This window comes from Pseudomonas sp. HMSC057H01, from assembly GCF_001836405.1.
GTDB lineage: Bacteria > Pseudomonadota > Gammaproteobacteria > Pseudomonadales > Pseudomonadaceae > Pseudomonas > Pseudomonas aeruginosa.
Window position 1 is genome coordinate 48,156 of record NZ_KV828508.1, and the last position, 43,399, is coordinate 91,554.

Annotated in this window: 44 protein-coding genes, 2 tRNA genes and 1 pseudogene; 34 read left to right on the forward strand and 13 right to left on the reverse strand. The window is 66.9% G+C overall.

What is annotated here, in order from left to right:
- Nucleotides 1–536: 536 nt before the first annotated feature.
- Nucleotides 537–1,004: a hypothetical protein gene (locus HMPREF2581_RS22145; RefSeq protein ID WP_003141847.1), complete on the reverse strand. Its 468-nt coding sequence runs from the start codon at nt 1,002–1,004 to the stop codon at nt 537–539.
- Between HMPREF2581_RS22145 and trmL the strand changes: the two genes are divergently transcribed.
- Nucleotides 1,003–1,464 carry a tRNA (uridine(34)/cytosine(34)/5-carboxymethylaminomethyluridine(34)-2'-O)-methyltransferase TrmL gene (gene trmL / locus HMPREF2581_RS22150; RefSeq protein ID WP_003141848.1) on the forward strand — a complete coding sequence of 154 codons (462 nt, stop codon included), beginning with the start codon at nt 1,003–1,005 and terminating at the stop codon, nt 1,462–1,464. The genes HMPREF2581_RS22145 and trmL overlap by 2 nt on opposite strands.
- A gap of 58 nt (nt 1,465–1,522) precedes the next feature.
- Here trmL and secB read toward each other — a convergent pair whose 3' ends face one another.
- From secB to HMPREF2581_RS22165, 3 genes are read right to left on the reverse strand one after another with little or no spacing between them, the layout of a single operon-like run.
- A complete protein-coding gene (secB, locus tag HMPREF2581_RS22155; RefSeq protein ID WP_003096050.1) occupies nt 1,523–2,014 on the reverse strand; it encodes a protein-export chaperone SecB in 492 nt (163 codons plus the stop codon).
- Between the two features lie 36 nt (nt 2,015–2,050).
- Nucleotides 2,051–2,305, reverse strand: a complete 255-nt coding sequence (gene grxC / locus HMPREF2581_RS22160; RefSeq protein ID WP_003096057.1) for a glutaredoxin 3 — start codon at nt 2,303–2,305, stop codon at nt 2,051–2,053.
- A gap of 1 nt (nt 2,306) precedes the next feature.
- On the reverse strand, nt 2,307–2,726 hold the full coding sequence (locus HMPREF2581_RS22165; RefSeq protein WP_003096058.1) for a rhodanese-like domain-containing protein: 420 nt from the start codon (nt 2,724–2,726) through the stop codon (nt 2,307–2,309).
- 324 nt (nt 2,727–3,050) lie between these two features.
- Between HMPREF2581_RS22165 and gpmI the strand changes: the two genes are divergently transcribed.
- The 6 genes from gpmI (at nt 3,051) to HMPREF2581_RS22195 (ending at nt 10,828) form a co-directional block, all read left to right on the forward strand.
- The gene (gpmI, locus tag HMPREF2581_RS22170; RefSeq protein ID WP_004365494.1) at nt 3,051–4,598 is read left to right on the forward strand and encodes a 2,3-bisphosphoglycerate-independent phosphoglycerate mutase; all 1,548 of its coding nucleotides are present in this window, start codon (nt 3,051–3,053) and stop codon (nt 4,596–4,598) included.
- Nucleotides 4,599–4,911: 313 nt separating this feature from the next.
- Nucleotides 4,912–5,730, forward strand: coding sequence for a CPBP family intramembrane glutamic endopeptidase (locus HMPREF2581_RS22175; RefSeq protein ID WP_004365496.1), 819 nt, complete (start codon nt 4,912–4,914; stop codon nt 5,728–5,730).
- Nucleotides 5,731–5,879: 149 nt separating this feature from the next.
- Nucleotides 5,880–7,166: a murein hydrolase activator EnvC family protein gene (locus tag HMPREF2581_RS22180; protein ID WP_003123645.1), complete on the forward strand. Its 1,287-nt coding sequence runs from the start codon at nt 5,880–5,882 to the stop codon at nt 7,164–7,166.
- A gap of 28 nt (nt 7,167–7,194) precedes the next feature.
- A complete protein-coding gene (gene cptA, locus HMPREF2581_RS22185) occupies nt 7,195–8,505 on the forward strand; it encodes a proteolytic complex protein CptA (RefSeq protein ID WP_003096067.1) in 1,311 nt (436 codons plus the stop codon).
- Nucleotides 8,505–9,278: a divergent polysaccharide deacetylase family protein gene (locus tag HMPREF2581_RS22190; protein ID WP_003141876.1), complete on the forward strand. Its 774-nt coding sequence runs from the start codon at nt 8,505–8,507 to the stop codon at nt 9,276–9,278. The genes cptA and HMPREF2581_RS22190 overlap by 1 nt, the downstream gene beginning before the upstream one ends.
- A gap of 68 nt (nt 9,279–9,346) precedes the next feature.
- Complete coding sequence (locus HMPREF2581_RS22195; protein ID WP_003141877.1) at nt 9,347–10,828, forward strand: hypothetical protein; 1,482 nt, start codon at nt 9,347–9,349, stop codon at nt 10,826–10,828.
- Nucleotides 10,829–10,868: 40 nt separating this feature from the next.
- Here the strand turns inward: HMPREF2581_RS22195 and HMPREF2581_RS22200 are convergent, their stop codons facing one another.
- The 8 genes from HMPREF2581_RS22200 to hisB all read right to left on the reverse strand — a co-directional run bounded on the left by HMPREF2581_RS22200 (nt 10,869) and on the right by hisB (nt 16,597).
- A complete protein-coding gene (locus HMPREF2581_RS22200; RefSeq protein WP_003096075.1) occupies nt 10,869–11,624 on the reverse strand; it encodes a substrate-binding periplasmic protein in 756 nt (251 codons plus the stop codon).
- Between the two features lie 149 nt (nt 11,625–11,773).
- Nucleotides 11,774–12,526 carry a substrate-binding periplasmic protein gene (locus HMPREF2581_RS22205; protein WP_003106330.1) on the reverse strand — a complete coding sequence of 251 codons (753 nt, stop codon included), beginning with the start codon at nt 12,524–12,526 and terminating at the stop codon, nt 11,774–11,776.
- A 90-nt stretch (nt 12,527–12,616) separates the two neighbouring features.
- The gene (locus HMPREF2581_RS22210; protein WP_003111636.1) at nt 12,617–13,363 is read right to left on the reverse strand and encodes a substrate-binding periplasmic protein; all 747 of its coding nucleotides are present in this window, start codon (nt 13,361–13,363) and stop codon (nt 12,617–12,619) included.
- 171 nt (nt 13,364–13,534) lie between these two features.
- On the reverse strand, nt 13,535–14,305 hold the full coding sequence (hisF, locus tag HMPREF2581_RS22215; protein WP_003106334.1) for an imidazole glycerol phosphate synthase subunit HisF: 771 nt from the start codon (nt 14,303–14,305) through the stop codon (nt 13,535–13,537).
- 10 nt (nt 14,306–14,315) lie between these two features.
- Nucleotides 14,316–15,053 (reverse strand): 1-(5-phosphoribosyl)-5-[(5-phosphoribosylamino)methylideneamino]imidazole-4-carboxamide isomerase, encoded by a 738-nt coding sequence (gene hisA / locus HMPREF2581_RS22220; RefSeq protein ID WP_003106336.1) that lies wholly within the window; start codon nt 15,051–15,053, stop codon nt 14,316–14,318.
- A 48-nt stretch (nt 15,054–15,101) separates the two neighbouring features.
- Nucleotides 15,102–15,362 carry a DUF2164 domain-containing protein gene (locus HMPREF2581_RS22225; protein ID WP_003111635.1) on the reverse strand — a complete coding sequence of 87 codons (261 nt, stop codon included), beginning with the start codon at nt 15,360–15,362 and terminating at the stop codon, nt 15,102–15,104.
- 3 nt (nt 15,363–15,365) lie between these two features.
- Nucleotides 15,366–16,004: an imidazole glycerol phosphate synthase subunit HisH gene (gene hisH, locus HMPREF2581_RS22230; protein ID WP_003096087.1), complete on the reverse strand. Its 639-nt coding sequence runs from the start codon at nt 16,002–16,004 to the stop codon at nt 15,366–15,368.
- On the reverse strand, nt 16,004–16,597 hold the full coding sequence (hisB, locus tag HMPREF2581_RS22235) for an imidazoleglycerol-phosphate dehydratase HisB (protein WP_003096088.1): 594 nt from the start codon (nt 16,595–16,597) through the stop codon (nt 16,004–16,006). Before hisB ends, hisH begins: the two co-directional genes overlap by 1 nt.
- Nucleotides 16,598–16,757: 160 nt before the next feature.
- On the opposite strand from hisB, the gene HMPREF2581_RS22240 reads away from it, so the two are divergent.
- The 8 genes from HMPREF2581_RS22240 (at nt 16,758) to HMPREF2581_RS22275 (ending at nt 23,557) form a co-directional block, all read left to right on the forward strand.
- A complete protein-coding gene (locus HMPREF2581_RS22240; protein WP_003135903.1) occupies nt 16,758–17,156 on the forward strand; it encodes an acetyl-CoA sensor PanZ family protein in 399 nt (132 codons plus the stop codon).
- Nucleotides 17,157–17,192: 36 nt separating this feature from the next.
- Complete coding sequence (locus HMPREF2581_RS22245) at nt 17,193–17,429, forward strand: hypothetical protein (RefSeq protein WP_011666785.1); 237 nt, start codon at nt 17,193–17,195, stop codon at nt 17,427–17,429.
- A complete protein-coding gene (locus tag HMPREF2581_RS22250) occupies nt 17,426–18,532 on the forward strand; it encodes an NAD(P)/FAD-dependent oxidoreductase (RefSeq protein WP_003141878.1) in 1,107 nt (368 codons plus the stop codon). The genes HMPREF2581_RS22245 and HMPREF2581_RS22250 overlap by 4 nt, the downstream gene beginning before the upstream one ends.
- Nucleotides 18,533–18,625: 93 nt before the next feature.
- Nucleotides 18,626–20,878 carry an AsmA family protein gene (locus HMPREF2581_RS22255; RefSeq protein ID WP_003141879.1) on the forward strand — a complete coding sequence of 751 codons (2,253 nt, stop codon included), beginning with the start codon at nt 18,626–18,628 and terminating at the stop codon, nt 20,876–20,878.
- Nucleotides 20,875–21,942: an A/G-specific adenine glycosylase gene (mutY, locus tag HMPREF2581_RS22260; protein ID WP_003096098.1), complete on the forward strand. Its 1,068-nt coding sequence runs from the start codon at nt 20,875–20,877 to the stop codon at nt 21,940–21,942. The genes HMPREF2581_RS22255 and mutY overlap by 4 nt, the downstream gene beginning before the upstream one ends.
- A 43-nt stretch (nt 21,943–21,985) precedes the next feature.
- Nucleotides 21,986–22,258: an oxidative damage protection protein gene (locus tag HMPREF2581_RS22265; protein WP_003096100.1), complete on the forward strand. Its 273-nt coding sequence runs from the start codon at nt 21,986–21,988 to the stop codon at nt 22,256–22,258.
- Between the two features lie 27 nt (nt 22,259–22,285).
- On the forward strand, nt 22,286–23,368 hold the full coding sequence (locus tag HMPREF2581_RS22270; RefSeq protein WP_003141881.1) for an oxidoreductase: 1,083 nt from the start codon (nt 22,286–22,288) through the stop codon (nt 23,366–23,368).
- Nucleotides 23,369–23,481: 113 nt separating this feature from the next.
- Nucleotides 23,482–23,557: transfer RNA gene (locus tag HMPREF2581_RS22275), tRNA-Phe, on the forward strand.
- A 56-nt stretch (nt 23,558–23,613) separates the two neighbouring features.
- Here the strand turns inward: HMPREF2581_RS22275 and HMPREF2581_RS22280 are convergent.
- Nucleotides 23,614–24,351: an SDR family NAD(P)-dependent oxidoreductase gene (locus HMPREF2581_RS22280; RefSeq protein ID WP_003141882.1), complete on the reverse strand. Its 738-nt coding sequence runs from the start codon at nt 24,349–24,351 to the stop codon at nt 23,614–23,616.
- Nucleotides 24,352–24,509: 158 nt separating this feature from the next.
- Here HMPREF2581_RS22280 and HMPREF2581_RS22285 point away from each other — a divergent pair, with 158 nt between their 5' ends.
- The 19 genes and pseudogenes from HMPREF2581_RS22285 to dctQ form a co-directional block, all read left to right on the forward strand.
- Nucleotides 24,510–25,199: a DUF502 domain-containing protein gene (locus HMPREF2581_RS22285; protein WP_003141884.1), complete on the forward strand. Its 690-nt coding sequence runs from the start codon at nt 24,510–24,512 to the stop codon at nt 25,197–25,199.
- Between the two features lie 248 nt (nt 25,200–25,447).
- Nucleotides 25,448–26,221, forward strand: a complete 774-nt coding sequence (locus HMPREF2581_RS22290; protein WP_003096153.1) for an ABC transporter ATP-binding protein — start codon at nt 25,448–25,450, stop codon at nt 26,219–26,221.
- Between the two features lie 14 nt (nt 26,222–26,235).
- Nucleotides 26,236–26,988, forward strand: a complete 753-nt coding sequence (locus HMPREF2581_RS22295; protein WP_003096156.1) for an ABC transporter substrate-binding protein — start codon at nt 26,236–26,238, stop codon at nt 26,986–26,988.
- A 61-nt stretch (nt 26,989–27,049) separates the two neighbouring features.
- On the forward strand, nt 27,050–27,745 hold the full coding sequence (locus tag HMPREF2581_RS22300; protein ID WP_003105543.1) for an ABC transporter permease: 696 nt from the start codon (nt 27,050–27,052) through the stop codon (nt 27,743–27,745).
- On the forward strand, nt 27,742–28,434 hold the full coding sequence (locus HMPREF2581_RS22305) for an ABC transporter permease (protein WP_003096163.1): 693 nt from the start codon (nt 27,742–27,744) through the stop codon (nt 28,432–28,434). The genes HMPREF2581_RS22300 and HMPREF2581_RS22305 overlap by 4 nt, the downstream gene beginning before the upstream one ends.
- 68 nt (nt 28,435–28,502) lie before the next feature.
- A complete protein-coding gene (locus HMPREF2581_RS22310) occupies nt 28,503–29,723 on the forward strand; it encodes a methyltransferase (RefSeq protein WP_010792271.1) in 1,221 nt (406 codons plus the stop codon).
- A gap of 403 nt (nt 29,724–30,126) precedes the next feature.
- Nucleotides 30,127–30,597 carry a MarR family winged helix-turn-helix transcriptional regulator gene (locus HMPREF2581_RS22315; protein WP_003110596.1) on the forward strand — a complete coding sequence of 157 codons (471 nt, stop codon included), beginning with the start codon at nt 30,127–30,129 and terminating at the stop codon, nt 30,595–30,597.
- A gap of 3 nt (nt 30,598–30,600) precedes the next feature.
- On the forward strand, nt 30,601–32,079 hold the full coding sequence (locus HMPREF2581_RS22320; protein ID WP_003141885.1) for an efflux transporter outer membrane subunit: 1,479 nt from the start codon (nt 30,601–30,603) through the stop codon (nt 32,077–32,079).
- Between the two features lie 14 nt (nt 32,080–32,093).
- Nucleotides 32,094–33,278, forward strand: coding sequence for an HlyD/EmrA/EmrK family protein (locus tag HMPREF2581_RS22325; protein WP_003135919.1), 1,185 nt, complete (start codon nt 32,094–32,096; stop codon nt 33,276–33,278).
- A gap of 10 nt (nt 33,279–33,288) precedes the next feature.
- Entirely contained in the window at nt 33,289–34,818 is a 1,530-nt protein-coding gene (locus tag HMPREF2581_RS22330; protein ID WP_003141886.1) for a DHA2 family efflux MFS transporter permease subunit, read from the forward strand.
- A 73-nt stretch (nt 34,819–34,891) separates the two neighbouring features.
- Nucleotides 34,892–34,967: transfer RNA gene (locus tag HMPREF2581_RS22335), tRNA-Thr, on the forward strand.
- 235 nt (nt 34,968–35,202) lie between these two features.
- Nucleotides 35,203–36,261 carry a dTDP-glucose 4,6-dehydratase gene (gene rfbB, locus HMPREF2581_RS22340; protein ID WP_003096179.1) on the forward strand — a complete coding sequence of 353 codons (1,059 nt, stop codon included), beginning with the start codon at nt 35,203–35,205 and terminating at the stop codon, nt 36,259–36,261.
- Nucleotides 36,258–37,166, forward strand: coding sequence for a dTDP-4-dehydrorhamnose reductase (gene rfbD / locus HMPREF2581_RS22345; RefSeq protein ID WP_003141888.1), 909 nt, complete (start codon nt 36,258–36,260; stop codon nt 37,164–37,166). The genes rfbB and rfbD overlap by 4 nt, the downstream gene beginning before the upstream one ends.
- Nucleotides 37,163–38,044: a glucose-1-phosphate thymidylyltransferase RfbA gene (rfbA, locus tag HMPREF2581_RS22350; protein WP_003096181.1), complete on the forward strand. Its 882-nt coding sequence runs from the start codon at nt 37,163–37,165 to the stop codon at nt 38,042–38,044. Before rfbD ends, rfbA begins: the two co-directional genes overlap by 4 nt.
- Nucleotides 38,044–38,589 carry a dTDP-4-dehydrorhamnose 3,5-epimerase gene (gene rfbC / locus HMPREF2581_RS22355; protein ID WP_003096184.1) on the forward strand — a complete coding sequence of 182 codons (546 nt, stop codon included), beginning with the start codon at nt 38,044–38,046 and terminating at the stop codon, nt 38,587–38,589. Before rfbA ends, rfbC begins: the two co-directional genes overlap by 1 nt.
- 59 nt (nt 38,590–38,648) lie before the next feature.
- Entirely contained in the window at nt 38,649–40,487 is a 1,839-nt protein-coding gene (gene dctB, locus HMPREF2581_RS22360) for a two-component system sensor histidine kinase DctB (RefSeq protein ID WP_003141891.1), read from the forward strand.
- Entirely contained in the window at nt 40,484–41,872 is a 1,389-nt protein-coding gene (gene dctD, locus HMPREF2581_RS22365) for a two-component system response regulator DctD (RefSeq protein ID WP_003096187.1), read from the forward strand. The genes dctB and dctD overlap by 4 nt, the downstream gene beginning before the upstream one ends.
- A gap of 240 nt (nt 41,873–42,112) precedes the next feature.
- Nucleotides 42,113–43,108, forward strand: a complete 996-nt coding sequence (gene dctP / locus HMPREF2581_RS22370) for a C4-dicarboxylate TRAP substrate-binding protein DctP (protein WP_003105525.1) — start codon at nt 42,113–42,115, stop codon at nt 43,106–43,108.
- 18 nt (nt 43,109–43,126) lie between these two features.
- Nucleotides 43,127–43,399 (forward strand): annotated as a pseudogene (gene dctQ, locus HMPREF2581_RS22375) (C4-dicarboxylate TRAP transporter small permease protein DctQ); the annotation flags it as partial.

Below are 43,399 nucleotides of genomic sequence, written 5' to 3' on the forward strand. Positions count from 1 at the left end.
GGCGGATAACGCCGCTGGCGTTATTCGCCCTACCGTCCGCAGCACAGCCCCAGCCTCGGCAGAGCGCCCGCCCGGCACCGTCGATCAAACCGTGGCGTAGGGCGAATAACCGCATCGCGGTTATCCGCCGGTTGTGCAGGGCAGCGGCCCTTGCCCGGATTTTGGGCAGCGTGCACCAGCAGGCGACAAATCGGCATCAATCGCTGGCGGAAAAGCCAGCTCCGTCATTTTTCCGCAATCGACTTCCCACAAACCCCTGGGATGCTGCCAAGCCCTTGACCCACGGGCCTCCAGAGGCATTCATCACCAGCTCGCCCACAGACTTATCCACAACCCTTCAGGAAAGCGAGCGCGCCGCCAGCGTCTCATGAGAATTGGCACAGCCCCTGCATTGGAGCAGATAACGAAGATTTCGGGGGCCTCGGTACAGGCAGGCTGGGGAATCCCCTCTTTTATGCCCGGCGGCAGCGCAGCGATCCGCGCCTCCGCCCTCCCGTTTGGGGACCTCGGTACAGGCAGGCTGAGAATTCCCCCTTTTATTCCCGGCCGTCGCGCTCCTGCAGTTCGACGACCAGGCGCCAGCCCTCGCCGTCCTCCGACCACTGCCAGCGCCCCTGCAAGGGGCGGGTCGAGACCAGGCTCAACAGCAGCGCCTTTCCCTCCTCGCGGACGCGCCAGCGCAACGGCTGGCCCAGCCATCGCCCGTCTCCCTGCTGCGCCGCGCCCTGGGCGACGATGCGCAACGTCAGGGCACCCTCCACCCGTGCCGCCGTAACCGCAGCCTGGCGATCGAAGCGCAGGACCAGGCCCTGCTCGCTCTCCCCGACCGCCAGCAGTTGCGGCGCAGACATCGGCAGCGAAGCGGGGCCGAACAACCTGCCGAGCATCAGCCCGAACAACAACCCGGCAAGCACCAGCGCACCCCAGACTTTCCAGCGCTGGCGCCGCAGATCGTCGATGGCGGAGGTAGAATGCCGCCCGTTATCTGCTCCGGAGCCCTGCATGTTCCACGTCATCCTGTTTCAACCGGAGATTCCTCCGAATACCGGCAACATTATCAGGCTCTGCGCCAACGCCGGATGCAGTCTGCACCTGATCGAGCCGCTCGGTTTCGAACTGGACGACAAGCGCTTGCGCCGTGCCGGCCTCGACTACCACGAATACGCCAGCGTACGCCGCTACCCGGATCTGCAGAGCTGCCTCGAGGCCCTCGGCCAGTCACGCCTATTCGCCTTCACCACCAAGGGGTCGCGGGCCTTCCACGAAGTGGCCTACCAGCGCGGCGATGCCTTCCTCTTCGGCCCGGAAAGCCGCGGACTGCCGGAGGACGTGCGCAACGCCCTGCCAACCGATCGGCGCCTGCGCCTGCCGATGCGCGAAGGCTGCCGTAGCCTGAACCTGTCCAACACGGTGGCGGTGACCGTCTACGAAGCCTGGCGCCAGCTCGGCTTCGCCATGGACTGAGCCGGCCGGCAGGCATGAAAAAGCCCGCGCAAGGCGGGCTTCTTCGCAAGCGCTGGGCTTACTGGACCGACGGCGTCGGGATCTCGCCGGAGGCCTGCATGCGGGCGATTTCCTGGGCGTAGAGGGCGTCGAAGTTCACCGGCGACAGCATCAGCGCCGGGAACGAACCGCGTACCACCAGGTTGTCCAGGGCTTCGCGAGCGTACGGGAAGAGGATGTTCGGGCAGAACGCGCCGAGGGTATGGCTCATGCTCGACGGATCGAGGTTCTTGATCAGGAAGATGCCGGCCTGCTGCACTTCGGCGATGAAGGCAGTGGTGTCCTCGCCGTTCTTCACGGTCACCGATACGGTCAGGACCACTTCGTAGAAGTCGCCGTCCAGCTGCTTCTGGCGAGTGTTCAGGTCCAGGCTGATGGACGGGTTCCATTCCTGGCGGAAGATTTCCGGGGACTTCGGCGACTCGAACGACAGGTCGCGCAGGTAGATGCGCTGCAGGGAGAACTGGGGTTGCTGCTCGTCGGCAGCGCCGTTGGTAGCTTGCTCGGTCATTTTCGGGCCTTCCCTTGGGTCAATTCATGAATGGTTTCAGGCAGACAGCAGCGCGTCCAGCTTGCCGGCGCGCTCCAGTGCATGAAGGTCGTCGCAGCCGCCGACATGGGTCTCGCCGATCCAGATCTGCGGCACGGTGGTCGATCCCGCCTTGCGTGCCAGCTCGGCGCGCAGTTCGGGCTTGCCGTCGCAGGCGATCTCCTGGAAGTCCACGCCCTTGCGTTGCAGCAACTGCTTGGCGCGGATGCAGTACGGACACCAGGCGGTGGTGTAGATCACGACGGGCGGCATGTCACTTCACCAGCGGCAGGTTGTCGCCGCGCCAGCTGCCGATCCCGCCGGACAGCTTGGCGGCGTTGAAGCCGGCCTTCTTCAGGACGCCGCCCCAGGTACCGGAGTGCTGGCCCATGGCGTCGACCAGGATGATGGTCTTGCCCTTGTACTTTTCCAGCTCGGTCATGCGGCTGTTCAGCTTGTCGGCCGGGATGTTCAGCGCGTCGACGATGTGCCCGCTGGCGAACTCCTTGGCCGGACGGATATCCAGGACCACCGCCTGGTCGGCATTGACCAGCGCGGTCAGCTCGCGGGTCGACAGGCTCTTGCCGCCCTTGCGCAGCTCGTGCAGCAACAGCAGGACCAGCAGGACCAGCAGCGCCGCGACCAGCAGGTAGTGGTTGGTGGCGAACTCGATCAGACGGGAAACGAATTGCATGGTGACGGATATCCAGGGCGTAAAAATGCCGGCCAGTATACAGACCGCGCCGGCCAGGGGGGAACCCGCCGGGCGGCGCCCCGCTCGGCTCCAGGAAATGGCGTCGCGGGAAACTTCACGGTTAGAATGCCGGTCCTTTTCTGTGAAGCTGGCCAGTTCCGGCCCGGGCACGGCTCGGGCAGGACAGAGGGAGCGAGGATAGCGGCATTCGGTTGCGGATCGGCGTCATCGGTTTAATCAATCAGCCTCTTCCTACGTCTTGAACGACAATGTTCCCACTAAATTTGGTCAGTTTCTGAACCCCGCGGAAATAGAGCCGGACATATGACTGCCACGCCCAAACCCCTGGTCCTGATCATCCTGGACGGCTTCGGCCACAGCGAAAGCCCTGACTACAACGCCATCTACGCCGCGAAGAAGCCGGTCTGGGATCGCCTCCTGGCGACCCAGCCGCACGGCCTGATCTCCGGCTCCGGCATGGACGTCGGCCTGCCCGACGGCCAGATGGGCAACTCCGAGGTCGGCCACATGAACCTCGGCGCAGGCCGCGTGGTGTACCAGGACTTCACCCGCGTCACCAAGGCCATCCGCGACGGCGAATTCTTCGAAAACCCGGTGATCGCCGCGGCGGTCGACAAGGCCGTCGCCGCCGACAAGGCGGTGCACATCCTCGGCCTGCTCTCTCCGGGCGGCGTACACAGCCATGAAGACCACCTGGTGGCGATGGCGCAGATGGCCGCCAGGCGCGGCGCCGGCAAGATCTACCTGCATGCCTTCCTGGATGGCCGCGATACCCCGCCGAAAAGCGCGCAACCGTCGCTGGAGCGTCTCGACGCCACCTTCGCCGGGCTCGGCAAGGGCCGCATCGCCTCGATCATCGGCCGCTATTTCGCGATGGACCGCGACAACCGCTGGGACCGCGTCCAGGCCGCCTATGAACTGATCGTCGACGGCAAGGCCGAGTTCACCGCCGACTCCTCGGTGGCAGCCCTCGAGGCCGCCTACGCCCGCGGCGAGAGCGACGAATTCGTCAAGGCCACCGCGGTGGTCCCGGCCGGCGCCGAAGCGGTGCGGGTCGAGGATGGCGACGCGGTGATCTTCATGAACTTCCGCGCCGACCGCGCCCGCGAACTGAGCCGCGCCTTCGTCGAGCCGGCATTCAAGGAATTCCCCCGCGAGCAGGCCCCGCAGCTGGCAGGCTTCGTCATGCTGACCCAGTACGCGGCGAGCATCCCGGCGCCCTGCGCCTTCCCGCCGGAGCCGCTGACCAACGTCCTCGGCGAATACCTGGCCAAGCATGGCAAGACCCAGCTGCGCATCGCCGAGACCGAGAAGTACGCCCACGTGACCTTCTTCTTCTCCGGCGGCCGCGAGGAACCCTACGAAGGCGAGGAGCGCATCCTGATCCCCTCGCCGAAGGTCGCCACCTACGACCTGCAGCCCGAGATGAGCGCGCCGGAAGTCACCGACCGTATCGTCGAGGCCATCGAGCAACAACGCTACGATGTGATCGTGGTCAACTACGCCAACGGCGACATGGTCGGCCACACCGGCGTGTTCGAGGCCGCGGTCAAGGCCGTGGAGTGCCTGGACACCTGCATGGGGCGCATCGTCGAGGCGCTGGACAAGGTCGGCGGCGAAGCCCTGATCACCGCCGACCACGGCAATGTCGAGCAGATGGAAGACGAGTCCACCGGCCAGGCGCACACCGCGCACACCTGCGAACCGGTGCCCTTCGTCTACGTCGGCAAGCGCAAGCTGAGCATCCGCGAAGGCGGCGTGCTGGCCGACGTGGCGCCGACCATGCTGACCCTCATGGGGCTGGAGCAGCCGGCGGAAATGACCGGTCGCAGCATCGTCACCCTCGGCTGATCCGCGAACGACGAACTCCCGCGCAGGGCGGATAACCGCGTCGCGGTTATCCGCCGCTTCTGCAGGCCATCGACGGAGAACGCCTGCGACGTTATCCGCCGTAGCGGGCCGGGCGCCGCGCCCCGTTTCCACGACGTCACCTTCCCCGCTTTAACGCTGCCGATCGGCCGACAGGCCTGGCCACGCGACCTCGAGACGTGTGCCGCGGTTTTCATTTTCCGCGTCTTCCCCCCTGCCTCCCGCTACGTCGCCGAGGCCCGTGCTAGCCTTGCCCGCGCTGTCTTTTCCATCTGCCCTACAAGGATTTCCGCCGATGTGGTTCCTCCTCGCCACCTCGCTCCTCGCCCTGTCCTTCCAGCGCCTGCTGGCTCTCGCCTTGCTGCTCGCGACCTGCTGCCTCGCCTTCTACGACGGAGTTCTCGCTCCGCCTGCGGTCGCCGCCCTGGCTGTACTGGGCGTCCTCGCCCTGTTGCGCCGGCGCCTGGCGGCACGCCGCGCCTGGGCCCTGGGCCTGGAGCTGCTGCTGGTCGCCGGCGCGGTGGGCCTGTTCCTGCACCTGCTACCCGGCTTCGCCAACCCCAGGGTCCTGGACAAGGCGGTGGTCGGCCCGCAGAGCCTGCCGTTCACCATGTACTTCAACTTCGACAAGGCACTGGTGCCGTTCCTGCTACTGGCCTGCCTGCCGAGCCTGTTCCGCGACGAAGCCCGCGCTCCCGGCCGCCCCTGGCACTGGCTGCTGCTCGTGGCGGCGGTGCCGGCGCTGCTTCTGCTGGCTGTCGGCGTCGGCCTGCTGCGGCCGGAACTCCACGCGCCGGCCTGGCTCTGGCAGTTCGTCCTGGCCAACCTGTTCTTCGTTTCCCTTGCCGAGGAAGCGCTGTTCCGCGGCTACCTGCAGCAACGCCTGGGCCAATGGCTGGGCCCCTGGCCCGCCCTGGCGCTGGCCTCGGCGCTGTTCGGCCTGGCGCACTTCGCCGGCGGCCCGCTGCTGATGCTGTTCGCCGGCCTCGCCGGGCTGATCTACGGGTTGGCCTGGCTGTGGAGCGGCCGCCTGTGGGTGGCGACGCTGTTCCACTTCGGGCTGAACCTGACGCATCTGCTGCTGTTCACCTACCCGCTCTACAGACCCGCCTGATGCCCGTGACCTTCGTCGTCGACGACATCCGCCGCTGCCATCCGGCTGAAATACGTGGAAGCGCCCCACAGCGCGCGGTGCGGGGCGTTTTTTTTAACGGCGGCCACGGGCATACTAGGCCGGTCCAATTCCCAGGTGCCCGCCACCCCATGCTCCGCCTCCTTCCTCTCCTGCTATCCCTCGCCTGTCTCGCTCCGGCCTTCGCCGACGAGCGCGCCGACACCCAACGCCAGCTGGAACAGACGCAGAAGGACATCGGCGAGCTGAAGAAGCTGCTGGACGGCATCCAGCAGGAAAAGAGCGGCGTGCAGAAGCAGCTGAAGTCCACCGAGACCGAGATGGGCGACCTGGAAAAACAGATCAAGGCCCTGCAGGACGAGCTGGACAAGAGCGAAGCCGAGCTGAAACGGCTGGATGGGGAGAAAAAAAAACTCCAGGACGCGCGCATTGAGCAACAGCGCCTCCTCGCCATCCAGGCCCGCGCTGCCTACCAGAGCGGACGCGAGGAATACCTGAAGCTGCTGCTGAACCAGGAACACCCGGAAAAATTCAGCCGTACCCTCACCTACTACGACTACATCAACAAAGCCCGTCTCGAACAGCTCGCCAGCTTCAACGAAACCCTCCGCCAGTTGGCCAACGTCGAGCAGGACATCTCTGCGCAGAAAGCCGAACAACTGAGCAAGCAAGGCGAGCTGGACAGCCGCCGCGAGGCGCTGGCAGCGACCCGCAAGGAGCGCCAGCAAGCCCTGGCCAAGCTGAACAGCGACTACCGCGAACGCGACCAGAAGCTCAAGTCCCGCCAACAGGACCAGGCCGAGCTGGCCAAGGTACTGCGGACCATCGAGGAAACCCTGGCCCGCCAGGCCCGCGAAGCCGCCGCCGCGGCGGAGCGCGAGCGCCAGCGCGCGCTGGCCGCCGAACGCGAGCGTGCGCGCCAGCAGCAGGCCGCCCCCGGACGAGTCACCAGCCCGCCGCGCGAACCTGCGCCGGGCCCGCTGGTCTCAAGCACTGGCGCGGTCTACGGCGGCGCGTTCGGCTCGGCCCGCGGCAAGCTGCCGTGGCCGGTGAATGGCCGCGTCGTGGCGCGCTTCGGCAGCCAGCGCGGCGACGATCCGCGGGCGAAATGGGACGGCGTACTGATTTCGGCGAGCGCCGGCAGCACCGTCCGCGCGGTGCACGGCGGACGCGTGGTATTCGCCGACTGGTTGCGCGGAGCCGGCCTGTTGGTCATCCTCGACCACGGTGGCGGCTACCTCAGCCTTTATGGCCATAATCAAAGCCTGCTGAAAGACGCCGGCGACACCGTGAAGGCCGGCGACCCGATCGCCACCGTTGGAACCAGCGGCGGCCAGAGTAGCCCGGCCGTGTACTTCGCCATTCGCCATCAGGGCCGCCCGGCGGACCCTACTACCTGGTGCCGCGCGCAGGGATAGGCGCCGAACTCGTGATTAGGAGCTGAACATGCTGCATTGCTTCCGTCCCACCACCCTGGCGCTGGCCCTGCTGCTCGGCGCGGGCGCGGCCCAGGCTGCCGACGCCCCGGCCGACGCCGCGCCACTGGCCAACGGTAGCAGTGCCCCGCTGCCCCTCGACGAGCTGCGTACCTTCGCCGAGGTTCTCGACCGGGTGAAGGCCGCCTATGTCGAGCCAGTGGACGACAAGACCCTGCTGGAGAACGCCATCAAGGGCATGCTCAGCAACCTCGACCCGCACTCCGCCTACCTCGGCCCGGAGGACTTCGCCGAGCTGCAGGAAAGCACCAGCGGCGAGTTCGGCGGCCTGGGCATCGAGGTCGGCAGCGAAGACGGCTTCATCAAGGTGGTCTCGCCGATCGACGACACCCCCGCGGCCCGCGCCGGCATCCAGCCCGGCGACCTGATCGTGCAGATCGATGGCAAGCCGACCAAGGGCCAGTCGATGACCGAAGCGGTCGACAGCATGCGCGGCAAGGCCGGCTCCCCGATCACCCTGACCATCGTCCGCGATGGCGGCAGACCGTTCGACGTCGAACTCAAGCGCGCCATCATCAAGGTCAAGAGCGTCAAGAGCCAGGTCCTCGAACCCGGCTACGCCTACCTGCGCATCACCCAGTTCCAGGTCAACACCGGCGAGGAAGTGGTCAAGGCGCTGAACCAGCTGCGCAAGGACAACAAGGGCCGTCTCAAGGGCCTGGTCCTGGACCTGCGCAACAACCCCGGCGGCGTGCTGCAGTCCGCCGTCGAGGTAGCCGACGCCTTCCTCACCAAGGGCCTGATCGTCTACACCAAGGGCCGCATCGCCAACTCCGAGCTGCGCTTCAGCGCCGACCCGGCCGATCCCAGCGACAAAGTTCCGCTGGTGGTACTGATCAACGGTGGCAGCGCCTCGGCGGCGGAAATCGTCGCCGGTGCCCTGCAGGACCAGAAGCGCGCGATCCTGATGGGCACCGACAGCTTCGGCAAGGGCTCGGTGCAGACCGTGCTGCCGCTGAACAACGACCGCGCCCTGAAGCTCACCACCGCGCTCTACTACACCCCCAACGGGCGCTCCATCCAGGCCCAGGGCATCGTTCCGGACATCGAGGTCGGACGCGCCAAGGTGACCCAGGAGCGGAGCAGCTTCGAGGGCTTCAAGGAAGCCGACCTGCAGGGCCACCTGGCCAACGGCAACGGCGGCGCCGACCGCCCCACCGGCAAGCGTGCCGCGCCGAGCGAGCGCCCGCAGGATTCCGACTACCAGCTCAGCCAGGCCCTTAGCCTGCTGAAAGGCCTGAGCGTCACCCGCGGCAACTGATGTCGGCGTTCCGCGTTGTCCTGCTGGGCCTGTGCCTGCTGTTCAACCAGGCCCAGGCCCGCCAGGACCCCGTCCCCTACCAGCGCCCGCCGCTGCTGACCGTGGTCATCGACGACCTCGGGCAGAACCTGGCACGCGACCGCCGGGTCCTCGACCTGCCCCCCGGCGTAACCCTGGCAATCATCCCGGAAACCCCGCATGCCGCCGAACTGGCCCGCGAGGCGCACCAGCGCGGGCGCACGGTGATCCTGCACATGCCGATGGACCCGGCCGGCGGTCCCTACGCCTGGCGGCCGGAGCTGACCCAGGAAGAGCGTGCGCGGCGGCTGGACGCGGCGCTGGCCAAGGTGCCGTTCGTGCAGGGCCTGAACAACCACGAGGGCAGCCGCATGACCGCGGTGCGCCCGGCGATGGCCTGGCTCGCCGAGGAACTCCAGCGTCGCGGCCTGTACCTGGTCGACAGCCGCACCAGCGCCGCCACCGTGGCCGCCAGCGAGGCGCAGCGGATCGGCCTGGCGAGCGTCTCGCGCGATGTGTTCCTCGACAACGAAGCCACACCGGAAGCGGTCTCCGCACAACTGCAGGCCGGCATCGCCCTGGCCCGCAAGCAGGGTTCGGCGTTGCTCATCGGCCACCCGCACAAGGCCACCCTCGACGTGCTGGCGCGGGAGCTGCCGAAGCTGCGCGCCCAGGGCATCGAGCTGGTACCGCCGCAGATGCTCATCGGCGAGCGCGGCAACCGCAACGTCAACCCACGCCAGGCGCCGCACTGAACCCGGGTTTACCGGCGTCGCGGCAGCGGTTAAGGTGACGCCCTCGTCATTCCTGCACGGACGCACCGATGGCCCGCCCTTCCCCTCCCATGCCCCTGCTCGCCGCCGCCCTGCTGGTCGCTGGCGCGATTCCCCTCGGTTTCATCTGGATCCTCACCAGCGCCAAGTTCGAGATAGGCGGCGCCAGCCCCGGCGAGAGCACCGTCGGCAAGGTCGAGAACATCGACCAGCGCGCCATGGAGCAATTCTGCACCGGCGTGCGGGCGACGCCCGCCGGCACCTGGCTGGTAGGCCGGCGCGAGGTCGGCCGCGACGAGCAGGCACTGCCCGAGGGCGTCATCGACCTGGACCTGGTGGCGGCCGCCCAGCCCAGGGAAGAAGAGTCCGAACCCCACCTCTTCAACTTCCTCAACGGCATGCTGCTATCCGGCGGCGATCCGGAAACCACCTATGTCTCGCGCCTGGGCGCGGACGGCGTGTTCCACGAAGTGGCGCGGCTCGGCGAGACCGCCTGCCTGGAAGTCACGCCGGACGGTTCCAGCGTCTTCCTGCTCACCGGCCTGCGGCGCCCGGGCAAGGACAACGGTCAGCGCGAGCAGACAGTGGTGCTGCGCAGCGACGACCAGGGCAAGAGCTGGCGGCGGCTCGAGGAAGGCTTCATGGCCGAGGCGAATCGACTGGGCTGGGCTCTCGCACCGCGCTTCCACGGCAAGGACGAAGTCTGGGTCTGGGGTGATTTCGAATACGGCGGTGCCGATGGCGGCCGGGAACCCGGTCAGCCGAGCGGGCTGTTCTATTCGCCCGACCGCGGCGCCAGCGTCGAGTCGATCGCCACCTCCGCGCCGCTGCTGGTCGACCTCGCCTACGCCCGCGAGTTGGCACCGAACGGCGTCAGCTGGGGCGACTACAACGGCAAGCACGGGCAGATCAAGGCACACGTCGCCCAACTGGACGCGGAGCGCGCCGCGATCTGGGTAAGCCAGACCTTCCGCTATGGCCCGCCCGAAGGGCGCTACCTGACCAGCTCGGTATTGGTCACCACCCAGGCCGAACTGCGCCGCGAGGGCGGACGCTGGCAGATGGGCGCGATCCGGCGCACCGACGGCGTGGCCGTCGAGCGCCTGGAACAGAACACGGACGGTCGGGTGATCGCAGTGCTCGACCACCCGGACGAATCGCGCTCGCTGATCGCCGAGCTCGATCGCGACGCGCTCGAATGGAAGATCACCGGCAAGCTGCCCAGCCCGTTCTGGCCCCTGCCGTCCAGTTCCGGGCTGCGCGAGTTCTACATGGGCAGGAATGTGCTGCTGGCCAACACCATGAACCACTACGAAGTGCCGCTGTGGCTGTATCCCGACGAAGAGCCGGCGAGCGTCTCCGCCAACGCGGTGTACTACTCGGACGACTGGGGATCATCCTGGCGCCGCCTGGACATCGCCGGCTACCTCGGCGTGCTCGGTTTCGACGAGGCGCACGACCGGGTGTTCTGGGCCCGCGGCAACTGGTACGACAGCCGCGACCTCGGCGTCCAGGCCTACGACCTGGACTGAGCGCCCCCTCGCCGCGCCGACGGAGGGGCGCCCGCCAGGTTCAGAGGTAGTTGGCGACGGCTTCGTCGACGAAGCCTTCCTGGCGCATCTGCTCCAGGGCCTTTTGCAGGCGCTCCACCACCTCGTCCGGAGTGTCCTTGTTCAACGCCAGGTAGAGCTTGGCCTCGTTGAAACGCAGCACCGTCTGCAGGCCGGACACGCCTTCCTGCTTGGCCAGGTAGCGCCCGACCGGATCGGTGGTGGCCCACAGGTCGATCTGCCCGCCGGTAAGCTTCTTCACGTTTTCCTGGTCGCGCAGGGCGTTGATCACCGGGATGCCCTGGGCTTCCAGGTGCTGGCTGACCGCGTCGTTCTTGTAGGCGCCGAGCTTGTAGCGGGCGGCGTCCTTGAGATTCTTCACGGCGATCTTGCTGCCGGCCGGCGCCAGCAACACCCAACTGGTGTCGGCCAGCGGGCCGACCCACTTGAACTGCGGCACCCGCTCGGGGGTGTAGGTCATGGAGAACAACCCGTAGCCGGGCTTGTCCAGGGTCAACCGGTACAGGCGGTCCCAGGGGAAGCGCAGGCTCAGGGAATAGCCGATGCCGGCGCGCCTGAACATCTCCCGGACGATGTCGGCACTGATGCCGTCGATGCCATCGTCGCGGGCGAAGTTCTTGTCGTCCACCGCCATGTTGAAGGGCGGGAAGTTCTCGGTCAGCAGCACCACCTTGTAGTCGGCGGGCAATTCGGCACGGGCCGCGGAGGCCCCCAGCAATACCCCCAGGATCAGGGTCTGGATCAGGACTTTCAGCATGGTCACACCGCTCGCTTGGTTATCGTTATTGGCTAGCGGCATCCCTGCGTCAGGACGAAATACCTGGCTCGTCGGCCTTCCATGGCATTGCCGGCGGGGCCGGCAAAGGCGTTTCCCCGCCCGGCCCCCTGTTGGCCGGACGGAGCGAATCAGAGATAGCTGTTGAGGATGTCCTCGACGAAGCCTTCCTTGCGCATGCCGTCCAGGGCTGCCTGGAGCTTCTGCACCACTTCGTCGGGAGTCTCGCGGTTGAGCGCCAGGTACAGCTGGTCGCTGTTGAAGCGCAGCACCGTCTTCAGGCCGGTCACGCCTTCCTGCTTGGCCAGGTAGCGCCCGGCAGGATCGCCGCTGGCCCAGAGGTCGATCTGGCCCTTGACCAGCTTCTGCGCGTTTTCCTGGTCGCGTAGCGCCAGGTCGGCCTCGAAACCGTTCTTGCCGAGGAACTCGGCGATGGCATCGCCCTTGTAGGCGCCGATCCGGTATTTCTTCGCCTCGTCCAGGCTGCCCAGGGTGATCGGGCTGTCGCCCTTGGCCAGCAGCACCCAGTCGTCCGGGCCGATCGGACCGACCCACTTGAACTTGTCCTCGCGCTCGGCCAGGCGGGCGGTGACGAACACCCCGTAGCCGGGCTTCTCCAGCGCCAGCTTGTAGATGCGGTCCCAGGGGAAACGCAGGGTCAGGCTGTACTTGATGCCGGCGCGCTTGAACATCTCGCGGACGATATCCACGGCGATGCCGTCGATGTTGTCTTCCTGGGCGAAGTTCTTGCCGTTGATCGCCATGTTGTACGGCGGGAAGTTCTCCGTGAGCAGGACCATGCTGTAGTCGGGATCGGTTTCGGCGCGCGCGCCGCCGACCAACAGCAGGGTTGCGAGCAGCGCGAAGAGCAGGCTTCTTTGCATTGTTGTCATCCTGTCAGGGGCCTGGAGCGAGGCAGAGTAACCAGCGCCGCGCCGCCAGGCCAGCCTTTTGCCAGCATCGCCGGCGAGGCGTCAGTAGCGCTCGCGGATCTGCTTCAACAAGCCTTCGCTGCGCAGCGCGTCGACCGCCGTTTGCAACTTCTGCACCAGCTCGTCCGGGGTATCCTTGTTCAGCGCCAGGAACAGCTCGGCGGTATGGAAACGCTGGACCACCTTCACTTCCTTGAGGCCCTCGCGCTGGGCGACGTAGCGCCCGCTCGGATCGGCGGTGACCCAGAGATCGATCTGCCCGCTGGCCAGCTTGTCGACGTTCTCGTTGTCGCGCAGCGCCAGTTGCACCTGCAGGCCGCGGTCGACCAGGTGCTGGCTGATGGCGTCGTTCTTGTAGCCGCCGATGCGATAGCGCGCGGCGTCTTCCAGGCTGTTCAGGTGGATGCTGCTGTCGCCGCGGGCCATCAGTACCCAGTCGTTGACCGCCAGCGGGCCGACCCACTTGAACTTGTCCTCGCGCTCCGGCGTACGGGCGGTGGAAAACACGCCATAGCCGGGCTCGCTCAGCGCCTGCTGGTAGACCCGGTCCCAGGGGAAACGCAGGATCAGCTGGCACTCGATCTGCGCGCGCTCGCAGGCGGCGCGCACGGTATCGGTGCTGATGCCGCTGATGCCATCGTTCTTGGCGTAGTTGCCGCCGTTCACCGCCATGTTGAACGGCACCAGGTTCTCGGTCAGCAGGACCAGGGTTTCGGCGCGCGCCAGGGCGCTAGCGCATAGCAGGGCCAGGCTGCCGACGCAGCCGAGAGCCAGACGGAAGATGGACATGGAGGACTCCCTGTCGGTCGCAATGTTTGTCGTTATGGCAGGGCATCGGCGCTCTAGCGGCACCTGATGCGGGGGGCGTGACTGTACCTGAAAGAAAGCCGCGCGAGTGTCGACTCGCGCTCAGGAATGGCTAGCCGATCACCGGCCCTGTGCGCTGCGGCGCAACGTGCCTCAGCGCACCACGATACCGCGGCTGGCGAGGTAGGCCTTGGCTTCCGGCACGGTGTACTCGCCGAAGTGGAAGATGCTCGCCGCGAGCACCGCGTCGGCCTTGCCCTCGAGGATGCCGGCGGCCAGGTGCTCCAGGTTGCCGACGCCGCCGGAAGCAATCACCGGTACGTTCACCGCCTCGCTGATGGCGCGGGTCACGCCCAGGTCGTAACCGCTCTTCACGCCGTCCTGGTCCATGCTGGTCAGGAGAATCTCGCCGGCGCCCAGGTCTTCCATCTTCTTCGCCCAGAGCACGGCATCCAGCCCGGTGGGCTTGCGCCCGCCATGGGTGAAGATTTCCCAGCGCGGCGCCTCGCCCGGGGCGGAAACCTTCTTCGCATCGATGGCGACCACGATGCACTGCGAGCCGAAGCGGTCGGCGGCCTCGCCGACGAACTCGGGGTTGAACACCGCGGCGGTGTTGATCGAGACCTTGTCCGCGCCGGCATTCAACAGGTTGCGGATGTCCTGCACGCTGCGTACGCCGCCGCCCACGGTCAGCGGAATGAACACCTGACTGGCCATGCGCTCGACGGTATGCAGGGTGGTGTCGCGCCCGTCGACGCTGGCGGTGATGTCGAGGAAGGTGATCTCGTCGGCACCCTGCTCATCGTAGCGGCGGGCGATCTCGACCGGATCGCCGGCGTCGCGGATGTTCTCGAACTTGACGCCCTTGACCACTCGGCCATTGTCCACGTCGAGGCAGGGGATGATGCGTTTTGCCAGTGCCATGCGGTTCGCCTCAGGCCTTGAAGTTGTCGCACAGCGCCTGGGCTTCGGCCACGTCCAGGGTGCCTTCGTAGATCGCCCGGCCGGTGATGGCGCCGATGATCCCCGGGGTGCGGGCGTCCAGCAGCTTCTGGATGTCGCCGAGATTGTGGATGCCGCCGGAGGCGATCACCGGAATCCGCGTGGCATTGGCCAGCGCGGCGGTAGCCTCGACGTTGCAGCCCTGCATCATGCCGTCCTTGGAGATATCCGTGTAGACGATGGCGGACACCCCGTCGGCCTCGAAGCGACGGGCCAGGTCGATCACCTGGACTTCGCTGACCTCGGCCCAGCCGTCGGTGGCGACGAAACCGTCCTTGGCATCCAGGCCGACGATGACCTTGCCCGGGAAGGCGCGGCAGGCCTCGCCGACGAACTCAGGCTGCTTGACCGCCTTGGTGCCGATGATGACGTAGCTGACGCCGGCGCGAACGTAATGCTCGATGGTTTCCAGCGAGCGGATGCCGCCACCGATCTGGATCGGCAGGTCCGGGTAGCGACGGGCGATGGCGGTGACCACCTCGCCGTTGACCGGCTTGCCTTCGAAAGCGCCGTTCAGGTCCACCAGGTGCAAGCGGCGGCAACCGCCATCGACCCATTTGGCGGCCATCGCCACCGGATCGTCGGAGAAGACCGTGGCGTCTTCCATCAGGCCCTGGCGCAGACGCACGCAGGCGCCGTCTTTCAAGTCGATCGCGGGAATGATCAGCATCGGTGAACCCTGTTCAAGTCTGTATTCGGTGGGCAGGCGCGCGGAAACTCAACTCTTTTCCAGCGCCCAGACATCGCTCTCGATGCTTTCGAACCGTTCCTTCAGGTACGACTGCACGTCGAGGATGGCCTTGTTGTAGAAGTACGGGGCGAACTCGCGGGCGAAGAAATCGAGCAGTTCCTCGGCTTCGAAGGAGCCCAGCTCCAGTTCGAAGCGGTCCTCCATGAAGCGCTTGATCGCCAGTGCCGCGTCCTGGGTCTGCGCGGCGTCCAGCTGGAGGATCGGCGTCTTGCTCTTCGCCCTGGCCATGGCCTACCAGCGCCCGTCCCAGGCCACGAAGTTCTGCAGCAGTTGCAGGCCGTGGGTATGGCTCTTTTCCGGGTGGAACTGCACGGCGAAACGCGAGCCTTCGGCCAGCGCGGCGGCGAAATCGACGCCGTAGTGCCCGTGCCCCACCACCTGGCGCGGATTGCCGGCCTCGATGTAGTAGCTGTGCACGAAGTAGAAGCGCGCCTGGTCGGGAATCTCGTGCCACAGCGGGTGCTCCACCGCCTGGCTCACCTGGTTCCAGCCCATGTGCGGCACCTTCAGGTGCTCGCCGGCTTCGTGCAGGTCCTTGCCGAAGAAGCGCACCTGGCCGGGGAACAGACCGATGCAGTCGACCCCGTCGTTCTCCTCGCTGCGCTCCAGCAATGCCTGCATGCCGACGCAGATGCCGAGGAACGGGCGGTCCTGGCTGACCTCGCGGACCAGGGCGTCGAAGCCCAGGCGGCGGATCTCGGCCATGCAGTCGCGGATCGCGCCGACCCCGGGGAACACCACCCGGTCGGCCTCGCGGATCACTGCCGCGTCGCTGCTCACCAGCACCCGGCCGGCACCGACGTGCTCGAGGGCCTTGGCCACCGAGTGCAGGTTGCCCATGCCGTAGTCGATCACGGCTACCGTCTGCATCACAGGCACCCTTTGGTCGACGGCATCTGCCCGGCCATCCGCTCGTCCAGCTCGATAGCCATGCGCAGCGCGCGGCCGAAGGCCTTGAACACGGTCTCGATCTGGTGGTGGGTGTTGTGCCCGCGCAGGTTGTCGATGTGCAGGGTCACCTGGGCGTGGTTGACGAAGCCCTGGAAGAATTCCATGAACAGGTCGACGTCGAAGCCGCCGACGCTGGCACGGGTAAAGGGAACGTGCATCTGCAGGCCGGGCCGCCCGGAGAAGTCGATGACCACCCGCGACAGCGCCTCATCGAGGGGCACGTAGGCGTGGCCGTAGCGGCGGATGCCCTTCTTGTCGCCGATGGCCTTGGCGAAGGCCTGGCCGAGGGTGATGCCGATGTCCTCGACGGTGTGGTGATCGTCGATATGCAGGTCGCCCTTGCACTCGATGTCCAGGTCGATCAGGCCGTGGCGGGCGATCTGGTCCATCATGTGGTCGAGGAAGGGAACCCCGGTATCGAACCGGGCCTTGCCGGTCCCATCCAGGTCGATGGAGACCTTGATCTGGGTCTCCAGGGTGTCGCGCGCGACGGATGCCTTGCGTTCGGCCATCACCAGCTCCACAGCTAACACTGCACGTAATTATAAGAGGGCCAGCATTATAGGCAGGCCCGGGCTGGCGCTGCCAGCCGCGACCGTCGGCGCGAATCGCCCCACGGGCGGCGGGCCAGGCCTTACACTGCGCTCCTTTCATCCCGCCGCGGAGAGCCGCATGCCCGTGATCGTCGAAACCCTCGCCCAACCCAGCGCCCAGGATCGCCTGGACCTGGCGAAGATCTACGCCGACGCACCGGACTGGCTGTTCGCCCCGCATGCCGACGGCGCGGCGCTGGTCGCGGCCGGGCTGGCCGCCGGCGAGCTGATCGCCGGGCGCTTCAACGACCGCCTGCTGGGTGCCGCCCTGCTGCGGCGCGGCGGCGACGCCTGGCAGCTGTCGCACCTCTGCGTGCGCGGCATCACCCGCGGCCGCGGGGTCGGCCGACGCCTCCTCGACGAAGCCCGACGCCTGGCCGCCGAAGCCGGCAAGCCGCTGCGCCTGGTCGCCCCGGACGGGCACCTGGAATCCCGCGCCCTCGCCGCGCGCCACGGGCTGCCGCTGGACAGCCTCTGATATGCTCGGCGACGGTCCCCGCCACGGAGCTTCGCCATGTCCTTTTCCTCCGCCGAACGCGCCGCCCTGCTTGCCCTCAAGGGAGTCGGCCCGACCGTGCTGCAACGCCTGGAACAGATGGGCCTGGACAGTTTCGTCCGGCTGCGCGATTGCGATGCCGCAAGTATCCTCGCCCAAGGCGCGGTCCTGACCGGCTCCAGTTGCTGGAAGAACAGCCCGCAGGCGCGGGCAGCGATCGTCACCGTGCTGCAGCGCGCAGCCAGCGACGCATGAACGACGTCGACGTACTGGTAGTCGGCGCCGGCGCCCTCGGCCTGGCCTGCGCCGCGCGCCTGGCCGAAGCCGGCCACGGCGTACTGGTGGCGGAGCGCGAACGGCTGGTCGGTAGCCACACCTCCAGTCGCAATTCCGAAGTGATCCACGCCGGCCTCTACTACCCGCCCGGCTCGCTCAAGGCCGATCTCTGCCTGGAAGGCCGCGAACGCCTGTACGCCTGGTGCGCCCGCCACGGCGTCGGCCACCGGCGCATCGGCAAGCTGCTGGTGGCGGTGGAGGAAAACGAGCGCGAGAAGCTCCAGGCCCTGGCGGCCAACGCCCGCGCCTGCGGGGTCGACGACCTGATGCCGCTGGACGGCACCACGCTGCGCGCGCTGGAGCCCCAGGTCCGCGGGGTCGCCGCCCTGCTCTCGCCGAGCACGGGAATCATCGACAGCCACGCCTACCTGCAATCGCTGCAGGCCGTCGCCGAGCGCCACGGCGCACAACTGGCGCTGGACACCCGGGTCGACCGCCTGGAGCGCCACGCCGGCGGCTGGCGCGCCGAAGGACAGAGCGTCGGCGAAGCGTTCCGGTTGCGCGCGGGCTGGGTGGTCAATGCCGGCGGCCTGTTCGCCCAGGCGCTGGCGCAACGCACCGAAGGCCTCGATCCGCGCCTGGTGCCGGCGCTGCACCTGTGCCAGGGGCGCTATTTCTCCTACAGCGGCCGCTCGCCGTTCCGCCACCTGGTCTACCCGATGCCCGAGGCGCGCACCGCCGGGCTCGGCATCCACGCCACCCTCGACCTCGGTGGCCAGTTGCGCTTCGGTCCCGACGTGAATTACGTGGACAACCTCGACTACCGCGTCGACGAATCCCTCCGCCCCACCTTCGCCCAGGCCATCTCGCGCTACTTCCCCGGCATCGATCCTCGGCGCCTGGCCGCCGGCTACGCCGGCATCCGGCCCAAGCTCGGTGGGCCGGGGGAACCCGCCGCCGACTTCATCATCCAAACCCCTGCCGAACACGACCTGCCCGGCCTGGTCAACCTGTTCGGCATCGAGTCGCCCGGCCTCACCGCCAGCCTGGCGCTCGCCGAACGGGTCGCCCGCGCACTCTGAGACGAGGTTTCGCCGCGCGCAGGGTCGGCCTGGCAAAACGGCGTTGTTATACTCGCCCGCACATTCACCGCTGCCAGCACAAAGGATTCGTCCATGAAAGCATTCGGCAAGGTCCTGGGGCTGTTCTTCCTGGGACTCTTACTGCTCGTCGTGGCCCTGGGCTTCGCCCTGACCCACCTGTTCGATCCCAATGACTACAAGGACGAAATCCGCCAGATCGCCCGCGACAAGGCCAACCTGGAGCTGGACCTGAAGGGCGACATCGGCTGGAGCCTGTTCCCCTGGCTGGGCCTGGAGCTGCACGACACCAGCATCGCCAGTACCGCCACGCCGACCAAGCCGTTCGCCGACCTGCAGATGCTCGGCCTGTCGGTGCGGGTCCTGCCGCTGCTGCGCAAGGACGTGCAGATGAGCGCGATCCGCGTCGAAGGCCTGAGCCTGGACCTGGTCCGCGACAAGCAGGGCAAGGGCAACTGGGAAAACATCGGCAAGCCGGCCCAGCCCCAGGCCCCGTCCGCTCCTTCCGCCACCCCGCCGGCAGCGGACGGCAAGGGCGCCCAGGCGCAGGCACCCGAGCAGGCGCCGCAGAACGACAGCCCGCGCACCCCGATCAAGCTCGACATCGACAGCCTCAACGTCAACAACGCCCGCGTCACCTACACCGACGAAGCCAGCGGCAAGCAGTACAACGTCGAGGGCATCGAGCTGAGTACCGGCGCCATTCGCGAAGGCAGCAGCATTCCGCTGAAGCTCAACGCCTACCTCGGCACCAACCAGCCGGTGGTGCGGGTCAAGACCGAGCTGACCGGCAACCTGCGCTTCGACACCGCGCTCAGGCGCTACCAGTTGGAAGACGCCAGGCTCTCCGGCGAGGCCTCGGGCGAGCCGCTGCAAGGCAAGACCGCCACCTTCTCCGCCCAGGGCCAGTTGCTGCTCGACCAGTCGGCGCAGATCGCCGAGTGGAACGGTCTGAAGCTGAGCGTCAACCAGTTGCGCGCCCTCGGCGAACTGAAGGCCCGCGAGCTGGACAAGGACGCCAAGTTCAGCGGCGGCCTGTCGATCGCGCCGATGAACCTGCGCGAGTTCCTCGCCGGCATCGGTGTGACCCTGCCGGCCATGGCCGACGCCAACACCCTCGGCAAGTTCGAGCTGAACACCCGCCTGGCCGGCAGCCGCAACAGCCTGAATCTCGAAGACCTCAAGCTGGGCCTGGACGACACCGCCTTCAGCGGCCGCTTCGGCATCGCCGATTTCGCCAGGCAATCGCTGCGCGCCCAGCTCAAGGGCGACAAGCTCGACCTCGACCGCTACCTGCCGGCCAAGGCCAAGCAGGCCCAGGATGCCGCCAGCGCCACGCGCAAGGCGGAAGTCGACGCCACCGTGGCCAGTGCCGCCCAGGGCAACACGCCGCTACCGGAAAAACCGACCAGGCAGGCCTGGAGCGACGCGCCGTTGCTGCCCATGGCGACCCTGCGCAAGCTCGACCTGGACGTGGCGCTGAGCTTCGGTCGGCTGACCGTCGAGAAGCTGCCAATCGACGACGCCAGCCTGAAGCTGCGTGGCCAGGGCGGCGTGATCAGCCTCGACGACATGCGCGGCGGGCTGTACAACGGCCGCTTCAACGCCAAGGCCAACCTCGACGTACGCCAGGACAGCGCCGTGTTGACCGCCACCAAGCACATCGCCAACGTGCCGGTGGAGCGCCTGCTCGAAGCCCAGGGCAAGAAACCGCCGGTGAAGGGGCTGCTCGACCTCGACGCCGACATCCGCACCAGCGGCAACAGCGAGAAGTCCTGGATCGACCATCTCAACGGCAGCGCACGCTTCAGCCTGATCAACGGCGTGCTGCTCGACGCCAACCTGGAGCAACAGCTCTGCCAGGGCATCGCTACCCTCAACCGCAAGGCCCTTGCCGGTACCCACGGCGGCAAGGACACGCCTTTCCGCGAGCTCAAGGGCAGCCTGAACTTCACCAACGGCGTGGCCAGCAACCCTGACCTGAAGGTCGCCATCCCCGGCCTGGCGGTCAGCGGCCACGGCGATATCGACCTGCGCGTGCTGGGCATGGACTATCGCATCGGCGTGGAGATCCAGGGCGACAAGAGCGACATGCCGGACCCGGCCTGCCAGGTCAACCAGCGCTACGCCGGCATCGAATGGCCTCTGCTCTGCCGCGGCCCGCTGGAACTCGGCGCCAAGGCCTGCCGCCTGGACAAGGAAGGCCTGGGCAAGGTCGCCGCGAAACTGGCCGGCAATCGCCTCAACGAAAAACTCGAAGAGAAGCTCGGCGACAAGGTCAGTCCGGAGCTGAAAGACGCACTCAAAGGGCTGTTCAACCGCAAATGACACCTGAAGGCTTCAACGGCGCGGTCCTCGACTGGTACGACCGTCACGGTCGCAAGGACCTGCCCTGGCAGCAGGGCATCACCCCCTACCGGGTGTGGGTCTCGGAAATCATGCTGCAACAGACCCAGGTCAGCACCGTGCTCGGTTACTTCGACCGTTTCATGGCAGCGTTGCCCGACGTCGAGGCACTGGCCGCGGCGGCCGAGGACGAAGTCCTGCACCTGTGGACCGGGCTCGGCTACTACAGCCGTGCGCGCAACCTGCACAAGACCGCGCAGATCGTGGTCGAGCGGCATGCCGGGGAGTTCCCCCGCGACGTCGAGCAACTCGCCGAACTGCCCGGCATCGGCCGCTCCACCGCTGGAGCCATCGCCAGCCTGTCGATGGGCCTGCGCGCACCGATCCTCGACGGCAACGTCAAGCGCGTACTGGCGCGCTACCTGGCGCAGGACGGCTATCCCGGCGAACCGAAGGTGGCCAGGGCGCTGTGGGAAGCCGCCGAGCGCTTCACCCCGCACGCACGGGTCAACCACTACACCCAGGCGATGATGGACCTCGGCGCCACCCTCTGCACGCGCAGCAAGCCCAGTTGCCTGCTTTGCCCGCTGGTCTCCGGCTGCCGCGCGCACCTGCTCGGCCGCGAAGCCGATTATCCGCAGCCCAAGCCGCGCAAGGCGTTGCCGCAGAAGCGCACGCTGATGCCGATCCTGGCCAACCGCGACGGCGCCATACTGCTCTACCGGCGGCCTTCCAGCGGACTCTGGGGCGGGCTCTGGAGCCTCCCCGAACTGGACGACCTCGACGGCCTCGAACCGCTCGCCGCGCGCCATTCCCTGGCCCTCGGCGAGCGCCGCGAACTGAGCGGCCTGACCCATACCTTCAGTCATTTCCAGCTCGCCATCGAGCCCTGGCTGGTGGCGGTGGAAGGCGCTCCGCGCGCCGTGGCCGAGGGCGACTGGCTCTGGTATAACCTCGCCACCCCGCCGCGCCTGGGCCTCGCCGCTCCGGTGAAGAAGCTGCTCAAGCGCGCAGAACAGGAACTCGGACGCGGCACGACCGCGTGAATGCCGGGCCCACGGGCCCGGCGGCAACTGCAGGAGAACGACCATGAGCCGCACCGTGATGTGCCGCAAGTACCACGAAGAGCTGCCCGGCCTCGACCGTCCGCCGTATCCTGGCGCGAAGGGCGAGGACATCTACAACAACGTGTCGCGCAAGGCCTGGGACGAGTGGCAGAAGCACCAGACCATGCTGATCAACGAGCGTCGCCTGAACATGATGAACGCCGAGGACCGCAAGTTCCTCCAGCAGGAGATGGACAAGTTCCTCTCCGGCGAGGACTACGCCAAGGCCGACGGCTACGTGCCGCCATCCGCCTGAGCCCCACCCCGCCCGACGGAGGCCGCCATGACCCCATCCCTCTCTGGCCTGCCTCCGATCCGCACCGCGCTGATCGGCTACGGCTTCGCCGGCAAGACCTTCCACGCCCCGCTGATCCGCGCGGTACCGGCGTTGTGCCTGGAGCACGTGGTCTCCCGCGACCCTGTGCGGGTGCACGCCGACCTGCCCGAAGCCCGGGTCAGCGCCGATCCGGATGAGGCCATCGAGGCCGCCGACATCGACCTGGTGGTCATCGCCTCGCCCAATGCCACCCACGCCAGCCTCGCCGAACGGGCCTTGCGCGCCGGCAAGCACGTGGTGGTGGACAAGCCGTTCACCGTCACCCTGGCCGAAGCCCGGCGCCTCGCCGACCTCGCCCGCGAACGGCCTGGCCAGGTCCTCTCGGTGTTCCAGAACCGGCGCTTCGACAGCGACTTCCTCGCCGTGGAGGCCGCCCTGCAGGCCGGCAGCATCGGCCCGGTGCGCTACTTCGAGTCGGCCATCGAGCGCTTCCGTCCGCAGGTCCGCGACCGCTGGCGCGAACACGACCTGCCCGGCTCCGGGCTGTGGTTCGACCTCGGCCCGCACCTGCTCGACCAGGCACTGTGCCTGTTCGGCATACCGCAGCGTATGCACGGACACCTGCGCCGGCTGCGCGAGGGCGCGCTGACCGACGACTGGTTCGAGGTCCTGCTCGACTATCCGCACTGCCAGGTGGCGCTGCGCGCCAGCATGCTCGCTGCCAATCCGGCGCCACGCTTCAATGTGCACGGCGACCACGGCAGCCTGCTAAAGGCCGGCGCCGACATCCAGGAAGCGCAACTGCTCCAGGGACTGCACCCCGGTTCCGCCGGCTGGGGCCGCGATCCCGACCTGTTGCAGCATATCGACGGCCAGGGCCTGCGCCAGTCGCTGGTCACCCCGGCTGGCGACCAGAGCCGCTACTACCAGGCGCTAGCCGCCGCCATCCGCGGTCAGTCGCGCAACCCGGTGTCGGCGCAACAGGCCTGCGCGCTGATGGCCCTGCTGGAGTTGGCACGACGCTCCGCCGAGGAAGGCCGGAGCCTGCCGGTGGAGCTGCGCGACGAGGAACGCCAGGCCTGGAACTGAGGCCCGGCAGTCCGGCGGAAACCGCGAGGGGATCGTAAGGCGTTAAAAAACAAAAAAAATTTCTTCGCCGGTGTTGACACTGCCGCGCTAAACCCGTTTAATTGCGCCCCGTTGCCCAGGTAGCTCAGTTGGTAGAGCAGGGGATTGAAAATCCCCGTGTCGGCGGTTCGATTCCGTCCCTGGGCACCATGAATACGACGAAAAGGCTCACCTCCGGGTGGGCCTTTTTGCTTTCCGCCGTTCGCCTAGACGTGCTGCCCGCCGTTGACGTGGATTTCCGCGCCATTCACGTAGGATGCGCCGCTGGTGCAGAGGAAGTAGATCAGCGAAGCGATCTCCTCCGGCCGGCCGAGGCGGTGCAGCGGGATGCTGCGCTCGACGATCTCCTCGGTGCCCGGCGACAGGATCGCGGTGTCGATCTCCCCCGGCGCGATGGCGTTCACCCGCACCCCATGCGGGCCGAAGTCGTGGGCCATCTCGCGGGTCAGCGCGGACAACGCCGCCTTGGAAGTGGCGTAGGCCACCCCGGCGAACGGATGCACCTTCGAGCCGGCGATGGAGGTCACGTTTATCACCGTTCCCTGCGCCGCCTTCAGCTCGGCGAACAGGCCGCGCGCCAGCAGCGCGGTGGAGAACAGGTTGACGTTGAACACCCGCAGCCAGGTGGCGTAGTCGGTTTCCAGCACACCGAGGCGCGCGCCGTCTTCGCCCTTGGGCGAGATGCCGGCATTGTCCACCAGTGCGTGGAGCCGACCGTCGCCGAGCTTCTCGCGGATCAGTTCCAGGCTGCCCTCGACGCCGGGAATGTCCTCCAGGTCCAGGTGGATGTGGTTTTCCTCGCCGTCCGCCCAGGGACATTCGCTGGCCCAGCTCTGCCGCGACGCGGTGAACACCCGCCAACCCGCGGCATTGAAGTACTTCACCGTGGCATGCCCGATACCGCGGCTCGCCCCGGTCAGCAACAGGGTCTTTCTCTCCGCCATACGCCCTCCGTGAAGGCCTGCTGGAATGAACGCGACTCGCACAGCCTACAAGGAATGACGAATCGCCGCGGCGGATCTTTCGCCCATCCCGGCGAACGGCCGAGCGTGAGCCAGGCAGTGCCGATAGACTAGGCGGACCTTGTCCGGACCCCCGATCGATGCTGAAGAAAAGCTTCAACTCCCTGCTCACCACCTGGCTCGCCGGCCTGCTGGTGATGCTGCCGCTGGTACTCACCGTAGCCTTGCTGGCCTGGGTGGTCAGCTTGCTGAACCGCTTCGTCGGTCCATCCAGCCTGATCGGTCGCGGCTTCGCCGCCATCGGCCAGCCGCTCGCCGGCGATTCGCCACTGGCCTACCTGCTCGGTACCGCGCTACTGCTGGTCGCCATCTACCTGCTTGGCCTCGGCGTACAGCTAGGCCTGAAGCGGCCGCTGGCCAACCTGTTCGACCTGACCCTGCGGCGTACCCCGCTGATCGGCAACCTGTACAACCTGGCCGACCGTTTCGTCGGCCTGCTGGACAAGAAGCAGGACGCCGACATCGCCGCGATGAGTCCGGTTTGGTGTTTCTTCGGCGGCGACGGCGCCGCCGTGCTGGCGCTGATGCCCAACCCCGAAGCGGTGGAACTGGATGGCCGCGCGCACTACGCGATCCTGGTGCCGACCGCGCCGATCCCGGTGGGCGGCGGCCTGCTCTACGTTCCGGTGGAATGGGTGAAACCGGCACAGATCGGCATGGACACCTTCACCAGCATCTATGTGTCGATGGGCATCACCCCACCACCGCCGCTGGCCGCCGCCAAGGGGCTGGCGGAGCCGCGCGCGGAGCAGCCGCCGGCGGCTCCATAGGCGGTCCCGCGTGCCCGGGAACGGGGCGCGCACCGACCTCCAGGCTCTGCTTCAGGTCAGGGTTCGCCAGGAGTTTTCTTCGAAAGCCGACAGTTTTGTTCCTACGCGACAGCGCACTGCAGCGATGCGACAAGATGCCGCCAACCCCGCTCCAGAGGCACGCCGCCTGCTTGGCTCCGGTTGAAGCGCTGTGCTAGCTTGCCTTCGCCAGGAAGGCCCTTCCAATCCGAATAACAAGAGGAAAATCCATGGCCGAGGCCACCCCCGCACTGGAAATCCGTAACCTGCACAAGCGCTACGGCGACCTCGAAGTGCTCAAGGGCATCTCCCTCACCGCCCGCGACGGCGACGTGATCTCCATCCTCGGATCGTCCGGCTCGGGCAAATCCACCTTCCTGCGCTGCATCAACCTGCTGGAGAACCCGCACCAGGGCCAGATCCTGGTCTCCGGCGAAGAGCTGCGCCTGAAGAAGAGCAAGAACGGCGACCTGGTCGCCGCCGACAGCCAGCAGATCAACCGGCTGCGCAGCGAACTCGGTTTCGTCTTCCAGAATTTCAACCTGTGGCCGCACATGAGCATCCTCGACAACGTGATCGAGGCGCCGCGTCGCGTACTGGGCAAGAGCAAGGCCGAAGCGATCGAGATCGCCGAGGGCCTGCTGGCCAAGGTCGGCATCGCCGACAAGCGCCACAGCTATCCCGCGCAACTTTCCGGCGGCCAGCAGCAGCGCGCGGCCATCGCCCGGACCCTGGCCATGCAACCCAAGGTGATCCTGTTCGACGAGCCCACCTCGGCGCTCGACCCGGAAATGGTACAGGAAGTGCTTAACGTGATCCGTGCGCTCGCCGAAGAGGGCCGGACCATGCTGCTGGTCACCCACGAAATGAGCTTCGCCCGCCAGGTTTCCAGCGAGGTGGTATTCCTCCACCAGGGCCTGGTAGAAGAGCAGGGAACGCCGCAACAGGTTTTCGAAAACCCCCAGTCGGCGCGCTGCAAACAGTTCATGTCCAGCCACCGCTAACGGAGCAACACCGCATGAAGAACTATAAGAAGATCCTGCTGGCCGCCGCTGCAACCCTGGCCTTCGCCCTCGACGCCAGCGCCGCCGACAAGCTGCGCATCGGCACCGAAGGCGCCTACCCGCCCTTCAACGGCATCGATGCCAGCGGCCAGGCGGTCGGCTTCGACCTCGACATCGGCAAGGCGCTGTGCGCCAAGATGAAGACCGAGTGCGAGGTGGTGACCTCCGACTGGGACGGCATCATCCCGGCGTTGAACGCCAAGAAGTTCGACTTCATCGTCGCGTCCATGTCGATCACCGACGAGCGCAAGCAGGCGGTCGACTTCACCGATCCCTACTACACCAACAAGCTGCAGTTCGTCGCGCCGAAGAGCGTCGACTTCAAGACCGACAAGGACTCCCTGAAGGGCAAGGTGATCGGCGCCCAGCGCGCCACCATCGCCGGCACCTGGCTGGAAGACAACATGGCCGACGTGGTCACCATCAAGCTCTACGACACCCAGGAGAACGCCTACCTCGACCTCTCCTCGGGGCGCCTGGACGGCGTGCTGGCCGACAAGTTCGTGCAGTACGACTGGCTGAAGAGCGACGCCGGCAAGGAGTTCGAGTTCAAGGGCGAACCGGTGTTCGACAACGACAAGATCGGTATCGCCGTGCGCAAGGGCGACCCGCTGCGCGAGAAGCTCAACGCCGCGCTGAAGGAAATCGTCGCCGACGGTACCTACAAGAAGATCAACGACAAGTACTTCCCCTTCAGCATCTATTGATGCCAAGCCAGGCCACCGCCGGGCGCGTCCCGGCGGTGGCCGCCTTCAGGCCTGACTTCTCATGATTCTCGACCTGCATGGGTTCGGCGAGCAACTGCTCGCCGGTACCTGGATGACCCTCAAGCTGTCGCTGGCGGCGGTCTGCGTGGGGCTGTTGCTCGGCCTCCTCGGCGCCATCGCGAAGACTTCGAAGTACGCGGCCCTGCGCTTCCTCGGCGGCACCTACACCACCATCGTCCGTGGCGTGCCGGAAACGCTCTGGGTACTGATGATCTATTTCGGCACGGTGAGCGGCCTGAACGCCCTCGGCGACCTTTTCGGCAAGCCGGACCTGGCACTCTCGCCGTTCGCCGCCGGCACCCTGGCCCTCGGCCTGTGCTTCGGCGCCTACGCCACCGAGGTGTTCCGCGGCGCGCTGTTGTCCATTCCGCGCGGCCATCGCGAGGCCGGCCAGGCGCTCGGCCTGTCGCCCGGACGGATCTTCTGGCGCATCGTCCTGCCGCAGATCTGGCGGGTCGCCCTGCCCGGCCTCGGCAACCTGTACCTGATCCTGCTGAAGGACACCGCGCTGGTGTCGCTGATCACCCTCGACGAGATCATGCGCAAGGCGCAGGTCGCCTCCAACGCGACCAAGGAACCCTTCACCTTCTACATGACCGCGGCCGCCATCTACCTGAGCCTCACGGTCGTCATCATGGTCGCCCTGCACTTCCTCGAACGTCGCGCCGGCCGTGGTTTCGTGAGGAACGAGCTATGAGCGAGTGGGAGCTGATCCTCAAGTGGATGCCGAAGATGCTCCAGGGCGCGGCGCTGACCCTGGAGCTGCTGGCGATCGCGGTGGTCGCCGGGCTCGCCCTGGCCCTGCCGCTGGGCATCGCCCGCGCCTCGCGGCACTGGTACGTGCGCGCGGTGCCGTACGCCTACATCTTCTTCTTCCGCGGCACGCCGCTGCTGCTGCAACTGTTCATCGTCTACTACGGCCTGGCGCAGTTCGAGGAAGTGCGCAAGAGCGCCTTCTGGCCCTACCTGCGCGATCCGTACTGGTGCGCGCTGCTGACCATGACCCTGCACACCGCCGCCTATATCGCCGAGATCCTCCGCGGCGCGATCCACTCGGTGCCGGTCGGCGAGGTGGAGGCCGCCCGCGCCCTCGGCATGTCGCGGCGCCAGGCGCTCTGGCACATCATCCTGCCGCGCGCGGTGCGCATCGGCCTGCCGGCCTACAGCAACGAAGTGATCCTGATGCTCAAGGCCAGCGCGGTGGTCTACACCGTGACCCTGTTCGACATCATGGGCATGGCCCGGACCATCATCGCCCGCACCTACGAATCGATGCTGTTCTTCTGCCTGGCCGGCGCGCTGTACCTGGTGATCACCATCGTGCTGACGCGGATCTTCCGCCTGATCGAACGCTGGTTGCGGGTCGACGCTACCCAGGGCCGCTGAGCGGGTGCTTTCCGATGCCTGCGGGGCGGCTATAATCGCCGCCCCGTTTTCCCGCTGCCGCTCGCATCGTGTCCGAAACCTTCCCGTTCCTCACTGGCGACGCCCTGTCGCAGCGCTTCCTCGCGCTGGACGCGTTCCTCCTCGAACACCAGCGGCTCTGGCGACCCCGCCCGTTCAGCGAACCGACCCTGGCGTGGGAAGCCGAACACGCCGAGCTGGCGTCCTGGCTGCGCGGGCGCAGCCTCGAACAGGCCGACGCGGAGCACAACCAGCCCACCCGCCTGGCCGCGCCCGCGCCTTATCCGCAGCTCGCCGCCCAGGCCGCAGCGCTGGGCGCGGTCGGCGAACTGCCATTGGCGGAACGCCCGCAGGCACCGAACCGCTTCAATGTCGACGTACCGGGACGCAAGTGGCAGCAGATCGGCCTGTTCGCCGGGCGCCTGCAGTTCGCCCGGCCGGTCGTCCACTGGCTCGACTGGTGCTCCGGCAAGGGCCATCTGGGCCGCCTGCTGGCCCATGCGGGGCAACCGCTGACCTGCCTCGAACACGATCCCGCGCTGGTCGCCGACGGACAGCGCCTGAGCGACCGCCTGGGACTCTCCGCCCACCACCTCCGCCAGGATGTGCTGGCCGCGGACTGCGCCGAGCGCCTGCTTCCCGGGCATACGCCGGTGGCCCTGCACGCTTGCGGCGAACTGCACCTGCGCCTGCTGCGCCTGGCCAGCCAGGCCGGCTGTCGCCAACTGGCGGTGGCGCCATGCTGCTACAACCGCATTCCGGGGCCTTTCTACCAGCCACTCTCGCAAGCAGCAGGCCGATCGCTGCTCGCGCTATCGCTTGACGACCTGCGCCTGCCCCTGAGCGAGACAGTCACCGCCAGCCAACGGGTCCGTCGCCAGCGCGACCAGTCGATGGCCCGGCGCCTGGGTTTCGACCTGCTGCAGCGCGAGCTACGCGGAATCGACCAGTACCTCAGCGTGCCTTCCCTTCCGGTGGCCTGGCTGGAACGTCCATACGCCGACTACTGTCGCGAACTCGCCGCCCTCAAGGGACTTCCCGAACCGGCCGCGCGCGACTGGCAGGCGCTGGAAGCGGCCGGCTGGAAGCGCCTGGCGATGGTTCGCAACCTGGAACTGGTGCGCGCCCTGTTCCGCCGCCCGCTGGAACTCTGGCTGCTGCTGGACCGCTGCCTGTATCTGGTCGAACAGGGCTATAGCGTCCGCCTGGGCGAGTTCTGTCCGACCTCCCTGTCTCCGCGAAACCTGCTGATCCTTGCGGAGCGCAGCTGATACGGGTGTTCCGGATGGTTGCCCACACAACCTGTGGATAAGTCTGGTGACAAGTTCTGGGAAACATCTGCCGAGGGGCCCGTATCCAGGGGCGGTCAATGCTGTTCAAAAAATGAACAGAAAAAATAAAATCCATATAAAACAATATCTTGTTAACAACCGAAATAACCGCAGCGACTCTTAGAGCGTTTCCTTCCTATCCCTTGCCCACTTGTGCATAAGCCTGGCTTTCCGGTTAATCCGAAAGTGGACTTCAGCACCGACAATAGTTGCAAAACGGCATCGTATGACGTTCGAAGGAACGGATTGTTCTTTTATTGCAACGGTTGACCTCTTGTTAATCGCTGCCTAGGCAGTATTATTTTGAAACACTTTCCCTGCCTAGACAGCGATCCCCTCCACCATGGGTCACTACAGCGCCTCCGACTTTCCCTTCAAGGGCTCCATTGGCCAGCTCATCGGCGTCAGTGCCGCGACCAAGGACCGCATCCTCGAGAAGCACCTCGCCGCGCTGGACATAACCGCCGCCCAGTTCAAGGTGCTGATCTTCGTCGGTCTCAACCGTGCCAACAGTCCGGTCGAACTGTGTCGCGAGCTGTCGGTGGACAGCGGCTCGATGACTCGCATGCTGGCGCGCCTGGAGAAAAAAGGGCTGCTGCTGCGCGGCCGCTGTCCCGAAGACCGCCGTTGCCTGCGCCTGGATCTCAGCGAAGCGGGACGGAAGGTCCAGGAGCAGCTTCCGCTGATCGCCTCGGCGGCGATGAACGAGCTGGTCGCCTGCCTGAGCACGGAAGAATTGCAGACGCTGACCCATCTGCTGACCAAGGTTCTGCTACACGCCGGCTGCCCTAGGGCCAGCCTGCAGGAGTCCTGATCCATGCCGTTCCCTCTTCTCCATCCCTGGCCGCAGCGATTGGTGCTGGCCTCGGCGATACTGCTGGCCGCCGGCTGCGTCACTTCCGAAGGCCTGGAACCGAACGCCCGACTGCAACCGGCAGGCGCCCTCCAGGCGGGCAGGAGCCTGGACGGCGTAGCCCTTTCACCAGCGGCCTGGCCGCGCCAGGACTGGTGGACCGGGCTCGGCGACCGGCAGCTCGACCAACTGATCGGCGAAGCCCTGCAAGGCACCCCCGACCTGCAGATCGCCGAGGCGCGTGCGCGCCAGGCGGCGGCAACGGCCCAGGCGCAAGATGCCGCGCGCCAGCCGACGCTGGACGCCAAGGCCAGCTACTCCGGCATCCGCGCGCCGACCAGCGTGGCCCCGGCACCGCTCGGCGGCCGCTATTCGGCGATCAAGTACCTGTCGCTCGGCTTCAACTACGACTTCGACCTCTGGGGCGGCGAGCGCGCCGCCTGGGAAGCCGCCCTCGGCCAGGCCAATGCCGCCCGGATCGACAGCCAGGCCGCGCGCATCGGCCTCTCGGCAAGCATCGCCCGCGCCTACAGCGACCTCGCCCATGCCTTTACCGTGCGCGATCTCGCCGAGGAAGAACTGAAGCGCTCGCAGCGCATGACCGAGCTGAGCCAGAAGCGCATGAGCGCCGGGCTCGACAGCAAGGTCCAGCTGCAACAGACGCAGACCCAGCTGGCTACCGCCCGCCAGCAGCTCAGCGCCGCCGAGCAGGACATCGCCAGCGCCCGCATCGCCCTCGCCGTGCTGCTGGGCAAGGGGCCCGATCGCGGTCTCGAACTGCAGCGCCCGCAACCGCTGAACCCGGCCAGCCTGAGCCTGCCCTCGGTGCTCCCGGCGGAACTGCTCGGCCGCCGCGCCGACATCGTTGCCGCGCGCTGGCGGGTCGAGGCGGCGCGCCGCAACATCGACTCGGCGAAGACCGAGTTCTATCCCAACCTCAATCTCGGCGCGATGGCCGGCCTCGCCGCCCTGCACACCAGCGACGTGTTGCAGGCGCCGAGCCGCTTCTTCCAGGTGGCGCCGGCGATCTCCCTGCCGATCTTCGACGGTGGCCGCCGCCGCGCCAACCTGGCCGAACGCGACGCCGACTACGACCTGGCCGTCGGCCAGTACAACAAGACGCTGGTCCAGGCCCTCGGCGAGGTCAGCGACGACCTCGGCAAGTTGCGCTCCCTGGAGCAGCAGGTGATCGACCAGCGCCAGGCCCGCAATATCGCCAGGTCCAACTTCGACCTGGCCATGCGTCGCTACGGCGAAGGCGTCGGCAGCTACCTCGACGCCCTCAGCGTGCAACAGCAACTGCTGGTCGCCGAACGCCAGCTGGCCAGCCTGGAGAGCCAGCAGATCGATCTTTCCGTCCAGCTGGTCCAGGCCCTGGGCGGCGGTTTCCAACCCGATTCCCGCTCCGCTGCGCTCGCTACCGCGAAAGCGCCGGCAGAATGAACGAGGCACCCACCATGACTACCGCCAACAGCGAAACCCCCGCCGGCAACCCGAAGCGCAAGCGCTGGTTGCTGATCCTGCTCGCCGTGATCGTCCTCGCCACCCTGGCCAGCGTGGCCTGGGAGTTCTTCTACGGCCGCTGGCACGAGGACACCGACGACGCCTACATCAACGGCAACGTGGTACAGATCACCCCGCAGATCGTCGGCACCGTGGTCAGCATCGGCGCCGACGACGGCGACCTGGTGCGCAAGGGCCAGGAACTGGTCAGGTTCGATCCCAGCGACGCCGACATCGCCCTCCAGCGCGCCGAGGCCAACCTGGCCCACACCGTGCGCCAGGTACGCGGGCTGTTCAGCAACGTCGACGGCTATCGCGCCGAGGTCGCCACCCGCAAGGTCGCGCTGGCCAAGGCCGAGGCCGACTACAAGCGGCGCAAGAACCTCGCCGACGACGGCGCCATTTCCCAGGAGGAACTGGCCCACGCCCGCGACGCGCTGGACAGCGCGAAAGCCTCGCTGACCAGCTCGGAACAGCAGTTGAACACCAATCGAGCGCTGGTCGACGACACCCAGATCACCTCCCATCCGGACGTCAAGGCCGCCGCCGCGCAACTGCGCCAGGCCTACCTGGACGACGCCCGTTCGACCATCGTCGCGCCGGTCACCGGCTACGTCGCCAAGCGCAGCGTACAGGTCGGCCAGCGCGTGCAACCGGGCAATGCGCTGATGGCCGTGGTCCCGCTGGACCAGATCTGGATCGACGCCAACTTCAAGGAAACCCAGCTCAAGCACATGCGTATCGGCCAGCCGGTGGAGATCCGCTCCGACCTCTACGGCAGCGACGTGCGCTACAGCGGCACCGTCGACAGCCTCGGCGTGGGCACCGGCAGCGCGTTCTCCCTGCTGCCGGCGCAGAACGCCACCGGCAACTGGATCAAGATCGTCCAGCGGGTGCCGGTGCGCATCCATATCGATCCGCAAGAATTGCAGAAGCATCCGCTGCGCATCGGCCTGTCGATGGACGTCAAGGTCGACCTGCACGACCAGAGCGGCCCGGCCCTGGCCCTGCAGCCACCGCGCGAAGCGCTGTTCTCCACCGATGTCTACCAGCAGCAACTGGCCTCGGCCGACAAGCTGATCGAACGCCTGATCGAAGCCAACCTCGCCGAAGACCACGGCAAGACCGCCCAGCGTTGAGCCCGCCAGCATGAGCGAAAGCAGCAGCTTCTCCCCGCCCAGCCTGGTGATGGCGACCATCGGCCTGTCCCTGGCGACTTTCATGCAGGTGCTCGATACCACCATCGCCAACGTCGCCCTGCCGACCATCTCCGGTAACCTCGGGGTGAGTTCGGAACAGGGCACCTGGGTGATCACCTCGTTCGCCGTGAGCAACGCCATCGCCCTGCCGCTGACCGGCTGGCTGGCCCGGCGGGTCGGCGAGGTGCGCCTGTTCATCGCCGCCGCGCTGCTGTTCGTACTCGCCTCGTTCCTCTGCGGCATCGCCCAGTCGATGCCTTCTCTGGTCGGCTTCCGCGCCTTGCAGGGCTTCGTCGCCGGGCCGCTGTATCCGATCACCCAGACCCTGCTGATCTCCATCTACCCACCGGCGAAGCGCGGCATGGCCCTGGCCCTGCTGGCGATGGTCACGGTGGTGGCGCCGATCGCCGGGCCGATCCTCGGCGGCTGGATCACCGACGACTACAGCTGGCCGTGGATCTTCTTCATCAACGTGCCGGTCGGCCTGTTCGCCGCTTTCGTCGTCTACCAGCAACTGAAGGCACGCCCGGTGGTGATCAAGAAGGCGCCGATGGACTACGTCGGCCTGATCGCCCTGGTGATCGGCGTCGGCGCCCTGCAGATCGTCCTCGACAAGGGCAACGACCTGGACTGGTTCGAGTCGAACTTCATCGTCGGCGGCGCGCTGATCGCGGCGATCGCCCTGGCCTTCTTCATCATCTGGGAATTCACCGACCGCCATCCGATCGTCAACCTGCGCCTGTTCGCCCACCGCAACTTCGCCGCCGGCACCCTGGCGCTGGTGCTGGGCTATGCCGCATTCTTCGGCATCAACCTGCTGCTCCCGCAATGGCTACAGACCCAGATGGGCTACACCGCCACCTGGGCCGGGCTGGCCGCCGCGCCAATCGGCATCCTCCCGGTGTTCCTCTCGCCGCTGGTCGGCCGCTACGCCAACCATTTCGACCTGCGCATACTCGCCGGCCTGTCGTTCCTGGCGATGGCCATCACCTGCTTCATGCGCGCCAACTTCACCACCGAGGTCGACTACCAGCACATCGCCATCGTGCAGTTGATCATGGGGCTCGGCGTGGCGTTCTTCTTCATGCCGATCCTGAGCATCCTGCTCTCCGACCTGCCCCCCGACCAGATCGCCGACGGCTCCGGACTGGCCACCTTCCTGCGCACCCTCGGCGGCAGCTTCGCCGCCTCGCTGACCACCTGGATCTGGAACCGCCGCGCCACCCAGCACCACGCCTACCTCAGCGAAAACATCAGCCTCTACGACCCGGCCACCCACGAAACCCTCGCCCAGCTCGGCGGCAACACCCAGGCGAACGCGGCGCTGCTCGACCGGATGGTGCAGAGCCAGGCCTACATGATGTCCACCATCGACTACTTCACCATGCTCGGCTGGCTGTTCCTCGCCCTGCTGGTGATCATCTGGCTGGCCCGCCCGCCGTTCGGCGCCAAGCCCGGCGCGGCCGCCTCCGGGCACTGAGGACGAACGGCATTCGGGCAGGAAAATCAGTGGTTTACTCCTGGCGGCGGCTGGCTATAATGTCGCCCTCTTCGCCGGTATAGCTCAGCTGGTAGAGCAACTGACTTGTAATCAGTAGGTCCCGGGTTCGACTCCTGGTGCCGGCACCACGAATCCCCGAAAAGCCCCGCCTCGCGCGGGGCTTTTTGTTTTATCCTGCTTCCTTTCTACCCAGTGATGGCACTTCGAATAGAATGCCGGGTCAGATGCACCTACCAGATCTGGGGTTGGCAGGATCGCCATTTTTCCCGTACTAATCGTCGTCTTCACGATCGATTGGTACACCTTGGCGGGACGTGTCGAAGCAGCCCTACGGACAACCACTGCTTGAACAAGGTATGACTCATGACGATTCTCGTGACCGGCAGCGCCGGCTTCATCGGCGCCAATTTCGTGCTCGACTGGCTGGCCCTGCATGACGAGCCGGTGGTCAGCCTCGACAAGCTCACCTACGCCGGCAACCGGCAGAACCTCGCCAGCCTCGACGGCGACGCCCGGCACACCTTCGTCGCCGGCGATATCGGCGATAGCCAGCTGGTAGCCCGCCTGCTCGCCGAGCACCAGCCGCGGGCGATCCTCAACTTCGCCGCGGAATCTCATGTGGACCGCTCGATCCACGGCCCCGAGGACTTCATCCAGACCAACATCGTCGGCACCTTCCGCCTGCTGGAAGAAGTGCGCGCCTACTGGGGCGCGCTGGAGCCGGAAGCGAAGGCGGCATTCCGCTTCCTCCACGTCTCCACCGACGAAGTCTATGGCTCGCTGGCACCGAGCGATCCGGCCTTCACCGAGAACAACCGCTACGAGCCGAACAGTCCCTACTCGGCGTCCAAGGCGGCCTCCGACCACCTGGTGCGGGCCTATCACCACACCTACGGGCTGCCGGTGCTGACCACCAACTGCTCGAACAACTACGGCCCGTACCACTTCCCGGAAAAGCTCATCCCACTGGTGATCCACAACGCCCTGGCCGGCAAGCCGCTGCCGATCTACGGCGACGGCCAGCAGATCCGCGACTGGCTCTACGTCAAGGACCATTGCAGCGCCATCCGCCGGGTCCTCGAAGCCGGGCAACTGGGCGAGACCTACAATGTCGGCGGCTGGAACGAAAAGGCCAACCTCGACGTGGTCGAGACCCTCTGCGCCATCCTCGACCAGGAGCAGCCGCGCGCCGACGGCCGCAGCTATCGCGAGCAGATCACCTTCGTCAAGGATCGTCCGGGCCATGATCGCCGCTACGCCATCGATGCCACGCGCCTGGAGCGCGAGCTGGGCTGGAAGCCGGCGGAAACCTTCGAGACCGGCATCCGCAAGACCGTGCGCTGGTACCTGGACAACCAGGACTGGGTGGCCAACGTAACCAGCGGTGCCTACCGCGAGTGGGTGGGTAAGCAGTACGCATGAACCGGATCCTTCTCCTCGGCGCCAACGGCCAGGTCGGCTGGGAGCTGCAGCGCGCCCTGGCGCCGCTGGGCGAACTGCTGGTCTGCGACCGCCGGCGCGCCGATCTCGCCGACCCCGAAGGCCTGGCGCGACTGGTTCGCGCCGAGCGGCCGCAGTTCATCGTCAACGCCGGCGCCTACACCGCGGTGGACAAGGCCGAGAGCGATGCCGACAACGCCCGCCTGATCAATGCCCGCGCCGTCGCGGTACTGGCCGAGGAGGCCGCGGCCTGCGGCGCCTGGCTGGTGCATTACTCCACCGACTACGTGTTCGACGGCGCGGGCAGCGCGCCTTTCGCCGAGGACGCGCCGACCGGCCCGCTGAGCGTCTACGGGCAGACCAAGCTGGAAGGCGAGCAGGCCATCCGCGCCAGCGGCTGCCGCCACCTGATCTTCCGCACCAGTTGGGTCTACGCCGCGCGCGGCGGGAACTTCGCCAAGACCATGCTGCGCCTGGCCGGGCAACGCGACGAACTCAAGGTCGTGGCCGACCAGTTCGGCGCGCCGACCAGCGCCGAGCTGATCGCCGACGTCACCGCCCAGGCCCTGCAGCGTCTGCGCTGGGATGCCGAGCTGGCAGCACGGGCCAGCGGCACCTACCACCTGGTCGCCAGCGGCGAGACGTCCTGGCACCTCTATGCGCGCTTCGTCATCGAACAGGCGCTGGAGCGGGGCTGGGAATTGCAGGCGACGCCGCAGCGGGTCCTGCCGATTGCCACCGAGGATTACCCGGTGCCGGCGAAGCGCCCGGCCAATTCGCGCCTCGACAACCACAAGCTGCAACAGGTCTTCGGCCTGGTACTGCCCGACTGGCGCTACCATGCCGGACGCATGATCCAGGAACTGAGCGAGCAGGGACCACTATGAAACGCAAGGGCATCATCCTCGCCGGAGGCTCGGGCACCCGCCTGCACCCGGCAACGCTGGCCATCTCCAAGCAGCTGCTGCCGGTGTACGACAAGCCGATGATCTACTACCCGCTCAGTACCCTGATGCTGGCGGGCATCCGCGAGATACTGATCATCTCGACCCCACAGGACACCCCACGCTTCCAGCAGTTGCTGGGCGACGGTTCGAACTGGGGCCTGGACCTGCAATATGCCGTGCAACCGTCGCCGGACGGCCTGGCCCAGGCCTTCCTGATCGGCGAGTCGTTCATCGGCAACGACCTCAGCGCGCTGGTCCTGGGCGACAACCTCTATTACGGCCACGACTTCCACGAGTTGCTCGGCAGCGCTTCGCAGCGCCAGACCGGCGCCAGCGTCTTCGCCTACCACGTGCTGGACCCGGAGCGCTACGGCGTGGTCGAGTTCGACCAGGGCGGCAAGGCCATCAGCCTGGAAGAGAAGCCACTGAAGCCGAAGTCGAACTACGCGGTCACCGGCCTGTATTTCTACGACCAGCAGGTGGTGGACATCGCGAGGGACCTGAAGCCTTCGCCGCGCGGCGAGCTGGAGATCACCGACGTCAACCGCGCCTACCTGGAGCGCGGCCAGCTCAGCGTGGAGATCATGGGCCGCGGCTACGCCTGGCTGGATACCGGCACCCACGATTCGCTGCTCGAGGCCGGCCAGTTCATCGCCACCCTGGAGAACCGCCAGGGACTCAAGGTGGCCTGCCCGGAAGAGATCGCCTACCGGCAGAAGTGGATCGACGCCGCGCAACTGGAAAAACTCGCCGCGCCGCTGGCCAAGAACGGCTACGGCCAATACCTCAAGCGCCTGCTGACCGAGACCGTGTACTGATGAAAGCGACCCGCCTGGCAATCCCCGACGTCATCCTCTTCGAACCCCGGGTGTTCGGCGACGATCGCGGATTCTTCTTCGAAAGCTACAACCAGCGCGCCTTCGAGGAGGCCTGCGGTCATCCGGTCAGCTTCGTCCAGGACAACCATTCGCGTTCCGCCCGTGGCGTCCTCCGCGGCCTGCACTACCAGATCCGGCAAGCCCAGGGAAAACTGGTGCGCGCCACCCTCGGCGAGGTATTCGACGTGGCCGTCGACCTGCGTCGCGGCTCGCCGACCTTCGGCCAGTGGGTAGGCGAACGCCTGAGCGCGGAGAACAAGCGCCAGATGTGGATTCCGGCCGGCTTCGCGCACGGCTTCGTGGTGCTCAGCGAATACGCCGAGTTCCTCTACAAGACCACCGACTTCTGGGCGCCGGAACACGAACGCTGCATCGTCTGGAACGATCCCGAGCTGAAGATCGACTGGCCGCTGCAGGATGCCCCCCTGCTTTCGGAGAAGGACCGCCAGGGCAAGGCATTCGCCGACGCCGACTGCTTCCCCTGAACGGCAGGGAGCGACCGGCCTCGGCGCAAGGCGTGATAATTTAGGGCATCCCGTCCGGGATGCCCCGGATACTCGCAGCCACGGCAGGTTCGTTCGTCTTGAAAGCCTATTTCCATCGCTGGCGCTCGCTGGTCATCCTCGCCCTGCTTCTCGCGCCGCTGCTCTGGCCCCTGCAATATTTCGCCGAGCGCTACTACAGCGAGCAGTTGGCCGAGCAGAACCGCCAGACGCTCGACCTCTACGTCGCCAATCTGCTCGGTACGCTGCGCCGCTACGAAGAACTGCCGCAGATCCTCGGCGGCCTGCCGGTGCTGCGCCAGGCCCTGCAACAACCTGGCGACCCGTTGCTGCAGAAGATCGCCAACGAGGCGCTGGCCGACATCCGCCGACGCACCGGCGCCGACGTGATCTACCTGCTGCAACCGGACGGCACCACCCAGGTCGCCTCCAACTGGGCCCAGGCGGACAGTTTCGTCCACCGCAACTTCGCCTTCCGCCCCTATTATCGCGAGGCCATGCAGGGCCGCCTGGCGCGCTTCTTCGGCCTGGGCACCACCTCGATCAAGCGCGGCTACTACTTCGCCAGTGCGGTGAAGGAAGGCTCGCGGATCATCGGCGTGCTGGTGGTGAAGGTCGATCTCGAACACATCGAACGGCTCTGGGGCAATTCCCCGGAGCAACTGCTGGTGATAGACAACTACGGCGTGGTGATCCTCTCCTCGCGCGAGGATTGGCGCTTCCATGCCAGTCGGCCGCTGAGCGCGGCGGAGCGCGACGAGATCCACGCCAACATCCCCTACCCGGTGCAGGACCCGAAGCCCCTGCGCCTGCAGCAGAGCGCCTGGCTCAGCCAGAGCCGGACGCTACCGGAAACCGGCTGGACGGTGAGCATCTACGCCCCCCGCACACTCATCGAACGGCCGGTGCGCAGCGTCCTGCTGATCGGCGGCGCGACCCTGCTCGCCCTGCTCCTGCTGCTTACCCTGCTGACCCTCAGCCGCCGTCACTACCTGGACCGCATCGCTCTCGAGGCCGAGGCCAAGCGCCAGTTGGAAGAGCGCGTACTGGAACGCACCCGCGAGCTGGAGAACGCCAACGCGCAGTTGCAGCAGGAAGTCCACGAACGCGAGCAGGCCCAGCGCGAGCTGATGCGCGCCCAGGACGAAGTGGTCCAGGCCGGCAAGCTCACGGCCCTCGGCACCATGTCGGCGAGCATCAGCCACGAACTCAACCAGCCGCTGGCGGCGATCCGCAGCTACGCCGACAACGCCCGGGTGCTGCTCGACCACCAGCGCACCGAAGACGCCCGCGGCAATCTCGAGCAGATCAGCGACCTCACCACCCGCATGGCCTCGATCATCGCCCACCTCAAGGCCTATGCTCGCGGTGCGCGCCGGGCGCCGGAGAACGTGCAGCTGCAGCCGGCGATCGAGGACGCCCTGTCGATGCTCGCCAGTCGGCGGCGGGCGATGAACGTCGAACTGCTGCGCGACGTGCCGGACGCCCCGCTGTGGGTCCAGGCCGGCGAGACCCGCTTGCGGCAGATCCTCGGCAACCTGCTCACCAATGCCCTCGACGCGCTCGCCGAGAAAGCTCCGCCACGGCGCCTGTGGGTGATCGCCAGCCAGGACCAGCACGGCGTGATCCTGACCCTGCGCGACAACGGCCCGGGGTTTTCCGAGGACGCCCTGGCCCACGCCCACGAACCCTTCTTCACCACCAAGACCACCGCCAAAGGGCTCGGCCTCGGCCTGGCCATCTGCGATAACCTATTGCGCGCCCTCGGCGGCCGCCTGGAAATGGGCAACCATCTCGAAGGCGGCGCCGTGGTGCGCCTGCACTTGCTGCCGGGAGTTCCCGGCGTCGCCGCCATGCCCCAGGAGGAAACCCGCGCATGAGTCCCTTCGCGCCATTCGATGCCCAGACCCAGGTCCTGCTGATCGACGACGATCCGCACCTGCGCCAGGCCCTGCGCCAGACGCTCGACCTCGCCGGGCTCAAGGTCGCGACCCTGGACGACGCGCGCCAGCTGGATACCGCGCAGTGCAAGGACTGGCCCGGGGTGGTGGTCAGCGACATCCGCATGCCCGGCATCGATGGCATGGAACTGCTCCGCCAATTGCACGAACAGGACGCCGACCTGCCGGTGATCCTGATCACCGGCCACGGCGACGTGCCGCTGGCGGTCCAGGCCATGCGCGGCGGCGCCTACGACTTCCTGGAAAAGCCCTTTCCCAGCGACGCCCTGCTCGACAGCGTGCGCCGCGCCCTGGAGGTGCGCCGGCTGGTCCTGGAGAACCGCACCCTGCGCCTGGCCCTGGCCGAACGCCACGAACTGCATGGGCGCCTGATCGGACGCTCGGCCGGCATGCAGCGCCTGCGCGAGCAGGTCGGCTCGCTGGCGGCGATCCAGGCCGACGTGCTGGTCCTTGGCGAAACCGGCGCCGGCAAGGAGGTGGTCGCGCGGGCCCTGCATGACCTGTCGAGCCGACGCGACGGACCGTTCGTCGCGATCAACGCCGGCGCTCTCGCCGAATCGGTGGTGGAAAGCGAACTGTTCGGCCACGAGGCCGGCGCCTTCACCGGCGCGCAGAAGCGCCGCATCGGCAAGTTCGAGTACGCCAATGGCGGCACCCTGTTCCTCGACGAGATCGAGAGCATGAGCCTGGACGTGCAGGTCAAGCTGTTGCGCCTGCTGCAGGAACGGGTAGTCGAGCGGCTCGGCTCCAACCAGCTGATCCCGCTGGATATCCGCATCATCGCGGCAACCAAGGAAGACCTGCGCCAGGCCGCCGACCAGGGCCGCTTCCGCGCCGACCTCTATTACCGCCTCAACGTCGCCAGCTTGCGCATCCCACCGCTGCGCGAGCGCGGCGAGGACATCCCGCTGCTGTTCCGCCATTTCGCCGAAGCCGGCGCCATGCGCCATGGCCTGACGCCACGCGAACTGGACGCCGGCCAGTCGGCGCGCCTGCTGGCCTACGACTGGCCGGGCAACGTGCGCGAATTGCAGAACGCCGCCGAGCGCTTCGCCCTGGGCCTCGGCCTGAGCCTGGACGACGGAGTCCTGCCCGACGCCGCCGACGAGCCGCACAACCTCAGCGCCAAGGTCGAGGCCTTCGAACGCTCGCTGATCGCCGCCGAGCTGGAACGCCCGCACAATTCGCTGCGTAGCGTCGCCGAGGCCCTCGGTATCCCGCGCAAGACCCTGCACGACAAGCTGCGCAAGCACGGCCTGCCGTTCAACACGCCTGGCGAGAATCCGCCAGATGATGGCGAATGAATGGCGGAATACCGCCAGCCGTTCGCCATTCGCGCCCGCAGCATCTCCCCTGCACGCCCTTGCCCGACTGGCACAGGGCTTGCTCACTGCTTCCCGAGCGTTCCAACAAGCAGAAGACCAGGCGCTTTTCCGATTCACGCAGCATCTGCCGCTGCGCTGCCTAGACTTCCCTTGTTCGGCCACGCCGAGAGGACATCTGTCCTCTTCATAAAAGACAGACAAGAACAAAGAGGAAGTCTCATGCTCAAGCACACCGCGAAGGCGCTCGTCTGCGCACTTTCCCTGACCGTCGCCGGAATCGTCCAGGCGGCCGACCCGATCGTCATCAAGTTCTCCCACGTCGTCGCCGAGCACACGCCCAAGGGCCAGGGCGCGCTGCTGTTCAAGAAACTGGTGGAGGAACGCCTACCGGGCAAGGTCAAGGTGGAGGTCTACCCGAACTCGTCGCTGTTCGGCGACGGCAAGGAAATGGAGGCCCTGCTGCTAGGCGACGTGCAGATCATCGCGCCGTCGCTGGCCAAGTTCGAGCAGTACACCAAGAAACTGCAGATCTTCGACCTGCCGTTCCTGTTCGACAACATCCAGGCGGTCGACCGCTTCCAGCAGAGCCCGCAGGGCAAGGAGCTGCTGACCTCGATGCAGGACAAGGGCATCACCGGCCTCGGCTACTGGCACAACGGGATGAAGCAACTGTCCGCCAACAAGCCCCTGCGCGAGCCGAAGGACGCCCGCGGCCTGAAGTTCCGCGTGCAGGCCTCCAAGGTGCTCGAGGAACAGTTCAAGGCGGTGCGCGCCAACCCGCGCAAGATGAGCTTCGCCGAGGTCTACCAGGGCCTGCAGACCGGCGTGGTCAACGGTACCGAGAACCCCTGGTCGAACATCTACTCGCAGAAGATGCACGAAGTGCAGAAGTACATCACCGAATCCGACCACGGCGTGCTGGACTACATGGTGATCACCAACACCAAGTTCTGGAACGGCCTGCCGGAAGACGTGCGCGGCGTTCTGGCCAAGACCATGGACGAGGTGACCGTGGAGGTGAACAAGCAGGCCGAGGCGCTCAACCAGGGCGACAAGCAGCGCATCGTCGAGGCCAAGACCAGCGAGATCATCGAACTCACTCCCGAACAGCGGGCCGAATGGCGCAAGGCCATGCAGCCGGTGTGGAAGAAGTTCGAAGGTGAGATCGGCGCCGACCTGATCAAGGCCGCCGAAGCCGCCAACCAGGCTCAATAAGAAGAAGAGGGAAAGCCCATGCACGCGCTCGCGCGCGTCTGGGCGCGCCTGGAGGAAGGCCTGATCGCCTTCCTCCTCGCCGCCATGACGCTGGTTACCTTCGTTTATGTGGTCCTCAACAACCTCTACACGCTGTTCTACGATCTCGCCGACCTCTGGGAGGGCGGCAACGAGACGCTGCTCGCCATCGGCGACGCCATCCTCAGCCTGGCCCAGGAGATGACCTGGAGTAACGCCCTGACCAAGGCCCTGTTCGCCTGGCTGATCTTCCTCGGCATCGCCTACGGCGTA

Coding starts and splice junctions, on each gene's coding strand:
- trmL (WP_003141848.1), top strand. CDS start 1,003: ATGTTCCACGTCATCCTGTTTCAACCGGAGATTCCTCCGAATACCGGC.
- HMPREF2581_RS22145 (WP_003141847.1), bottom strand. CDS start 1,004: ATGCAGGGCTCCGGAGCAGATAACGGGCGGCATTCTACCTCCGCCATC.
- secB (WP_003096050.1), bottom strand. CDS start 2,014: ATGACCGAGCAAGCTACCAACGGCGCTGCCGACGAGCAGCAACCCCAG.
- grxC (WP_003096057.1), bottom strand. CDS start 2,305: ATGCCGCCCGTCGTGATCTACACCACCGCCTGGTGTCCGTACTGCATC.
- HMPREF2581_RS22165 (WP_003096058.1), bottom strand. CDS start 2,726: ATGCAATTCGTTTCCCGTCTGATCGAGTTCGCCACCAACCACTACCTG.
- gpmI (WP_004365494.1), top strand. CDS start 3,051: ATGACTGCCACGCCCAAACCCCTGGTCCTGATCATCCTGGACGGCTTC.
- HMPREF2581_RS22175 (WP_004365496.1), top strand. CDS start 4,912: ATGTGGTTCCTCCTCGCCACCTCGCTCCTCGCCCTGTCCTTCCAGCGC.
- HMPREF2581_RS22180 (WP_003123645.1), top strand. CDS start 5,880: ATGCTCCGCCTCCTTCCTCTCCTGCTATCCCTCGCCTGTCTCGCTCCG.
- cptA (WP_003096067.1), top strand. CDS start 7,195: ATGCTGCATTGCTTCCGTCCCACCACCCTGGCGCTGGCCCTGCTGCTC.
- HMPREF2581_RS22190 (WP_003141876.1), top strand. CDS start 8,505: ATGTCGGCGTTCCGCGTTGTCCTGCTGGGCCTGTGCCTGCTGTTCAAC.
- HMPREF2581_RS22195 (WP_003141877.1), top strand. CDS start 9,347: ATGGCCCGCCCTTCCCCTCCCATGCCCCTGCTCGCCGCCGCCCTGCTG.
- HMPREF2581_RS22200 (WP_003096075.1), bottom strand. CDS start 11,624: ATGCTGAAAGTCCTGATCCAGACCCTGATCCTGGGGGTATTGCTGGGG.
- HMPREF2581_RS22205 (WP_003106330.1), bottom strand. CDS start 12,526: ATGCAAAGAAGCCTGCTCTTCGCGCTGCTCGCAACCCTGCTGTTGGTC.
- HMPREF2581_RS22210 (WP_003111636.1), bottom strand. CDS start 13,363: ATGTCCATCTTCCGTCTGGCTCTCGGCTGCGTCGGCAGCCTGGCCCTG.
- hisF (WP_003106334.1), bottom strand. CDS start 14,305: ATGGCACTGGCAAAACGCATCATCCCCTGCCTCGACGTGGACAATGGC.
- hisA (WP_003106336.1), bottom strand. CDS start 15,053: ATGCTGATCATTCCCGCGATCGACTTGAAAGACGGCGCCTGCGTGCGT.
- HMPREF2581_RS22225 (WP_003111635.1), bottom strand. CDS start 15,362: ATGGCCAGGGCGAAGAGCAAGACGCCGATCCTCCAGCTGGACGCCGCG.
- hisH (WP_003096087.1), bottom strand. CDS start 16,004: ATGCAGACGGTAGCCGTGATCGACTACGGCATGGGCAACCTGCACTCG.
- hisB (WP_003096088.1), bottom strand. CDS start 16,597: ATGGCCGAACGCAAGGCATCCGTCGCGCGCGACACCCTGGAGACCCAG.
- HMPREF2581_RS22240 (WP_003135903.1), top strand. CDS start 16,758: ATGCCCGTGATCGTCGAAACCCTCGCCCAACCCAGCGCCCAGGATCGC.
- HMPREF2581_RS22245 (WP_011666785.1), top strand. CDS start 17,193: ATGTCCTTTTCCTCCGCCGAACGCGCCGCCCTGCTTGCCCTCAAGGGA.
- HMPREF2581_RS22250 (WP_003141878.1), top strand. CDS start 17,426: ATGAACGACGTCGACGTACTGGTAGTCGGCGCCGGCGCCCTCGGCCTG.
- HMPREF2581_RS22255 (WP_003141879.1), top strand. CDS start 18,626: ATGAAAGCATTCGGCAAGGTCCTGGGGCTGTTCTTCCTGGGACTCTTA.
- mutY (WP_003096098.1), top strand. CDS start 20,875: ATGACACCTGAAGGCTTCAACGGCGCGGTCCTCGACTGGTACGACCGT.
- HMPREF2581_RS22265 (WP_003096100.1), top strand. CDS start 21,986: ATGAGCCGCACCGTGATGTGCCGCAAGTACCACGAAGAGCTGCCCGGC.
- HMPREF2581_RS22270 (WP_003141881.1), top strand. CDS start 22,286: ATGACCCCATCCCTCTCTGGCCTGCCTCCGATCCGCACCGCGCTGATC.
- HMPREF2581_RS22280 (WP_003141882.1), bottom strand. CDS start 24,351: ATGGCGGAGAGAAAGACCCTGTTGCTGACCGGGGCGAGCCGCGGTATC.
- HMPREF2581_RS22285 (WP_003141884.1), top strand. CDS start 24,510: ATGCTGAAGAAAAGCTTCAACTCCCTGCTCACCACCTGGCTCGCCGGC.
- HMPREF2581_RS22290 (WP_003096153.1), top strand. CDS start 25,448: ATGGCCGAGGCCACCCCCGCACTGGAAATCCGTAACCTGCACAAGCGC.
- HMPREF2581_RS22295 (WP_003096156.1), top strand. CDS start 26,236: ATGAAGAACTATAAGAAGATCCTGCTGGCCGCCGCTGCAACCCTGGCC.
- HMPREF2581_RS22300 (WP_003105543.1), top strand. CDS start 27,050: ATGATTCTCGACCTGCATGGGTTCGGCGAGCAACTGCTCGCCGGTACC.
- HMPREF2581_RS22305 (WP_003096163.1), top strand. CDS start 27,742: ATGAGCGAGTGGGAGCTGATCCTCAAGTGGATGCCGAAGATGCTCCAG.
- HMPREF2581_RS22315 (WP_003110596.1), top strand. CDS start 30,127: ATGGGTCACTACAGCGCCTCCGACTTTCCCTTCAAGGGCTCCATTGGC.
- HMPREF2581_RS22320 (WP_003141885.1), top strand. CDS start 30,601: ATGCCGTTCCCTCTTCTCCATCCCTGGCCGCAGCGATTGGTGCTGGCC.
- HMPREF2581_RS22325 (WP_003135919.1), top strand. CDS start 32,094: ATGACTACCGCCAACAGCGAAACCCCCGCCGGCAACCCGAAGCGCAAG.
- HMPREF2581_RS22330 (WP_003141886.1), top strand. CDS start 33,289: ATGAGCGAAAGCAGCAGCTTCTCCCCGCCCAGCCTGGTGATGGCGACC.
- rfbB (WP_003096179.1), top strand. CDS start 35,203: ATGACGATTCTCGTGACCGGCAGCGCCGGCTTCATCGGCGCCAATTTC.
- rfbD (WP_003141888.1), top strand. CDS start 36,258: ATGAACCGGATCCTTCTCCTCGGCGCCAACGGCCAGGTCGGCTGGGAG.
- rfbA (WP_003096181.1), top strand. CDS start 37,163: ATGAAACGCAAGGGCATCATCCTCGCCGGAGGCTCGGGCACCCGCCTG.
- rfbC (WP_003096184.1), top strand. CDS start 38,044: ATGAAAGCGACCCGCCTGGCAATCCCCGACGTCATCCTCTTCGAACCC.
- dctB (WP_003141891.1), top strand. CDS start 38,649: ATGCCCCGGATACTCGCAGCCACGGCAGGTTCGTTCGTCTTGAAAGCC.
- dctD (WP_003096187.1), top strand. CDS start 40,484: ATGAGTCCCTTCGCGCCATTCGATGCCCAGACCCAGGTCCTGCTGATC.
- dctP (WP_003105525.1), top strand. CDS start 42,113: ATGCTCAAGCACACCGCGAAGGCGCTCGTCTGCGCACTTTCCCTGACC.